General features: G+C 39.2%; 50 protein-coding genes and 2 pseudogenes (1 of these 52 running past the window's edge). 28 read left to right on the forward strand and 24 right to left on the reverse strand.

Annotated features, from left to right (window positions below; all coding sequences use genetic code 11):
* The first annotated feature begins 283 nt into the window (after window positions 1-283).
* The 4 genes from AC1M9J_RS07160 (at window position 284) to AC1M9J_RS07175 (ending at window position 4,296) form a co-directional block, all read left to right on the forward strand.
* A complete protein-coding gene (locus AC1M9J_RS07160) occupies window positions 284-1,534 on the forward strand; it encodes an esterase-like activity of phytase family protein (RefSeq protein ID WP_481952088.1) in 1,251 nt (416 codons plus the stop codon).
* A 372-nt stretch (window positions 1,535-1,906) separates the two neighbouring features.
* The gene (locus AC1M9J_RS07165) at window positions 1,907-3,256 is read left to right on the forward strand and encodes an aromatic acid/H+ symport family MFS transporter (protein WP_092767403.1); all 1,350 of its coding nucleotides are present in this window, start codon (window positions 1,907-1,909) and stop codon (window positions 3,254-3,256) included.
* Window positions 3,257-3,321: 65 nt separating this feature from the next.
* Window positions 3,322-3,954, forward strand: a complete 633-nt coding sequence (locus AC1M9J_RS07170; RefSeq protein WP_213032612.1) for a hypothetical protein — start codon at window positions 3,322-3,324, stop codon at window positions 3,952-3,954.
* Between the two features lie 30 nt (window positions 3,955-3,984).
* Window positions 3,985-4,296: an ankyrin repeat domain-containing protein gene (locus tag AC1M9J_RS07175; protein ID WP_481952089.1), complete on the forward strand. Its 312-nt coding sequence runs from the start codon at window positions 3,985-3,987 to the stop codon at window positions 4,294-4,296.
* Between the two features lie 40 nt (window positions 4,297-4,336).
* On the opposite strand, the gene AC1M9J_RS07180 is transcribed toward AC1M9J_RS07175, so the two are convergent.
* Both AC1M9J_RS07180 and AC1M9J_RS07185 read right to left on the reverse strand, forming a co-directional pair.
* Window positions 4,337-4,879 (reverse strand): type 1 glutamine amidotransferase domain-containing protein, encoded by a 543-nt coding sequence (locus AC1M9J_RS07180; protein ID WP_481597428.1) that lies wholly within the window; start codon window positions 4,877-4,879, stop codon window positions 4,337-4,339.
* Between the two features lie 489 nt (window positions 4,880-5,368).
* Entirely contained in the window at window positions 5,369-6,394 is a 1,026-nt protein-coding gene (locus AC1M9J_RS07185) for an alpha/beta hydrolase (protein WP_481613078.1), read from the reverse strand.
* Between the two features lie 326 nt (window positions 6,395-6,720).
* Here AC1M9J_RS07185 and AC1M9J_RS07190 point away from each other — a divergent pair, with 326 nt between their 5' ends.
* The gene (locus tag AC1M9J_RS07190) at window positions 6,721-9,117 is read left to right on the forward strand and encodes a YgiQ family radical SAM protein (protein ID WP_035268131.1); all 2,397 of its coding nucleotides are present in this window, start codon (window positions 6,721-6,723) and stop codon (window positions 9,115-9,117) included.
* Window positions 9,118-9,545: 428 nt separating this feature from the next.
* Window positions 9,546-10,091: a DUF2726 domain-containing protein gene (locus AC1M9J_RS07195; RefSeq protein ID WP_092767397.1), complete on the forward strand. Its 546-nt coding sequence runs from the start codon at window positions 9,546-9,548 to the stop codon at window positions 10,089-10,091.
* Window positions 10,092-10,135: 44 nt separating this feature from the next.
* Here the strand turns inward: AC1M9J_RS07195 and AC1M9J_RS07200 are convergent, their stop codons facing one another.
* The 5 genes from AC1M9J_RS07200 to mdtD form a co-directional block, all read right to left on the reverse strand.
* Entirely contained in the window at window positions 10,136-10,489 is a 354-nt protein-coding gene (locus AC1M9J_RS07200) for a RidA family protein (protein ID WP_481591509.1), read from the reverse strand.
* A 364-nt stretch (window positions 10,490-10,853) separates the two neighbouring features.
* Window positions 10,854-11,915, reverse strand: a complete 1,062-nt coding sequence (gene dinB / locus AC1M9J_RS07205) for a DNA polymerase IV (RefSeq protein ID WP_481952090.1) — start codon at window positions 11,913-11,915, stop codon at window positions 10,854-10,856.
* Between the two features lie 42 nt (window positions 11,916-11,957).
* Complete coding sequence (locus AC1M9J_RS07210; protein ID WP_481952091.1) at window positions 11,958-12,968, reverse strand: MBL fold metallo-hydrolase; 1,011 nt, start codon at window positions 12,966-12,968, stop codon at window positions 11,958-11,960.
* A 99-nt stretch (window positions 12,969-13,067) separates the two neighbouring features.
* Window positions 13,068-13,748, reverse strand: a complete 681-nt coding sequence (locus AC1M9J_RS07215) for a glycoside hydrolase family 25 protein (protein WP_481952121.1) — start codon at window positions 13,746-13,748, stop codon at window positions 13,068-13,070.
* A gap of 172 nt (window positions 13,749-13,920) precedes the next feature.
* On the reverse strand, window positions 13,921-15,312 hold the full coding sequence (gene mdtD / locus AC1M9J_RS07220; RefSeq protein ID WP_481952092.1) for a multidrug transporter subunit MdtD: 1,392 nt from the start codon (window positions 15,310-15,312) through the stop codon (window positions 13,921-13,923).
* A gap of 164 nt (window positions 15,313-15,476) precedes the next feature.
* Here mdtD and AC1M9J_RS07225 point away from each other — a divergent pair, with 164 nt between their 5' ends.
* Window positions 15,477-17,318 (forward strand): choice-of-anchor I family protein, encoded by a 1,842-nt coding sequence (locus AC1M9J_RS07225; RefSeq protein ID WP_481952093.1) that lies wholly within the window; start codon window positions 15,477-15,479, stop codon window positions 17,316-17,318.
* An 89-nt stretch (window positions 17,319-17,407) separates the two neighbouring features.
* Here AC1M9J_RS07225 and AC1M9J_RS07230 read toward each other — a convergent pair whose 3' ends face one another.
* Window positions 17,408-18,034, reverse strand: coding sequence for an LOG family protein (locus tag AC1M9J_RS07230; RefSeq protein WP_481591504.1), 627 nt, complete (start codon window positions 18,032-18,034; stop codon window positions 17,408-17,410).
* A gap of 349 nt (window positions 18,035-18,383) precedes the next feature.
* Here AC1M9J_RS07230 and AC1M9J_RS07235 point away from each other — a divergent pair, with 349 nt between their 5' ends.
* From AC1M9J_RS07235 to niaP, 4 genes are all read left to right on the forward strand, one after another.
* Entirely contained in the window at window positions 18,384-19,970 is a 1,587-nt protein-coding gene (locus AC1M9J_RS07235; protein ID WP_481608929.1) for a TerC family protein, read from the forward strand.
* 53 nt (window positions 19,971-20,023) lie between these two features.
* The gene (locus AC1M9J_RS07240) at window positions 20,024-20,491 is read left to right on the forward strand and encodes a YchJ family protein (RefSeq protein ID WP_481613081.1); all 468 of its coding nucleotides are present in this window, start codon (window positions 20,024-20,026) and stop codon (window positions 20,489-20,491) included.
* Between the two features lie 61 nt (window positions 20,492-20,552).
* The gene (locus tag AC1M9J_RS07245; protein ID WP_035268119.1) at window positions 20,553-21,197 is read left to right on the forward strand and encodes a trimeric intracellular cation channel family protein; all 645 of its coding nucleotides are present in this window, start codon (window positions 20,553-20,555) and stop codon (window positions 21,195-21,197) included.
* Window positions 21,198-21,340: 143 nt separating this feature from the next.
* Window positions 21,341-22,660, forward strand: coding sequence for a niacin transporter NiaP (niaP, locus tag AC1M9J_RS07250; RefSeq protein ID WP_481596093.1), 1,320 nt, complete (start codon window positions 21,341-21,343; stop codon window positions 22,658-22,660).
* A gap of 34 nt (window positions 22,661-22,694) precedes the next feature.
* On the opposite strand, the gene AC1M9J_RS07255 is transcribed toward niaP, so the two are convergent.
* Window positions 22,695-24,425 (reverse strand): hypothetical protein, encoded by a 1,731-nt coding sequence (locus tag AC1M9J_RS07255; RefSeq protein WP_481952094.1) that lies wholly within the window; start codon window positions 24,423-24,425, stop codon window positions 22,695-22,697.
* Window positions 24,426-24,669: 244 nt separating this feature from the next.
* On the opposite strand from AC1M9J_RS07255, the gene parC reads away from it, so the two are divergent.
* Window positions 24,670-26,886: a DNA topoisomerase IV subunit A gene (gene parC / locus AC1M9J_RS07260; RefSeq protein ID WP_180028852.1), complete on the forward strand. Its 2,217-nt coding sequence runs from the start codon at window positions 24,670-24,672 to the stop codon at window positions 26,884-26,886.
* Window positions 26,887-27,036: 150 nt separating this feature from the next.
* A complete protein-coding gene (locus AC1M9J_RS07265) occupies window positions 27,037-28,710 on the forward strand; it encodes a long-chain-fatty-acid--CoA ligase (protein ID WP_179998903.1) in 1,674 nt (557 codons plus the stop codon).
* Between the two features lie 36 nt (window positions 28,711-28,746).
* On the opposite strand, the gene AC1M9J_RS07270 is transcribed toward AC1M9J_RS07265, so the two are convergent.
* The gene (locus tag AC1M9J_RS07270; protein WP_035268065.1) at window positions 28,747-29,130 is read right to left on the reverse strand and encodes a hypothetical protein; all 384 of its coding nucleotides are present in this window, start codon (window positions 29,128-29,130) and stop codon (window positions 28,747-28,749) included.
* 100 nt (window positions 29,131-29,230) lie between these two features.
* Between AC1M9J_RS07270 and AC1M9J_RS07275 the strand changes: the two genes are divergently transcribed.
* Complete coding sequence (locus AC1M9J_RS07275) at window positions 29,231-29,629, forward strand: MAPEG family protein (RefSeq protein ID WP_035268067.1); 399 nt, start codon at window positions 29,231-29,233, stop codon at window positions 29,627-29,629.
* A 121-nt stretch (window positions 29,630-29,750) separates the two neighbouring features.
* Entirely contained in the window at window positions 29,751-30,287 is a 537-nt protein-coding gene (gene ppa, locus AC1M9J_RS07280) for an inorganic diphosphatase (RefSeq protein ID WP_005233448.1), read from the forward strand.
* Window positions 30,288-30,388: 101 nt separating this feature from the next.
* Here the strand turns inward: ppa and AC1M9J_RS07285 are convergent, their stop codons facing one another.
* Window positions 30,389-31,702, reverse strand: coding sequence for an OprD family outer membrane porin (locus AC1M9J_RS07285; RefSeq protein WP_481591499.1), 1,314 nt, complete (start codon window positions 31,700-31,702; stop codon window positions 30,389-30,391).
* Between the two features lie 689 nt (window positions 31,703-32,391).
* Between AC1M9J_RS07285 and AC1M9J_RS07290 the strand changes: the two genes are divergently transcribed.
* On the forward strand, window positions 32,392-33,132 hold the full coding sequence (locus tag AC1M9J_RS07290; RefSeq protein WP_481596094.1) for a TorF family putative porin: 741 nt from the start codon (window positions 32,392-32,394) through the stop codon (window positions 33,130-33,132).
* Window positions 33,133-33,175: 43 nt separating this feature from the next.
* Here AC1M9J_RS07290 and AC1M9J_RS07295 read toward each other — a convergent pair whose 3' ends face one another.
* Window positions 33,176-34,660, reverse strand: a complete 1,485-nt coding sequence (locus AC1M9J_RS07295; RefSeq protein ID WP_092767363.1) for a YifB family Mg chelatase-like AAA ATPase — start codon at window positions 34,658-34,660, stop codon at window positions 33,176-33,178.
* An 89-nt stretch (window positions 34,661-34,749) separates the two neighbouring features.
* A complete protein-coding gene (locus AC1M9J_RS07300) occupies window positions 34,750-34,977 on the reverse strand; it encodes an accessory factor UbiK family protein (RefSeq protein WP_092767430.1) in 228 nt (75 codons plus the stop codon).
* Window positions 34,978-35,249: 272 nt separating this feature from the next.
* Between AC1M9J_RS07300 and glnK the strand changes: the two genes are divergently transcribed.
* The 7 genes from glnK (at window position 35,250) to AC1M9J_RS07335 (ending at window position 41,410) form a co-directional block, all read left to right on the forward strand.
* Entirely contained in the window at window positions 35,250-35,588 is a 339-nt protein-coding gene (gene glnK / locus AC1M9J_RS07305) for a P-II family nitrogen regulator (RefSeq protein WP_004650081.1), read from the forward strand.
* 59 nt (window positions 35,589-35,647) lie between these two features.
* Window positions 35,648-37,042, forward strand: a complete 1,395-nt coding sequence (locus AC1M9J_RS07310) for an ammonium transporter (RefSeq protein WP_035263878.1) — start codon at window positions 35,648-35,650, stop codon at window positions 37,040-37,042.
* A 138-nt stretch (window positions 37,043-37,180) separates the two neighbouring features.
* Window positions 37,181-37,645: a transcriptional regulator NrdR gene (nrdR, locus tag AC1M9J_RS07315; RefSeq protein ID WP_092767359.1), complete on the forward strand. Its 465-nt coding sequence runs from the start codon at window positions 37,181-37,183 to the stop codon at window positions 37,643-37,645.
* Between the two features lie 31 nt (window positions 37,646-37,676).
* Window positions 37,677-38,774 carry a bifunctional diaminohydroxyphosphoribosylaminopyrimidine deaminase/5-amino-6-(5-phosphoribosylamino)uracil reductase RibD gene (gene ribD, locus AC1M9J_RS07320; RefSeq protein ID WP_481952095.1) on the forward strand — a complete coding sequence of 366 codons (1,098 nt, stop codon included), beginning with the start codon at window positions 37,677-37,679 and terminating at the stop codon, window positions 38,772-38,774.
* On the forward strand, window positions 38,771-40,063 hold the full coding sequence (locus AC1M9J_RS07325) for a DNA adenine methylase (RefSeq protein WP_180028158.1): 1,293 nt from the start codon (window positions 38,771-38,773) through the stop codon (window positions 40,061-40,063). Before ribD ends, AC1M9J_RS07325 begins: the two co-directional genes overlap by 4 nt.
* 28 nt (window positions 40,064-40,091) lie before the next feature.
* Entirely contained in the window at window positions 40,092-40,751 is a 660-nt protein-coding gene (locus AC1M9J_RS07330; protein WP_092767353.1) for a riboflavin synthase, read from the forward strand.
* 110 nt (window positions 40,752-40,861) lie between these two features.
* A complete protein-coding gene (locus tag AC1M9J_RS07335; protein ID WP_180028159.1) occupies window positions 40,862-41,410 on the forward strand; it encodes a VTT domain-containing protein in 549 nt (182 codons plus the stop codon).
* Window positions 41,411-41,454: 44 nt separating this feature from the next.
* Here AC1M9J_RS07335 and AC1M9J_RS07340 read toward each other — a convergent pair whose 3' ends face one another.
* From AC1M9J_RS07340 to AC1M9J_RS07355, 4 genes are all read right to left on the reverse strand, one after another.
* The gene (locus AC1M9J_RS07340; RefSeq protein WP_481591496.1) at window positions 41,455-41,673 is read right to left on the reverse strand and encodes a hypothetical protein; all 219 of its coding nucleotides are present in this window, start codon (window positions 41,671-41,673) and stop codon (window positions 41,455-41,457) included.
* Window positions 41,674-41,782: 109 nt separating this feature from the next.
* Window positions 41,783-42,391, reverse strand: coding sequence for a cell division protein BlhA (gene blhA / locus AC1M9J_RS07345; protein ID WP_481596097.1), 609 nt, complete (start codon window positions 42,389-42,391; stop codon window positions 41,783-41,785).
* A gap of 30 nt (window positions 42,392-42,421) precedes the next feature.
* A complete protein-coding gene (locus tag AC1M9J_RS07350) occupies window positions 42,422-42,829 on the reverse strand; it encodes a DNA polymerase III subunit chi (RefSeq protein ID WP_481586716.1) in 408 nt (135 codons plus the stop codon).
* On the reverse strand, window positions 42,829-44,268 hold the full coding sequence (locus AC1M9J_RS07355) for a leucyl aminopeptidase (protein ID WP_481591494.1): 1,440 nt from the start codon (window positions 44,266-44,268) through the stop codon (window positions 42,829-42,831). Before AC1M9J_RS07355 ends, AC1M9J_RS07350 begins: the two co-directional genes overlap by 1 nt.
* A 143-nt stretch (window positions 44,269-44,411) precedes the next feature.
* On the opposite strand from AC1M9J_RS07355, the gene lptF reads away from it, so the two are divergent.
* From lptF to AC1M9J_RS07375, 4 genes are all read left to right on the forward strand, one after another.
* Complete coding sequence (gene lptF / locus AC1M9J_RS07360) at window positions 44,412-45,512, forward strand: LPS export ABC transporter permease LptF (RefSeq protein WP_035263893.1); 1,101 nt, start codon at window positions 44,412-44,414, stop codon at window positions 45,510-45,512.
* A complete protein-coding gene (gene lptG, locus AC1M9J_RS07365; protein ID WP_481596098.1) occupies window positions 45,512-46,582 on the forward strand; it encodes an LPS export ABC transporter permease LptG in 1,071 nt (356 codons plus the stop codon). Before lptF ends, lptG begins: the two co-directional genes overlap by 1 nt.
* A 123-nt stretch (window positions 46,583-46,705) precedes the next feature.
* Window positions 46,706-48,250, forward strand: a complete 1,545-nt coding sequence (gpmI, locus tag AC1M9J_RS07370) for a 2,3-bisphosphoglycerate-independent phosphoglycerate mutase (RefSeq protein ID WP_035263895.1) — start codon at window positions 46,706-46,708, stop codon at window positions 48,248-48,250.
* 19 nt (window positions 48,251-48,269) lie between these two features.
* On the forward strand, window positions 48,270-49,445 hold the full coding sequence (locus tag AC1M9J_RS07375; RefSeq protein WP_228143113.1) for a S41 family peptidase: 1,176 nt from the start codon (window positions 48,270-48,272) through the stop codon (window positions 49,443-49,445).
* A gap of 28 nt (window positions 49,446-49,473) precedes the next feature.
* Here the strand turns inward: AC1M9J_RS07375 and AC1M9J_RS07380 are convergent.
* From AC1M9J_RS07380 to gacA, 4 genes and pseudogenes are all read right to left on the reverse strand, one after another.
* Window positions 49,474-49,653 (reverse strand): annotated as a pseudogene (locus tag AC1M9J_RS07380) (helix-turn-helix domain-containing protein); the annotation flags it as partial.
* A gap of 107 nt (window positions 49,654-49,760) precedes the next feature.
* Window positions 49,761-50,889, reverse strand: a pseudogene (locus tag AC1M9J_RS07385) (sigma-54-dependent transcriptional regulator); the annotation flags it as partial.
* A gap of 17 nt (window positions 50,890-50,906) precedes the next feature.
* Complete coding sequence (locus AC1M9J_RS07390) at window positions 50,907-52,478, reverse strand: sensor histidine kinase (protein ID WP_481952096.1); 1,572 nt, start codon at window positions 52,476-52,478, stop codon at window positions 50,907-50,909.
* An 18-nt stretch (window positions 52,479-52,496) separates the two neighbouring features.
* The gene (gacA, locus tag AC1M9J_RS07395) at window positions 52,497-53,132 is read right to left on the reverse strand and encodes a response regulator transcription factor GacA (protein ID WP_092767334.1); all 636 of its coding nucleotides are present in this window, start codon (window positions 53,130-53,132) and stop codon (window positions 52,497-52,499) included.
* 217 nt (window positions 53,133-53,349) lie between these two features.
* On the opposite strand from gacA, the gene AC1M9J_RS07400 reads away from it, so the two are divergent.
* Window positions 53,350-54,411, forward strand: coding sequence for a serine hydrolase (locus AC1M9J_RS07400; protein WP_481952097.1), 1,062 nt, complete (start codon window positions 53,350-53,352; stop codon window positions 54,409-54,411).
* A gap of 48 nt (window positions 54,412-54,459) precedes the next feature.
* Here AC1M9J_RS07400 and thrC read toward each other — a convergent pair whose 3' ends face one another.
* The 3 genes from thrC to AC1M9J_RS07415 all read right to left on the reverse strand — a co-directional run.
* Window positions 54,460-55,599, reverse strand: a complete 1,140-nt coding sequence (gene thrC, locus AC1M9J_RS07405; protein ID WP_092767330.1) for a threonine synthase — start codon at window positions 55,597-55,599, stop codon at window positions 54,460-54,462.
* Between the two features lie 60 nt (window positions 55,600-55,659).
* Complete coding sequence (locus tag AC1M9J_RS07410; RefSeq protein ID WP_481609958.1) at window positions 55,660-56,964, reverse strand: homoserine dehydrogenase; 1,305 nt, start codon at window positions 56,962-56,964, stop codon at window positions 55,660-55,662.
* Between the two features lie 124 nt (window positions 56,965-57,088).
* A protein-coding gene (locus AC1M9J_RS07415; RefSeq protein ID WP_481952098.1) for a DsbC family protein crosses the window boundary here: on the reverse strand, window positions 57,089-57,671 show its 3' portion. It continues 233 nt past the right edge of the window; only the last 583 of its 816 coding nucleotides appear in the window; the start codon falls outside the window, past its right edge — the gene reads right to left on this strand; it ends in the stop codon at window positions 57,089-57,091.

The raw sequence follows: 57,671 nt of genomic DNA on the forward strand, positions 1-57,671 counted from the left end.
GATGGTAGTGTGGGGTTACCCATGTGAGAGTAAGTCATCGCCAGCTCATTATTCTAAACACCCCCTTCAATAGAAGGGGGTGTTTTTTTATATATATAAATTGAAATAAAGATATAAATACAAATATAAAGGGAAATGTATTTTAGAACTCACTGATAAAGATTTTTATATAGTGAGGAACTAATAATAAAAGCCTTCATCAAATCTTCATTGATCTGTCAGAGGAATGACACCATCATGCCGTTTAATCATGAGTCCTTAATTAAGTGATACATATGGATTTATGAACAAGACACTTTTAAGCACAGTACTATTGTCATTTTTAGCCCTTAGCGGTTGTAATGATTCTGATGATAAGATCACCTCAGATCAACAAATTCAGATAAAGGAACCTACACTTGTTTCATTTGCAAAGCTTGATGTAGCTACCTATGCCGATGGACCAGATTCGGGACTTTATGTTAAAGGTGCAAATGGTATTTATCCACCATTTAAAGGTCAGCCAGTTCAAGGATTTTCTGGGGCATTAAAAAATGCTGATGGAACGTATCTTGTAATGTCTGATAATGGATTTGGGGCACAAGATAACTCAGCAGACTACCTATTACGTCTTTATAATATTTCAGTAGATTTTAGAACTGCTAAGACCAACTCAAATAACGTTAAAGTACTGTCTCATATACAGCTTCGTGATCCGAATAAGTTAGTACCGTTCAAAATTGTCAATGAGAGTACGCCAGAACGCCTTTTAACAGGTGCTGATTTTGATCCGGAATCTATACAGCGTGATAAAAATGGCGATATTTGGATAGGAGATGAATTCGGTCCATTTTTACTGCATTTTAGTGCTGATGGTGTTTTAAAGAGTGCTCCGATTGCATTGCCTCATCCTGAAAAAGAAGGAGAGGAGCTTCGATCTCCACAAAATCAACTTCATCAAAGTGCGGCTGAAATAGAAAATGCGCTCGTGCAAAGAAGTGGTGGATTTGAAGGCATGGCTATTTCTCCAGATGGTCAATATTTATATCCAATGCTGGAAAAACCATTAAGCAAGAATGTGCAAAGACATTTATTAATTTCAAAATTTGATATTGCTAAAAAAGCATATACAAATGACCATTACTATTTTGAGCTCGACCCTAAAGCAACAGCAATTGGTGATTTCCAGTTATTTAGTCAAAATGAAGGTGTTGTGATTGAGCGCGATGATTCTGAAAATAATACTGGTGGTTTCAAGAAATTAGTTCGCATACAACTGAATGAACCGAAGCAGTTGGTTAATAAGACTGACTTGGTCAATTTAATGGATATTGCGAATCCAAATCTATTATATGGTACGCCACGTGAGGGCGATATTATGACGGGTGAGCGTTTCGGTTTTCCATTCTTTACCATTGAAGATATTGTGATTGAAGGACCTGATTTAATCACAGTGTTGAATGACAATAATTTCCCTGGTTCGAGTGGACGTAATGCAAAACTTGCAGATGATAATGAAATTATTCAGATTAAATTAGACAAAAAGTTATATTAATTGTTCGAGACCTCATGGATTTTGATCTATGAGGTTTTTTATTAAATTAAGTGAAAAATATCATAATGAAATAAGTAATTTAATAAATTCGTATTTGAGCGAGATATCATCATTACTCACCAATAAAATGATGGAAACACTGATTTTCGTAAGTCAAACAAACTTTGGTCTAATGCGATATTTAGATAAAAAGCCTAATTTTGATTGGATTTTAGACTAACGTTCAATTTTTATTAACACAGAATTATGTGAAATTTACCTCACAGACTTTAAGCACACAATTTTGATGCGTGGCTCACAACAATTAAATTCAAAGTTGGTTGGATCGTGCTTAAAGATTATTGAAATACGATCTCTCACAGGAGGTGAGGAATGTCACAGCAAGCAATGAACGTCAATAAAATTATTGACCATGCTAAATTCACACCATTTCACTTCAATGTTGTCGCTTGGTGTTTACTCATTATCCTGTTTGATGGTTATGACTTAGCAATTAATGGCGTAGTTTTACCATTATTGATGGATGAATGGGGTTTAAGTGCTGTTCAAGCAGGCATGCTCGCAAGTACTGCACTTGCAGGGATGATGTTTGGCGCAATGATTTTTGGTTCTTTAGCAGATAAGATTGGCCGTAAAAAAGTCATTATGATCTGTATTATTTTATTCAGTGGATTAACCTTTGCGGGTGGTTTTGCATCCAATCCAACTGAGTTCGGTATTTTGCGTTTCTTGGCAGGTTTAGGGATTGGTGGTGTTATGCCAAACCTTGTGGCTTTGACCTCAGAATATGCACCTCAAAAAATGCGTAGCACCTTGGTAACTACTATGTTTAGTGGTTATGCGGTAGGTGGTGTGATGGCTGCATTATTAGGTTCATGGTTTACACCAAGTTTTGGTTGGGAAATCATGTTCTTTATCGCAGGTATTCCATTACTTTTACTTCCAATTATTTGGAAATTCTTACCTGAGTCTTTAACTTTCATCGTAAAAGAAAATCGTCAGGAAGAAGCTCGTCAAATTGTGGCGAAGATTGAACCTAAAGTAAAAGTTGAGAAAGATACAACTTTCGAGCTTGATCAAGTAGATGAGCCTGAATCGGCAACTGTTGTCAGCTTGTTCCGTCGCGGTCGCGCTGTAAATACATTGTTGTTCTGGGTTGCATTCTTTACATGCTTATTAACCATGTACGCACTCAGCAGCTGGTTACCGAAATTGATGATGGCTGCGGGCTACTCAATGGATAATAGCTTAATGTTCATGATGGTCATGAATGTTGGAGCGGTAGTGGGGATCGTTGGCGGTGGTATCTTGGCAGACCGTTACCATTTAAAACCTGTATTGATGTTCTTGGGTTTAATGGGTGCGATTGTGATGAGCTTAATGGGCTTCCAGTCGAATATGCTGTTACTTTACATCTTGGTGTTCTTGGCAGGTGCTGCATCGATTGGTTCACAGATGTTGTTATACAGCTACGTAGCTCAGTACTATCCATTGGCAGTTCGTTCAACAGGGATTGGCTGGTCATCTGCGATTGGTCGTATGGGAGCAATTGTTGGTCCAATCTTGATTGGTGGCTTATTAGGGATGAACTTACCAGCGCATTTTAACTTTATGGCAGTAGGTTTACCTGTGTTGATTACCGCAATTGCAGTGGCTCTGATTATGAATGAAAGTGAATCTGAAAAGATTGGTTCAAGTCAGCCAAGTATTGCCAAAGCTTAAATAATTGAATGATTTAAAAGCCTCCGTAAGGGGGCTTTTTTATTAAAGTAGCAGGAGCTAATATAATGATAATATTTAAAATTATTATCATTGATATGGAAAAAGATTGGATAGATTATGTTGTGGCTTTAAGTAATACATTAACACCTTTGCTAGTTTTAGCATTAACTGGCGTTGGATGGCATATAAAAAATAATGTCGAAAAAAATACAGATTTAGAATTAAAAAATTTAGAACGCATTAAAGAGTTAGAAGATAAATTACATGTAGATAGAATTGAAACATATAATTTATTATTAGAGCCGTTCATCATTATGTTCACAAGTGATGCTATCTTTAATTCAGATCCAAAATATAAGGGAAAGACTAAGGATCAATTAAGTATCGGAAGAATGCTGAGTGTAGACTATCGTAAAATTGCTTTTAAGCTTTCATTAGTTGCTGATGATTCGGTAATTCGTGCTTACAATGCCTTGATGCAGCATGCTTATTCTTATAACAAGATGAAAGATAATTCCCCTGAGCATGTGTTAGTCCAAACATCAGTCTGGATTTCTTTGTTATCTGAAATGTTATTGGCAATTAGAAAAAGCATGGGTAATGCTTCGACTGAATTAGATAATTGGGAAATGATAGAATGGTTTATGTCTGATTCAGCAGAAATGAAAGACTTATATTTATCTACTCAAACTAAATGAAAAAACGAATTTTTCATTATGGAACAAGACATGAAACTTAACTCATTCTCCCCAATCCCTGACGATGATAGCGAACTTCATCTTCCTGAAATCATCTATTGGGCTTCATTAGGCGAAATCACAGAAGTTGAAACAGCTTTAAACAACGGAGCTGATGTAAACCAAATTGATGATGAAGGTTATAGCGCACTTCAAGCAGCCGCAGAGAATGGGTACTTAGATGTAGTACAACTGCTAGTCGCAAAAGGTGCAAATGTTGCTTACAAAGGTCAATTTACTGCTTTAGAACTCGCTGAAATGGCAGGCGAGCAAGACATTGTAGATTATTTAAAAAGTCTGTAAAACATGTAAAATAAAACCCCTAAAAAGGGGTTTTAATCGTTTAAGACTGCGTCAATTCTTTATAAATGGCTTCATTAAATGCAGGAATATCATCAGGACAACGAGATGTAATGAGCGGCCAGCCGCCAGTATTACAACGATGCACCTCTTCATCAACCCATTTACCGCCTGCATTTTCTAAATCAATTTTTACTGACTTATAAGACGTCAGATTTTTATCTTTGATACGTTGCGCATCAATTAATGTCCAAGGCGCATGACAAATAGCTGCGATTGGTTTTTGATGGTCAGCAAAAATTTGAATCAATTTTTGAACCTGTGGATGAATTCGCAAGTTATCCGCATTCACCGTTCCCCCAGGAATAATCAGGATGTCATAGTCATTTGCGATGACTTCATCGAAGCTTAAATCAGGTTGAACTTGATCAGAAGGCTCTTGATCCCCAACCACAGTCTGAACAGATTTCTTTTCTTCAGCAGCATGATAGGTTTCAATCCCTTTTGATTTTAAAAATGCTAAGGGTTTGATTAATTCATCTTTTTCAACACCAAAATTTGCAGTAATAAATAAAGCTTTTGCCATGTTCACATCCTCAATCTTTAAAATTTTGTATGCAAGCCGTTTGCACTAGGCTATTCCGTATTGTAGGAACAGCATAAGTTGCTTGCACTTTGGAAATTACAGTCAGAGTTGTTGCGTGACACACTTTAAAACTAACAAATGGAATGCATGAAAGTGTTGTGAAAGCGAAAAAGCATGATGAATAATTGTTTTACAAGCGTGACAACGTGTAGTGTGCTTAAAAAATTCTACGTCTAAGAAAAAGAAAAGCCCATCTTCCTGATGGGCTTTTCTTCGTATCGGCTGCTTTTAGGTATAACTCCTGTCGTACCTCACGTCCTGATGCTCAAACTTATTATTGTTGTTTTTTGTTTGGGAAACTTCCTGTTTCCTGATGGTTTAAGAATAGTGCAGTGTCGTTGATATGCATAGCCGACAATGGAAGAGATGATTGTAGGAAAATGCTTACAAAACAATCTAAGTGATTCATTTATCGTTCAATAGATCAATTTAGCGTTGTAAATTTTCACGAATGAATTGATCACTGTATTTTACCAGCTGATCTAATGCAGGTTGCTCAACAGGGTAGTGCCCGCCATTTTGTAAACTCATCACACGATAAGGTACTTTCAACTGTTTCAAAACAGGTTGGCTCAATTTTAAAGGAGTCCATTGATCCTGTTCAGGTTGAGTCAGTAACACAGGTGCTTGATTAAACTGAGTCAAAGGATATGGTTTTTGGTAATGCATATAGCTGTTTAAAAATTCAACGCTCATGCTATTACCTGCAGATGTTTTGTCTGCCAACATGATGCGTAAGGCTTCAGGGTCATTGGTGAGTTTTGACATCTTTGAAACCAAGGACATAGGTAAGGTGATTTGCTTCAAAGGGGTATGCGCTACTGCTTTCATACTTGGCAAAAGAATAGGGCTTAGAGCACTAAAACGCATAGTTCCTTTTTGAACGTCTTTAAATTCTTGATCGAGAAACGTCATTCCGATGATGCCATCGACATGTTGATTCTGCATGGCCACATGTAGCGTGAGCATTCCACCTGCTGAGAGTCCATAAAGGAAAATAGGACGATCATCTTTTTGCGCTTGTTCGTTCACAAAATCATTGACCAATTTCACCCAATGATCATAACGAATTTCTTTTTTTGAAGGATATTGTGTCAGACCATAACCGGGTAAATCCAATGCGAAGGTTTCATACCCTTTTTGGGCAAGTGGACGCCCAAGAATTAAACTCATCTGACGACCATTTGTACCTACGCCATGTAATAAAATGACTTTGGCTGGCGCTTTAGTATTGGGATAAGCATCGACATGTACACGGTAATCATTCCAACTCCAGTAGTACTCATGTGGTTTGTTTTGGTCATTGATACGAAACTTCGAAGGGAGTCTTTGTTGTAATTGTTGCCAAGCTGCTTGTTGCTGGTAAGACTGTGGAATTTTAGTTTGAGTCCAAGCCAAATTGGAAATTAATAAAGCCATCATGGTGGCAACGGTTGTGAGTATTATTTTGAGCACGATTAAACGCCTTTCGTTTTTTTCAAACACTATAAAAATGAAAAGCAACTTTGTTTATTACCCAAATCATCAGTCGTAAAGGAATCGAGTCAATTGCTAAGCTCAAGTTACTGAAATTAAATGCATATTATTTTTTGTTTAGATTTGGTTGTATGTTAAGTGTACACAACTAGGTCTTAGGTCATCAGTGATGAATAGAAAATTTAAGCAGTTGTATTTGATTGTTTTTTAATCAAGCAAGTTGAGTTGAATTCATGGTAAAATGATCGGCTTTCATCTTTGATCTAATTTTTGATCTTCCATCTGCCAGCCGAGAATTGCTAGCCATGTCTACTGCTTATACCGCTCAGACTGCGCCAAAAGCGTTGTTTGATTACGACAAATATTGGGCGTCTTGTTTTGAACCCGCGCCTTTTTTGCCGATGTCACGCGAGGAAATGGACCAACTCGGTTGGGATAGTTGTGACTTTATTTTTGTTTGTGGTGATGCTTATATCGATCATCCATCATTTGTAACCGGTATCATTGGCCGTGTGCTTGAAGCGCAAGGTTTCCGTGTTGGTATTATTGCCCAACCAGACTGGACGAATGTTGAAGCATTCCGTGTACTTGGTAAACCAAATATTGCTTGGGGCGTATCGGCAGGTAACATGGACTCTATGATCAACCGTTATACGGCTGACCGTAAGATCCGTTCAGATGATGCTTATTCTCCAGATAACCAACCGAATAAACGTCCTGACCGTGCAGCAACAGTCTATTGTCAACGTTGTCGTGAAGCGTTCCCTGATGTTCCTGTTCTGCTAGGCGGTATCGAAGGCTCATTACGTCGTATTGCGCATTATGACTATTGGTCTGACAAAGTTCGTCGTTCTATTTTAATGGATTCAAAAGCAGATCTATTGATGTATGGTAATGGTGAACGCTCAATCATTGAAGTGATGCACCGTCTAGCCAAAGGCGAAAAAATTACAGACATTACTGATGTTCGTGGTACTGCATTTATTATTAATAAGCATAACCGTGCAGCGAAAGCTAAATTTGTTGAGATCGCATCAAATGATGTCGATACCATAGGCCGTGTTGATCCAATCATCAATCCATATGTGATGACCGAAGATATTGATGGCTGTGAAATTGAGAAAGACAAAGGCAACAGCTTAACGCAGTATCAGAATTTCCAAAAAGAAGTGGTTAGCAATCCGATTGTTCGTGAAGGCGACAATTTGGATGCAGATACGCAAATCGTGCAGTTACAGCCATCATCTAAGGCGATTAAACATAAATTGCCACCACGTGAATTGGCTGTGATTCGTCTGCCTTCTTTTGAAGAAGTTGCCAATGATCCAGTGCTATATGCCCATGCAAACCGTATTTTGCATCTAGAAACCAATCCAGGGAATGCGCGCGCACTCGTGCAGAAGCATGGTGAGCGTGATGTCTGGATTAATCCACCGCCAATCCCACTAACCACAGAAGAAATGGATTATGTGTTCGACTTGCCTTATGCACGTCTACCACATCCATCTTATGGAGATGCGCGTTTCCCAGCGTTTGACATGATCAAATTCTCCGTGAACATCATGCGTGGTTGTTTTGGTGGTTGTACCTTCTGTTCGATTACGGAGCATGAAGGTCGAATTATTCAAAACCGTTCTGAAGAATCGATCTTACGTGAAGTTGAAAAGATTCGTGATACGGCGCCAGGCTTTACAGGTATTATTTCGGACTTAGGTGGTCCGACAGCCAATATGTATCGTTTGGCATGTAAAGATCCAGAAATTGAAAAGAACTGTCGTAAGCCATCGTGCGTGTTCCCAGGTGTTTGTCAAAACTTGCATACTGATCACGCACCTCTTACGCAGTTATATCGTAAAGCTCGTGCTTTACCAGGTATTAAAAAGATTTTGATCGGTTCGGGTCTACGTTATGACCTTGCAGTATTGAACCCTGAATATGTCAAAGAATTAGTCACGCATCATGTCGGTGGCTACTTAAAGATTGCACCTGAACATACCGAAAAAGGCCCTCTCAATAAAATGATGAAGCCGGGTATTGGGACGTATGACCGCTTTAAGCAAATGTTTGATCGTTTTAGTAAAGAAGCAGGTAAGGAACAATATCTTATTCCTTACTTTATTGCGGCGCATCCGGGTACAACCGATTACGACATGATGAACCTTGCAATTTGGTTGAAAAAGAATGGTTTCCGTGCTGACCAAGTACAAACCTTCTATCCATCACCAATGGCAACTGCGACCACCATGTACTACACCGGTAAAAATCCGCTTGCGAAAGTGGCACGTTATACTGAAGATGTCGACATTGTAAAAGGTGAAAAACGCCGCCGTTTACATAAAGCTTTCTTACGTTACCATGATCCAAATAACTGGCCTTTACTGCGTGAAGCTTTGAAAGAAATGGGTCGTCAGGACTTAATTGGTAATTCTAAGCAACATTTGATTCCGACGTATCAGCCTCAGGGCACGGATGGTCAATATCAATCTGCACGTAAGAAAAATTCAACTGTTGCAGGTGATTCACAAAAACGTACGGGTCAAACCGCTAATCGTGGTCAATCACAAGGACAAAATAATCGTCCGAAGAAAGGCCAAATCTTGACACAGCACACTGGTTTGCCACCACGTGAGACTGGAGATCGCAAAAAACCTTTTGGCGAGGGGAAACCTAAGGGTAAATCCAAACCCAAGTCTCGTGCATAAATGATAATTTCTTTCAAAAGGACGCTGCGGCGTCCTTTTTTGAACATTTTCTATACAATATTTTCGATGATGCTCATTTTATCGGAATATTGGGCTTGATTTGGGTAAGTCTCTTTTTTATTTTAAAATAATCATTTAAATTAGTAGTTTAGTGAGGTTTTGAGTTTTTCATTTCAGGTGATATTGTATTATCTTCAAATGAAATTTTCATCATTGTCCAACAATTATGTAATAGTGTGATGTGGTTCATGTTTTAAACTATAGCCAATAAGTGCAGAACATGTTTAATATAAGCTTGGTCTGAAGCGCTTTTCACTTGGACTATGCGATGTATAACATCAGCATAATGAAACAATAATAAAAGTTGTGTTTTTTGAAGTAGTTTAAAAAAGAAATTAACGATAAGAATTCAAATAAGGATACTAGTCATGGATATCATGATCATCGCGAGTGTGATCATACTCGCTGTGGTGTTGTTCATTGCTTATAAAGGATTAAAGCATCAACAACCCTCTGATAGCATGCTCCGTCAAAGAGCAGTGTTTAGCCCCTATCAGCAAGTAACTTTCAATCGTCTTAAAGAAATCATGCCAAATGCGCATATTTTGGCACATGTCTCTTTTGACGCCTTACTGACCACAAAGTTACCGCGTACACGCCGTAAATATGAGTCAATGTTTGCTGATTTTGTGGTGATGAATAAGGATTGTAAAGTTCTTGCCATTGTCAGTTTAGAAGATAAATTTTCATTCAAACGTGGACATACTTTACAGTTTCAAAATGCATTACTTGAAACCGCGGGATACAAAGTGATCTCTTACCATGCTGTCCCAGAATATGTGCAGTTAAGACGTGATTTTTTGGATGAATACACTGAGGATATGCCAATTGAATGGGGAGATGAATCCGTGATTGAGCATAAATTAGAAAAGTATAGTGCTGGGCGATTGGCAGATATTCGCGCATTTAGCTAATCATCTTTGAAATAAAAAAGCATGCTCAGGCATGCTTTTTTTTATCAAGGTTTCGCGGCAATTACCGTTAGCTCAACAAGAACATCGGGATGATACAGTTTAGCCTCTACGCATGTACGCGGTAGAGCTTGAATATCAGAAACCCATGCATCCCAAACTTCATTGAATGCTGCATAATCTTTGTCAATATCTTTTAGATAAATTGTCACAGACATGATATGGCTTTTATCTGTACCTGCTTCAGCCAATAAACGGTCAATAATGTCAAAGGTTTGTTGTGACTGTCCACGAATGTCGAGAGACGTATCTTCTGCTAACTGACCTGCCAGATGAACGAAGTGACCAAAAATAGCAACCTCAGAAAAACGTTTTTGAACGTGTAAACGTTGAACAGACATAAAGCTCATCCCTTATAGATATAAATATAGATTATGAAATGCCGTATAGGATTTAGAAAGTATAGGGTAAGTGGAACTATGAATTCGGTTTAATTGCTGTATCTCTGAAAGTTTATTTTTATGGGAGGAGATCAGAAATATTTGGAGGAAAAAGACATTGTACCCATTCAGATTAGAGTGCCCTGTAATATTCGGATGGATTGTCACGCCAATCACAGGACAAATGTGTTAGATATAGGTCTTCTAACAACATCTCAGCAGACACATGGGTAAATGTATTGCGCGATTAGATTACTCTAAAAAGGAAAAAAAGGCGAAAAAAATTGACTTAATTTTGTTCTTTTGCATGAAAACTAGACGAAATTTACAATCCGAATAAATTGAGTTGCGTGTCTTGTTGTTTTTCTGAAAGTTGATACACCCCAACACCAATGAGTCTAAACTGATATTCATCAGGAATATTCATTTCCATTAACAATAATTTGAGTGCCAGTTGCAAATCCTCTATGTGATTGAAAGGTTGTTTAAAGCTTTTAGAGTGTTGTAAAACTTGAAAATTTTTAAGTTTGAGTTTGACGCTGATACCTCTAGCGATCATTTCCTTGTTTTGAAGATTTTGCCAAACACGAGAAAGCAGTGAAGTCCAAAATTGATCACATTGGTTTAAAAAAAGATCTTCATCAAACGTGGTTTCTTTAGAAATTTGCTGTCTTTGGCGTTCGCTTTGAACAGGTCGCTCATCGATCCCTTGAGCATAGAGAAATAATTGTTTGCCATATTTTCCGAAATGATGAGTGAGAAAGTTTTCTTCGACCTGCTGTAAATCCCCAAGTGTTTCGAGTTGCAAAGCTTTTAATTTTTCCTGTGTGACCTTACCTACACCGGGGATTTTTTTGAGTGGAAGATCATAGATGAACTGTTGCACCTGATTGGGTTTGATCACACAAATGCCATTCGGTTTATTCCAATCAGATGCAATTTTGGCTAAAAACTTATTTGGTGCAACGCCTGCTGAGGCGGTCAATCCAGTAAGCTGAAATATTTCATCACGAATATGCATCGCAACTTCAGTAGCGCTTGGGATCTGCTGTAAATTTTCAGTGACATCCAGATATGCTTCATCCAGCGATAAGGGTTCGATGATGCTGGTATATTTTTGAAATATCTCATGAATTTGGGCTGACACATGTTGGTATTTAGAAAAATTTGGCTCAATGACGATCACTTGTGGGCAAAGTTTTTTGGCTTGTGTCATCGACATGGCCGAACGTAAGCCATACTCACGAGCTGGGTATGATGCTGCTGCAACGACGGCTCGTGGGTGATGAGATGCAATGACCACAGGTAAGTGTTGTAATTCTGGACGCTCTCTAAGCTCCACAGAAGCGTAAAAAGCATCCATATCGATATGAATTATCTTTCGCAAAATGTTCAATCAATCATGAGATGCCTTAATTTTAACCCATAATTAAGGCATCGTTGAGCTGATTATTGGGTATGCGTAAGACTCCGTCAGTAAAGTCACCTTTCGACCTTGATGCTGTGCATGATCAATCACGAGTTGTAAGCTTTTCGGAGAATGATCTGCTATTCGTGGTAGAAACTCTAAAGGCTGTGAAAGTGGTTTAAAGAAATTGTCCCAATGAATTGGAATGACTTCTTTCGGTTGTAACTGATCAATGGTTTCAGCGAGATACTGTTGTTGAAACTCGGGTGATTGTTTTGAAAGCTGAGCAATTCCTAAAAACAAGACATCTACATTTAACTTTTGAAATTGATTAGGAAGCGCACCTGTGCTGGCTTTAACTAAAATTTTGTGATTATTGTGCTCAATCAAGTAGTCAAAGCTACCGCCTTCTTTAAACTCATAAAAACGTGCTGGCTGAGGCAGTGGATGCAGAATCTCTTCACCTAAATCATTGTTCACTGCTGTAGGTGGCGTATGTTGTGAGGGAATAGGCGTAATACGAAATGCACCCAATTGTAGTGCTTGAAAAGGCACTGCCAGTTTCAATTGATGCTCAGGCACTTTGCCGCCTCGTGCTATATTTAGTGTACTCAACGAACCAATGATGTGAGTTTTTGGGAGTGAACTTCCGAGCACTGAGATATCCAAAGCATGATCATAGTGACTGTGGGTCACCAATATGGCTTTGAGGCGTTTAAGCTCATGGTCCTGAATCATATTGTGAAGCAGTGCTTGATCACTGGAGAGGCGTTGTAAAGCAATGTTCATGAGAGATGGTCGACTAAAAAAACCATCAATTAGAATTTGTGAATTACCATCATCAAATAGCAATGTGGAAACGCCAAAAAAGCGAACATTTAATTTTTGTTCACTGACGGGTTGGTCTATTTTAGCCTTCCATTGATTAAATTCGGAGAGCTTTCCTGATGGTTGCCATAAATAAAAAAACGCAGCCATGAGCGTGACAGCCAAAAGACCAATCACCGTTAAAATCCCTTTTTTAAGCGACATCAAGTCATCCTTATAAAACGTAACTCGCTTGCTTGAGCCCAGTTGCACTCTATTTTTTAGTTAGATCTCTTTAGTTGTAACGTACTGACTCCTTAAGATTTATGGCTCAATTTGATTTAATTTTAGAAATTTTATCCAGTCGTTTTGATCGCCATTAAATACATTCAAATCCACTGGTGTAGAAATACCCTTAATTTTGCCTTTATTGGTGTATTGCCAAAAGATCCAATCTGGATTGTCTTTTAATTCAGGTTGAGAGGTGTATTCACGTACCCAGAGTGGGGTATCCGTAAAAGCACCCGCAAGTACGATGTTATAGAAGGCTTTAGAAACATAAAAGATAGGTTGTTTGCCATAATGTTGATGCAGCAAATCGTACATAACATCGATTTCATATAACAGTTGTTCTTTGCTATAGGTATTGATGCAATTGCTGTCGTATTCCAAATCAATGACTGGAGGAAGGGCATCTTCTTTACGTGGCACAGAATCAATGAAATTTAATGCCTGAACTTTACCATCACGGCAAAGTCGATAGAAATGATACGCTCCAACTTTAAAACCATGCTCGCGTGCTTTCAGCCAATGATCCTGAAATTTTCGATCTTTAAAGTCGCCACCTTCTGTCGCTTTGAGGTAGACAAATTGATATTCCTTTTTGGGAATTTGTGACCAGCGAATTTCTTTTTGATGATGTGAGACATCAAATCCTTTGATTGGATATTCTTGAGCTGTTGCTGGTTGAAACGGCAAAAAGAAAAAGCTCAATAATCCGACCATGAGTGCGATCAGGGCTGCACCTAAAAGGGAAGTCCACAAGATAATCTTCTGCGAATAGATATGCTGCTTATTTTTTGAATTCATGAGCACTTAAAGTTTGGTGCAAAATATAATTAATATCATAACGCGAATAAACGTAAATGGTAGTGACAGTATCTAGAATCCATATCCATTAGTCATCATCCATTTCTTTCGGAATTTTCCAAAAAATAAACATGGTAATAATATTAATTGAGCCCATTAAAATTAATGTCCATTGGAAGGCCTGTTGCATTTGTGCAGTACCAAGATAAGTGGTGAATACATTGACCAGTGTACCTGCAAGCGCTACACCAATACTCATGGATACCATCATAATCATCGAGAGAAAACTGTTACCACTACTAGCATCTTGTTGAGGCAAATCCTTTAAGGTTAGCGTATTCATAGAAACAAATTGCAGTGAGTTCAACATACCAAAAATGAAGAAATGCAATGTTCTTAACCATAAAGGTGTTTCGGCTGAGGTGAGGGCAAAACTTGCAATACATAAGCCAATAAGGCAGGTATTGACTAATAACACCCGACGATACCCAAATCGTTGAATAATTTGGCGAATGATCGGTTTTGATGCCAGTGAACCCAATACCGTTGGAATCATAAGTAAACCGGTAATAAATGGTTCAAAACCAAAAGCAACTTGTAGCATTAAGGGGATAAGAAAAGGCATCGCATTGCCGCCTAAGCGGGCAAAAAAGTTGCCTACAATACCAATCGCGAAAATTTGATTTTTGAATAGTTTCCCACGAAATAGAGCATTTTGGTGGGTATGGGCATGCACCATGTACCAAGCACTTGCAGATAAACCAAACACAATAAGAACAATACTCCACCATAGTGGAAGATAGGGGCTAGCAAAATTTTCAATCCCTAAACTTAAGCCAACCATCGCGATCACTAATAATAAGAAGCCAAAAAAATCAAATTTAGCAACATGGGTCTCGGTCACATTTGGCATGGCTTTAAATGTGAGAAAAACTCCAATGAGTCCAATAGGAATATTAATTAAGAAAATCCACTCCCAAGTCACGTACTCCACTAGCCATCCGCCAAGAGTAGGACCGATTAAGGGGCCAATCAGACCTGCAAGACTCATCAGAGACATGGCTGCAAGGAATTGCGTTCTAGGAATGATTTTCAACATTGCAAGACGCCCAACTGGAAGCAGTAAAGCACCTCCAATCCCTTGAATCACTCGGAAAAATAAAAGCTCATTTAAATTAGAAGAAAATGCACATCCGAGCGATGCCAAAGTGAAAATGATAATTGCAGAAAAATAAACATTTCGGACACCAAATCGGTCAGCCAGCCAACCACTGAGTGGAATACAGGCTGCGACTGACAATACATAAGCCACCACGACACTATGCATGTGTAGAGGATCTTCATTGAGGTGATGAGCGATTACAGGAATCGCAGTATTGATGATAGTTGTGTCTAGACCTTGCATAAAAAAGCCGATCGAGACCAAAAACACCAATAATCTAAACTCAGGCTGTAAGGGTTGGTGTGCTGTGCTGCTCATCTTGTAGGATCATATTAGTAAGTTAATATTTTAAAACAGTTTCTCAGTATCACTTGTGGTTTATTTACGAAGGATTTGCAACAAAATTGCAATCTAATGGTCACAGCATTGTCATCGCATGGTCATAGAGTTGTTGCCAACAACATCATAAGAAGATTAAAAAAATGAAGCTAAAGTCTAACGCACTTGTGATCGCAATGTGTGCATTGGGGCTAGGGGCATGTAATGATGACACTAACAATATCACATCAGTACCAAATATTACGCCTGAATCGATTGAACTCAACTATCTCAGTCGTACAGAAAGTCGTGGTTTTGCGGTCAGCGCAGCAGAGATACCTGCCTATGATGCACAAAGCCAAAGATTGTTTGTTGTAAACGCAAAAGAAGGCGTGGTTGATATTTTTGATTATCGCCAACCTCAGCAACCTAAATGGATTGGCTCTTTAGATGCTAAATCTTATTTAACAGACTCAGAAGTAAATAGTGTTGCTGTAAAAAATGGAATTGTTGCCTTGGCTGTACAAGCCAAAGATAAAACAGATCCAGGAATCGTGGCACTTTTTAATGCCAATGATTCGAGCTTTATTGCCCAAGTTCCAGTGGGTTCTCTACCCGATATGCTGACCTTTAGTGCAGATGGTAAAACCTTATTGGTGGCGAATGAAGGAGAGCCATCTCATGATTATGCGATTGATCCCGAAGGTTCGATTTCAATCATTGATCTCTCAAATTTGAACAAACCAGTTGCAAAAACAGCTGACTTCAAAGCCTTTAACAGTCAAGCACAGCTATTACGTAATCAAGGTGTGCGAATTTATGGTCCAAATGCAACAGTAGCGCAAGATTTTGAACCTGAATACATCACACTCAGCGCAGATGGCAAAATTGCATGGGTCGCATTACAGGAAAATAATGCCTTAGCTAAGGTGGATGTTTTAAATGCCAAAGTCATGGCTGTTTATCCGCTCGGTTTTAAAGATCATGGCTTACAAGGTCATGGTTTAGATGTCAGTGATGCCGATGGTGAAAATGGTCTTGCGAAGATCAATATTCAAACTTGGCAGCATGTTCGTGGCTTATATATGCCTGATGCGATCTCAAGTTACGAAGTCAATGGTAAAACGTATATTGTCACTGCCAATGAAGGGGATGCTCGTGCTTGGGGTGAAGATGATCCTGAATATTGGGGAGAAAAATTAAAGGATAATCCGAGTGCTCAAGGTAATATTAAAAAGGGTTTTGTTGAAGAATGGCGTGTGAAGCATCTAGTCCATAAAGATGGTTTCGATAGACGACAAGGGGAAGATCTGCCACCACAGTTACGAGCACTGGCGAAAGGTGCTGAATTGAATCCTCTGCATTTTGCATATTGTGGAGCGATCGATGGAGATGCTAAAGGATGCCGTGAAGACAAGATGCTTGGTCGTTTGAATATCACTTGGACTGAAGGTTATCAAAAGAATACTGATGGCACACCTAAACTCAATGCTCGAGGCAATTTGGTTTATGATCATTTATATAGCTTCGGGGCACGATCTGTCAGTATTTGGACAGAAAATGATGCTCAAACAGGATTAGAGCTGGTTTGGGATTCGGGTGATGATTTTGAACAATATATTGCTCAGCACCATCCTGAGATCTTTAATGCAAACCATGAAGAAGCAGGGATCGATAATCGTAGTGACAATAAAGGCCCAGAGCCAGAAGGCGTGGTGATAGGTCAAATCGGTCAGAAAACTTATGCATTTATTGGTTTAGAACGAGTTGGAGGCGTGATGGTATATGACATCTCCAATCCTGCCCAACCCCAATTTGTGCAATATATTCATTCGCGAAAACTTGATGCAACCACTGCCGATATCGAGGCAGGTCAGGCAGGAGACTTAGGTCCTGAAGGATTAACCTTTGTTTCCGCAAAAGAATCTCCAACGGGTACGCCTTTACTGATTGTAGGGAATGAAGTCAGTGGTACTACAGCAACGTATCAAATCACGTTGAAATAGAGCCTGATCGTGTAGATGTATGATAAAAGAGCCATATGGCTCTTTTATTTTTTACCCGTCATGCGTAATGCTTTAAAGTCTTGTCGAATTTAGACCACGAATTGTTCAGGGCATTTCATGTTTGCGATGGCATTGATGATTTGATGTGAATGCTCGCATACGATGATTTTTGCCCGATGTTGAGCAGGTAGAAAACCTTCTTCTACTGCATGATCGAGTTGTGCAATCAAGGCATTATAGAATCCATTGACGTTATAAATAATCATTGGTTTTTGGTGTTGATTTAACTGTCCCCAAGTTGCGATTTCTAAGATTTCTTCAAATGTACCTAAACCTCCCGGGAGCGCAACAAAAGCACTAGCACGTTCAGCCATCATGGCTTTGCGTTCATGCATTGTTCTTACCACGTGAAGTTCTGTTAACTGATTATGGGCAACCTCGTAATCCAGCATAAATTCAGGAATAACACCAACAACTTCACCATTGTTTTCAATGACTGTATCTGCGACTTGTCCCATTAATCCGATACTTGCACCACCATATACAATGCCAAATCCTTGCCTTGCAATTTTTTCAGCCAAAGCAATGGCTTTTTGTTGGTAAATAGGATTATTGCCAAAACGAGAACCACAATAAAGTGCAATAAGGCATTGAGTTGCTTTTGATTTAACTGATGTATCGGTCTCTAAGGTGTTATTAAGAACGCTTGTATTCATATTTATTTACTCACCTTTTTTAAATGAACTTCATCATGCAGTTTAATCTAAGCAAGAAAGGTGACAACTGTATAGATAAATAAGAATTTTTTGAAATATTTTGTAGTTTCATTCCAAAATGATTGATAAAGCCAATCTTGATTCACCGAAAAAATAGTGAATTGCAATAAAATCTTTTCTATACTGAAAATCTGTTCGGCAACCAATACATCAATATGAGTAGTGATCGACATCGCTCAATAGAACAAAATATTATTTATTTTCTAAATTTAAATACTGCATTTATAACTTTGCCTCATCACTTTGGTTTAAATGAATCCCATCTTCCTGAAACGTGGGAGTGTAACTCATGATTTTTGAATGGATGTCTGATCCTTCCGCATGGGTGGGACTCTTAACTTTAATTATTTTAGAAATTGTTCTCGGGATTGATAATCTCGTCTTTATCGCGATTTTGGCGGAAAAACTGCCGCCTGAGCAACGCAATAAAGCCAGAATTTTAGGCTTAACGCTCGCGCTTGGCATGCGCCTAATCCTTTTGGCGTCAATCGCTTGGATTATCACGTTAACGAATCCATTATTCCATATCTTTGATCATCCGTTTTCAGCCCGAGATCTTATTTTGATTTTTGGCGGTATTTTCTTGTTAATGAAGGGAACTTTAGAACTACATGAACGTCTAGAAAGTAAAGTTCATGTTAAAGAAGAAAATCCTGTTCATGCTGCATTTTGGATGGTCATTGTACAGATCGTGGTATTGGATGCAGTGTTCTCACTCGACAGTGTGATTACAGCAGTCGGTATGGTCAAAGATCTTTCGGTCATGATGATCGCCGTAATTATTGCGATAGGAATCATGCTATGGGCCTCTAAAGCCCTCATGGACTTTGTGAATAAGCATCCAACTGTGGTGATTCTGTGTCTATGTTTCTTGATGATGATCGGTTTCTCATTGGTTGTCGAAGGCCTAGGCTTCCACATTCCGAAGGGTTATCTATACGCTGCAATTGGTTTCTCTGTCCTGATTGAGTTTTTAAATCAATTGATGCGCCGTAACCAAGAAAAAACGGTAACAACGACTGATTTACGTTTCAAAACAGCATCTGCCGTCATTCGTATGCTTGGTGGTAAGTCAAAAACGGCGGATGCTCAATCGACAAATACGGATGATGTTTTGGCTACCCAAGCGTTGGTAGAGGAAATGTTCTCGGATGAGAATGCGGTATACCAAAGCGTGATGTTGCAAGGAGTATTAGGTTTATCTGAGCGACCAGTCAAATCATTAATGACCCCACGTCCAGAACTCGAATGGATCGATTTAGATGACGATCCTGAAAGTATTAAACATCAAGTGCTTTCTATGAAACATTCACGTTTGATCGTTGCACATGGCGAGCTAGACAATATTGCTGGGGTGGTGCTCACGCATAACGTTTTGAATGACTATATTGAATCAGGCGATTTTAATTTCGAAAAACACATTCGAGAGCCTGTCATTGTCCATGAAAGCGCTCAAGTCTTAATGGTGATGGATCAATTGCGTCAGGCACCCTTACAAATGGCGATTGTGCTCAATGAATATGGTTCCATTGAGGGTATTGCAACACCGATTGATATTTTAGAAGCGATTGCGGGTGAATTCCCGAACGAAAATGAAATAGAAACTGCAGTTGAAAGCTTAGAGGATGGTTCACTCATGCTCGAGGGTTCAACTGATATTCGTCATATTTCATTATTGCTTGATCGTGATTTAGTTGATGAGTCAGAACAGTATTCTACGCTGTCTGGTTATATCTTATTCCATTTAGGACATTTACCTGAAAATGGAGAAACCTTTGAAGCAGAAGGGTATCTATTTGAGGTGGTTACAATGGATGGTCATAAAATCGAAAAAGTACATATTGTACCCATCGTAAAACAAGACCCATCAGAATGATTTAAACTCAGTTAAAATAGTATCTCATTAGGTGCTATTTTTTTGGAATATTGATGTCCGAACTCAATTGTCCTTGCGGGCATGGAATTTATACACACTGTTGTGAACCTTTACATCGTGGTCAGCGTGTTGCAGAAAGTGCTGAACAGCTCATGCGTTCTCGCTATAGTGCATTCGCTAAACATGAAATCGACTATATTGTGAGTACCACAGCATCAGGTCAGCAAAGTCATTTAGACATTGCTGCCATTCGGGATTGGGCGATGAGCAATCAGTGGTTAAAATTAGAGGTTATTCAGCATTTACCTCGTCTGGATAAAACCCATGCTCAAGTTGAATTCAAAGCACATTACCAACATGTCGATCAGGTACATCTCCATCATGAAACCTCAAATTTCGTATTCACCAATAGACAGTGGTATTTTTTAGACCCAACGACAGATCAAACTGTGACGATGAAGCAGACTTGTATTTGTGGATCAGGAAAAAAATTTAAGCAATGTTGTGCGCGATTTCTCTAGAATTAATTTTTAATTAACTTAGAATATTGCGCATTAAAAACCCTCATTTGGAAGTAGGGCAATGTTACTCACCGTTATTTATATTATTGCGATTACTGCGGAAGCGATGACAGGCGCCTTGTCTGCAGGTCGACGAAGTATGGATTGGTTTGGTGTCATTATTATTGCCTGTGTGACTGCTTTGGGCGGAGGATCAGTTCGTGATGTTTTGCTAGGGCACTATCCTTTAACTTGGGTGAAACATCCTGAATATCTAGTACTTACATGTTGTGCAGCATTATTTACGATTTTTATCGCAAAATGGATGCGACATCTACGTTCGGTATTCTTACTTCTAGATGCCTTAGGTCTGATAGGTTTTACCATTATTGGTTGTCAAATTGCGATTCAAATGGAGCAGGGTTTCGTGGTTTGTGCAGTGGCAGGGGTATTGACAGGCGTTTCAGGGGGTATTTTACGAGATATCTTATGTAACGATGTGCCTTTAGTCTTCCGTCGCGAACTTTATGCCAGTATTTCTTTTGTTGCGGTCATTTTCTATTGGGGCTGTATCGAAGTCGGTTTTTCACAAGATATCACCATTATTTCTACTCTTGTTTTTGGTTTCACATTGCGTTGTATCGCAATTTACTTTGGCCTTGAAATGCCAAAATTTATTTATAAAGATGATGATGAACAGTCGGCGTCATCAAAAGATGTAAATTAAACTTTTTACACTCATCTTTCAAAATGGCCGATAATGTGATCGGTCATTTTTATATGGTTCTTTAGAAAATAAAAAAAAGCAGTGTTGAGAAAACAGCGATTGTCATTGGTTGTATTTAAATCACTCCTCACAGAGAGCATGCTATGGATTTAATCTCACGAATACAGCGTTTACCTATTGGTAAATTTCACTACACCTTGTTGTGGGTGATTGGATTAGGCTGGATGTTTGATGCAATGGATACTGGACTAATTTCCTTTATCTTGGCGAAGATGGCTGAAGACTGGCAAATGACGCCTGCTGAAAAAGGTTGGGTTGTATCCATCGGCTTTGTGGGAATGGCGATAGGTGCAGTATTCTCTGGTGGACTGGCGGATCGAATCGGACGTAAAGCAGTATTTGCTACGACATTGGTCATCTATAGTATAGCAACAGCTCTTTGTGCTTTCGCACCAAATTTAACATGGTTATTAATCTTTAGATTTATTGTAGGTTTAGGCTTAGGCGGACAGTTACCAGTTGCCGTGACTTTAGTGAGTGAATACATTCCAGCCCATGTTCGTGGTCGCTTTATTGTGTTACTTGAAAGCTTCTGGGGGCTAGGATGGTTATGTGCTGCACTGGTTTCTTATTTTGTCATCCCTAAATTTGACTGGCATGTTGCATTTTTATTGGGTGGTTTGCCTGCACTTTATGTCTTCGTCATTCTAAAAAAAGTTCCGGAATCTGTTCCTTACTTGATCAATCGAGGTCGTATTAATGAAGCGCACGCGATTGTGCAAAAAATCGAGCGACAGTGTGGTGTCGAAGTCATCGAAAAAATTGAAGTGAAACCAGTTTCAACACATTCAAATGTCAGTTTTGGTCAGTTATGGTCAAGCGGTTTCGCTAAGCGCAGTTTAATGCTGTGGTTAATTTGGTTTGGGATTGTTTATTCGTATTACGGTATTTTTACGTGGTTACCAAGTCTTTTAGTCAAAGAGGGATATACCATTGTGCAGTCTTTTGAATATGTTCTCGGGATGATTTTAGCACAATTGCCAGGTTATATTGTCGCGGCATGGCTCGTTGAAAAGTTAGGGCGTAAAGCGACGCTTTCAGGCTTTATTGCAATGTGTGCAGTATCAGCATATTTCTTTGGGCAGGCTGATACCGTAGCGATGATCATGTTCTGGGGATGCTTGATGTCATTCTTTAATCTTGGTGCATGGGGCGTTTTATATACCTACACGCCTGAACAATATCCTGCAAATATTCGTGCTTTCGGATCAGGATGGGCAGCAGCAATTGGGCGTATTGGTGGGATTGTTGCACCTTTAGTGGTTACCCATATGATGGTGGCTTCAAATGGATTTAGCCAAGTATTTATGATGTTTACCGCTGTATTATTGGCAGTTGCAGCCGTGATCTTGGTGCTCGGTGAGGAAACCAAAGGTAAGACACTTGAGTCTATGGGGATGTAAATCTGTGAAAAAAGAGGAGCTAAGCTCCTCTTTTTTAGACCCATTTTTGACGTGCTTTAGTTAAGTCAAAATGTAATGTGTTCGACACTTGCTGGAGATTGAATTTTTCTTTATCTTCAGGGAGTTGAATTAAAATAGGCAAAGCTGATACCCCATTGTCGCCATTGACAAAAGCATAGTGACGCTCAGTCTGATTAATTGAAATCAAACTTTCAAACTCAAGGTACACCGTCGTTTCATCATGTTTTTTGGGCACTTTCACGAGATCTAAATATGCAATTCGTCGATTATTAATTCCAGCCAATTTAAGCGCTTCAAGATCCGATTTTAACTTTTCAGTTTTATCAAACATTTTTTGAAAGAATCCTTTGTTTGATTGGCTTTCGAGTTCTCTTTTCTTCTGATTGAAAGCAATTTGATTGACTTTATGTTGGTCTAGAGCATCGGCAATAATTGTTTTAACTTGCTCAATCGCTGCTTGAGATTTGCTATGACTTGCCGCATAAGACTCTGCATCTAAACTCACAAAAATAGTATGTCGTCTTTTTTCCATCAATTTTAAATAGGATAAAATTTTATATTCGAAAATTTGAGCTTGAGTATTGAAGGCGATAATGGGTTCACTTGAAAAGTCTTTATAAAAACTCGCAATATCAGAGAACAGACGATGCATACTGATAAAACAATAATCAAACTCATCAGGGTGACGAATTGAATGACGCAGTGCATATTGAAAAGGTTGCAAGATCTCAAGAGTTAAAGCTTTTTCGAAATCTAAAAGGCGCTCGTTAATGACTTGTTCGACTGAAAATCCAGAGGCATCGAGCGGTTTTTTGAGTAACGGTAATAACAGATCAAAATTGACGTTATGAAATTTTTCCATCAGATCCAAAATAGGAGTCGTGATCTGTCGTTGAATAGTAATAATTCGACTGACTTGCCATTTAAATTGTTCTAAATAACTTGGATCATTTAAACGTTTCTTATCCAACACCACGCCATTTAGGTAAACTCGATCTTCAAGACCTAGCTTTTCTTCCATTAAAAAGCGGCGGATAGAATATGGGTTCTGTTTAAAGTCATGAATGGTCGCGACCAGATATAAATACTGACTGCTTTCAATAACATCAAAATCACGAATTTTTTGTTCTTGAATAATAAAGTCTTGGAATAATGGATGGCTAATTTGCTTCAGTTGTCTCGGGAGGATGGTTTTGAACCAATAGCCTAAAATTTGATGTTTAATATGAACTTCAAGAATAAAAGTACGAATTTCTTCAGCTGTTAAATGTCGGCAATTATCAGGAACATTTAAGTCGAGTGTTTTGATGATATTTGCAGCATCATATAAAAAAGTTTTTCGTAGGAGTTGTTTGTCTCTAAGAAAACTTTGATCTTCTTCTGTTTCAATACGATCAATTTGATTTTGTACAGTTTCTAAGTAATCGGCGATTTTAATTACGTCTTGATATGATTTAAGCGTTTCTAAAGTGGCTGCGATCTTTTCAGCCAAAGTTCGCATTTTCGGTGAGATTAAATGACTGCTTAAATCCTGAAGACCAACAATGCCCTTAAAAGTGAATGATTGTCGATGTTGATCCCAGTAAATATTCTTCGCAGTCAGGAATTGTTCCTGGATCAGACCTTGTATTGGTGCGGGAACACTATTAAAAATATTTTTTAAACGCGTTTGCCAATGAACATCTAGATTAGGGTCAATTTGAAATAATTTTGAGCGAAGATCATAAGGAATGTAATTATGCATGTTTGTTCCGTTCATACGATGAGCGTATGTAAAAGCATTTGTTATAAAGTTGTGTTTTGATTATTGTATATTCAATAAAATTAATTGGATACAAGAAAAAAGTCCAATTTAAAATGAAATAAAACCAACTGGCCTTTTTTTTGTTATTTTATCTTTACAAAGTGTCCAACCTTGCTTGTTCTTCGCAGTTTGGGAGACTAGCATACACCCTTAAACTATTCATTCATTAGGATTTCACGATTCAATGACAAGCCTTGCGCACCAAGCGACAGAGAATCGTTCTGTAGCAGAATTTACAGAACAAGCTTACCTAAACTATGCGATGTACGTGATTATGGATCGTGCATTGCCTCATATTAGTGACGGATTAAAACCTGTACAACGCCGTATCGTATATGCGATGAGCGAGCTTGGTCTAAAGCATAGTGGTAAACCCAAAAAATCAGCACGTACAGTTGGTGATGTTTTAGGTAAATATCATCCGCATGGTGATTCTGCTTGTTATGAAGCAATGGTCTTAATGGCACAGCCATTTAGTTATCGTTATCCATTTATTGAAGGGCAGGGCAACTGGGGATCACCAGATGATCCAAAGTCGTTTGCTGCAATGCGATATACCGAGGCCAAACTATCACAATATAGTGAAGTCCTGCTCTCTGAGTTAGGTCAAGGAACTGTCGACTGGCAAGATAACTTTGATGGTTCATTAAAAGAGCCTGTAAATTTACCAGCACGCGTACCGAATATTCTTTTAAATGGTACGACGGGAATTGCGGTGGGAATGGCAACAGATATTCCACCACACAATTTACGGGAAGTTGTTAAGGGTACCATTGCACTGATTCGTAACCCGAATTTGTCTGATGAAAAAGTTGCTGAATATATTCCTGGTCCAGACTTACCGACTCAAGCAGAAATTATTACACCTGCTGATGAATTACTGAAATTACAAAGCACTGGGCGCGGCAGTTATCGCATGCGTGCGGTATATTCGGTTGAAAAAAATGAAATTGTCATCAGTGAATTACCATATCAGGTTTCTGGCTCTAAAATTATCAGCCAAATTGCTGATCAAATGCAGGCAAAAAAATTACCGTTGGTAAGTGATGTACGAGATGAATCAGATCATCAATGTCCAACACGTTTGGTAATTGTCTTGCGTTCAAATCGTATCGATGCAGATGCGGTCATGAGCCATTTATTTGCCACGACCGATCTTGAGTCGAGCTACCGCGTCAATATGAACATGATTGGTGCTGATGGTCGTCCACAAGTAAAATCAATCCGTCGTATTTTATTGGAATGGATTGAAATTCGTAAAACGACTGTGACGAGACGTTTGCAATACCATTTGAATAAAATTGAAAAACGTCTACATATTCTGGCGGGACTTTTAATTGCGTATTTAGATATTGATACGGTAATTCGCATTATTCGTGAGGAAGATCATCCGAAAGAAGTCTTAATGTCACATTTCGGTATTGATGAAATTCAAGCCGAAGCCATTCTAGAGCTTAAATTACGTCATTTGGCGCGTCTCGAAGAAATGGAAATTCGCCGTGAACAAGAAGAGCTTGAAGCTCGAGCAGCCGTGATTCGAGAGCAATTGGCGAATCCTGAATCTTTAAAAAATCTGATCATTTCAGAATTAAAAGAAGATGCGAAAAAGTTTGGTGATGATCGTCGATCTCCAATTGTTCAGCGTGAAGAAGCGACCGCGATTAGTGAACAAGATTTGATGCCAGCTGATCCTGTCACTGTCATTTTATCGGAAGCGGGTTGGATTCGTTGTGCGAAAGGACATGAGATCGATCTAGATAAAGTCAATTTCCGTGCAGGAGATCAATATTTAAGTCATGCACAAGGTAAATCTAATCAAAAAGTGTATGTATTAGATCAATCTGGTCGAAGTTACGCATTACCAATTACAGGATTACCTTCAGCGCGCGGCTTAGGTGAACCATTAAGCTCGAAATTATCGCCAGCAAATGGAGTAAATTTCCAACAAATTCTGATTGCTGAAGATGAGGTGGAAATATTAGCGATCAGCTCCAAAGGATATGGTTTTAAAACACAAGCGAAACAATTGGACACCAATGCTAAAGCGGGTAAAGCGTTTTTAACGCTTGCAGATGATGCAAGCGCAATGCCATTGCAACAAATTGATGGTACACATATCGCTGTACTCAGCAGTTCTGGACGATTATTACTGACAGAGCTGACAGAATTACCAATGCTCAATAAAGGAAAAGGTAATAAATTGATGCAGTTGGATGCAAAGGAACGCATTGTGTCTATGACAACACTTAACTTGGATGATGTGCTTCAGGTCGTTGCTGGACAACAACAATTGAAATTAAAAGGTGATGATCTGCTGAAATACATCGGTAAACGTGCTTCAAAAGGGCAGGTATTACCACGAGGTTATCAAAAAGCAAATAAACTCTTCATTCAAAGATAAAGCTAGCATCTAGTCGACAAAATACGTTATATATGAAATGTATTTATGGCTATGGATGCTTTATTGAGCAATAAATTAAATAAGATGCTCAATACATTATCGAAAATAAGAGTTTAAAACCAAGTATTACTAATTGGAGAATATGGCATTATGGAAAAGATTTGGTTCGCTGAATACCAAAAAACTGGAATTCCACAAACAGTAGAATTACCACCAGAAAATACCTCTCTTGTTGATATTTTTGAGAGAAACTTCCAGAAATTTGGTTCGCGTGATGCTTTTATCTTTATGGATAAAACATTAACGTTCAATGAACTTGATACGGCGAGCCGTCAATTTGCAGCCTATCTTCAAAGCCTTGGTTTAGCAAAAGGTTCTCGCGTAGCGGTCATGATGCCAAACGTACTGCAATATCCAGTGGTGGCACTTGGTGTATTCCGTGCGGGCTTAGTCCTTGTCAACGTGAACCCCCTTTACACAGCTCGTGAACTTGAGCATCAACTGAATGACTCAGGCACTGAAGCGCTTGTGATTATTGAAAACTTCGCTTCTGTTTATCAATCAATTCTTGGTAAAACGCCAGTTAAGCATGTGATCGTGGCGACAGTAGGTGATATGTTAGGTACCTTAAAAGGTACACTCGTGAATTTTGTTTTACGTAAAGTGCGTAAGCAAATTCCAGCTTGGAGTATCCCAGGACATGTGAAATTCACGACTGCGATGTCTAAAGGCAGTTCTGCAAATTATAAGCGCCCAGCAACAACGTTGAGCGACACTGCTGTATTGCAATATACAGGTGGTACAACAGGCGTATCAAAAGGTGCGGAATTAACACATCGCAACCTTGTTGCAAACTTAATGCAAGCAGATGGTATTTTCCAATCTAAATTTGGTGCTCAAGATGGTGCGAGCGACGATCGCATTTTCTGTGCATTACCGCTATATCATATCTTTGCATTCATGGTTTGTGCACTTTATGGTATGTACAAGGGTCAAGCAAACGTACTGATTCCTAACCCTCGTGATCTCCCTGCAGTCATCAAAGAGCTACGCAAATATCAGCCTGGTTTCTTCCCAGCAGTGAATACTTTATTCAACGCACTCGTTCATAATGAAGAATTCAAACAACTTGACCATAGCAAATTAAAAATGGCGATGGGTGGTGGTATGGCTGTATTGCCTTCAACTGCTGCAGCTTGGAAAAAAATCACAGGTACAAATATTATTGAAGGCTATGGTCTTTCTGAAACTTCACCTATTGCAACGGCAAACCCACCGGCATCTGAAGAGTTTAGCGGTACGATTGGTATCCCATTACCTTTAACGGATGTCGCTGTCCTGGATGACGATGGCAATGAAGTTCCACAAGGTGAGCAAGGTGAGATTTCAATCCGTGGTCCTCAAGTCATGAAAGGCTATTGGAACCGACCAGATGAAACAGCTAAGGTGATGACCGCAGATGGTTTCTTCCGTACTGGTGATATCGGTATCATGGATGCTCGTGGTTACTTCAAGATTGTTGATCGTAAGAAAGATATGATCTTGGTATCAGGCTTTAACGTATACCCATCTGAAATCGAGGAAGTGATTGCAACACATCCTAAAGTACTCGAGGTTGCAGCGATTGGTGTAGCTGATGAAAAATCAGGTGAAGTGCCTAAGCTGTTTGTTGTGAAGAAAGATCCATCATTAACAACAGAAGAAGTATTAGCTTTTGCGAAAGAAAACTTAACAGGATATAAGCGTCCTCGTTATGTTGAATTCATGGATGAATTGCCAAAATCGAATGTTGGTAAAATCCTTCGTAAAGATTTACGTAAATAATTCAAATAAAAAAGCGCCGTAAGGCGCTTTTTTAATTTATTCTTTCATTAGCCAACGGTCGATATAAGGTCGCGCTGTTGCAATAATAAATGTAAATGTCAGCATTGTACCTAAATGACGCCCTACAGCAGAACTCGGTAACTGTCCTGAATAACTGAAGTAAATATCAACTAAGCTATATACAGAAATAATGCTCAGCCAGATCCATTTATTCGCTCGTTTAATCCCCACCGCGATAAAGGCGATGATGAGAACCAGCAATGTGCCGAGAGTCGATTGCCAATTCATATTGGCACAAATTACGCTGATCAAGAAAGCCATAATCGGAAGAACGATATAAAGCACACGATCGACACGTTTTTGATGTTGCTTTTGTAACTCGAGAACATCAAATAACTTTTTTTGGTCAGAATTGGTCATGCCATTACTCAGAATTTTAATAAACAAAATAATTTAACTAAAATTATCGCACAAACATCATGCTAAGATAAAACCAGCTTAAATCATTGGACTGAAATCCATGCACGGTATTGAAGGTGTTATTTACCTTATTTTAATTGCTTGTTTACTCCCTTATTTATTTACAGTCATTGCTAAAATTGCAGGTGGTTTCAAAGGGCAGGATAATCAAAATCCGCGTGAATTCATGTCTAAAACCACAGGCTTAGCGGCTCGAGCAAATGCAGCTCAGCAAAATAGCTTTGAAAGTTTGCCATTATTTATTGCGGCAGTTTTGATGGCTGAGTATATGGTTGTTCAACAACAATTGGTGATTCTATTAGGTTCGGCGTATATCGTCTTACGAATCATCTATGGGATTTGTTATTTATGTAATTGGGCGACCCTTAGATCAATTGTTTGGTTCTTATCAATGCTTTGTCCGATCTTATTGCTTTTATTAATTATTCGATTGCTCTAAGAAAAACAGACTAACACCATACCTAAAATACATCTTCAGCTTGTATAATCGAATGATGATTGCTGAATAAAGCGTTATAATCAACCCCATTTTAATGAACACTGACAGTAAAGAGTTTGCTATGAGCTACAGTAATATCCCTGCAGGTAAAGATGCACCAAACGATATCTATGTAATTATCGAAATCCCTGCAAATGCAGCACCAATTAAATATGAAATTGATAAAGATTCAGATGCACTTTTCGTAGATCGTTTCATGGGTACTGCAATGTTCTACCCAGCAAACTACGGTTATGTACCAAATACATTATCTCTTGATGGCGATCCATTAGACGTATTAGTTGTTACACCACATCCTGTAGAACCAGGTTCGGTTATCCGTTGTCGTCCAGTGGGTAAATTAAATATGGAAGATGATGGTGGTGTTGATGCGAAACTTGTCGCTGTACCACACGATAAATTAACGCCAATCTATAAAGATGTTCAAGAATATACTGACCTTCCTCCTTTATTGATTAGTCAAATTGAACATTTCTTCCAACACTACAAAGACTTAGAGCCAGGTAAGTGGGTCAAGTTAAGTGGTTGGGAAGGTGCAGATGTTGCTAAACAAGAAGTGTTAAGCTCAATTGCTGCTTATGCAGAAGCAAACAAATAATTTGCCTGATGTATAAATAAAGCTACAAACTTTGATCTTGTAGCTTTTATAAAAAACCTGCACAAAGTGCAGGTTTTTTTATTGATCTTTTTAGTTGAAAATTAGAATAATTTCACGGGAATGTCTAACCAAATACGCCATTCGTTGGTGTCGCCGATATAAGCACTTTGATATTCATCACTTGCACGGTAGTAAGAGTGACGAACACGTAAGCTTGCATCTTTAGCAAAACCAGATTGGACTGTATATTTCACTTGATTAAAGAATTCACGTTCCTGTGCATCATTGGTTAGCAATACTGAGCGGTCAGTACCCCCTGCAGATACATCAATATCCCATCCATAAACAAATGCCGAAGTCCATGACAGACCAGGAACATTTAATGCGCCAAAATCATAGGTATATTGTAGCTGTAAAGATTTTTCATCATTACCAATAAAATCAGATAAATACGAGTTAGGCATATAAATCGTTTGATGGCCATCACCAACACCTTTGCCCAAACCATAGTCATAACCTGTATTACCTGTATTTTGTTGGTAAGCAAGCATTACATTGTGTGGACCAGTATTGTAAGTTGTTGAAATTGCCCAAATATTATTGCTTAAGTTGTTGAAATCATTTGAAGTATGAGAATAAGTATATGCTGTATTATTTGGTGCAGCATCCCATTCAGTACGATATGCACTGAAATCGTGAGTCAACTTACCTTTAGCCACGGCATAACTATAGTTGGCATTCACATAGTGACGTTCTAAACGATCTTTAATGTCTGTACCATAATAAGACGCATTGAGAGCATCACCAAAGTTATATTTAGCGCCCCAAACAACCGCGCGATCTAATTCATTTCCATCGGTATTGATTTGACTAGAACGTTGGTTTTCAGTAAATTTACCAGCAACCAAAGTCAAATTATCGATTTCATTACTTTGGATTAACAAGCCAGTGTAATATTCAGGTACCAAACGAGCTGTATTACTTGCAAGAACAGGTAAATCTAAAATCTGAGTCCCATAAGTAGCTGTGGTGTTCGACATACGAGCTTTGATGAAAGCACCACCTCTTGCCCAATGATCATAAGCATGACCATTATTATCGACTGGAATCATGTCATTACCGGTATGGGCATTATCACCTAATTTGAAAGACCCATCACCAATAACACCAACACCGAAACCAACGATACCTTTCGTGAAACCAGACTCAATTTTAACCATGGCTGTTTGAGCTGCTGAGCTGGTATCTTCGACACCGTTCTTTTTATCACGATGCAAGAAACCTGTACGGAATAATACTGATCCTTCAGCATCTTCTACGAATCCCTTTGATTCACTTTGCTCACTCGCAAATGCAGTAGAAATTAAAGCAGTTTGAATAAGAACTGCTAAGCTTAGTTTTTGGAATTTTTGCATTGGGAGAGAGCCTCATACAAAATGATTATGGTTAATGTTTAGTATTTGTATACGTAATGTATAACAAAATTGGCTCTATTATTCACAATTTCGCACCTAAAGTCATAAGCAAAAAGTATATAAATTGAACTAAGTTGTGAATTATTAAAGATTAAAAGTATTATAGAATTAAATTTAACTATTAATAACATATATTTATTTTTAACCTGATATTCTTTTTTTTATTTAATTTAGTCAATCTGGCACGTTTTTTTTTGTAACATCAGAAGTAAATAAGGATGAATAAAGGATTTTAAATAAGAATGATATTTATTCAGTTCATTTTCATTTAATTTTAATGTGGTTCAGACATCATTGGCTTTTCATGCCGCACTAAATTGATACTCCAATTTTAAATTTGTTTAAAAAATAGCCTTAAAATGATGCATCTTGTAAATGAATGTGTGATCTAAAAAGATATGTATTTAACTCAAGGGGATCATCACAAAAAATTTCTTTGAATATTTTTAAAAATAAGAAATTTAAATAAATATATTAATAAAATCATTACTTTAAATTATTTTATCTCGTTGTTTTAATTCCTTTGTATCTAGACACCTTTAACTTTGGCATAGCTATTGCTAATTCACATATGAGTTCAACAAATAAACCGAAAAAGCATCTAATCATGATGTGGGGGGAACATAAATATGAAATTAGCAATTCAAGCATTGGGTCTAGCAGTTGTAGCATCTGCATCAACATTTTCTTTTGCTGAGGCACCAACTTCACCGCATTCTGTATCGGGTAATATCAGTGTTTTATCAAGTTATATATTGCGCGGTAATACGGCAGCTCCTGAAAATACTGAAGCTACATTACAAGGTGGATTAGACTATAGCCATAGTTCTGGATTGTACGCAGGGTGGTGGACATCTACGTTAGGTACAGATGCTTACGGTACTACCAATCCAATGGAAAATAATTTTTATGTGGGTTACAACGGTTCAATCAATGAAAACACTGGTTTTACTGTAGGTACAACTTATTACTATTATTATGACGTTGAAACGTCAGTTTATGATGGCTTTGAATTATTACTTGGTCTGAATTACAAAGATGTTGGAGTAACTGCTCAAACTTTGTTGGAAGATACAGGTTGGGGGAACGCTGGAGACACATATTTAAAAGCTACATATAGTTATCCTCTACCAAACGATTTTAGCTTGGACACAGCTTTGGGTTTATATGTTTATGAAAAAGACGGTAAGTATGTTGCAGAAACACCAGAGTCAGAAAGTTTTAATTTCCGTCACTTTGATATTGGTCTAAGTAAAGCTTTAGGGGAAACAGGTGTCACAGCAAGCATGAATTATATTATTGGTGGTGATGATCGTTATGGAAACAATTTAAAGAATAAAATGGTATTAGCATTGGGTTATAGCTTCTAAACTCAACTCAAATAAAAAAAGCGACTCAACTGAGTCGCTTTTTTTATTCCTGTTTACGATAAGAGAGTGCTTCGGTTAAGTGAGCTGTTTGTATATGTTCAGAACTCGCTAAGTCAGCAATTGTACGAGCGACACGTAAGATTCGGTGGTAAGAACGTGCTGATAAATTCAAACGTTGCTGAGCCATAGCGATAATCTTTTTTGCAGAATCATCTAGTTGAGCCACTTGATCAAGCTGTTGAGAACTTAGATTTTGATTTGTCACACCTTGTCGTTGAATTTGCAACTCATAGGCCTGAATCACCCGTTTTCTGACTGTTTCAGAATTCTCCATCGGTGTAGTGCTTTGCATGTCTTGGGGAGGTAAAGGTGGCACATCAATATGTAAGTCAATCCGATCTAGTAAAGGGCCAGAAATTCGATTTTGATAGCGCTTAATTGATTCAGGTGAACATTGACAACGACTGTCTTGATTGAAGGCATATCCACATGGACATGGATTCATTGCAGCGACAAATTGAAAATTAGCCGGGAAAGTAATTTGTCTTGATGCTCTGGAAATGACGATTTCTTTCGACTCAAGAGGCTGCCTCAATACTTCTAAGACTTTTCGGTCAAACTCAGGTAATTCATCGAGAAAAAGTACACCTAAATGGGCTAAGGTGATCTCACCTGGTCGAGGGTGTGATCCACCACCAACCAAGGCCACAGCGGATGCCGTATGATGTGGCGCTCTAAAGGGGCGATGACCAAATTGATAAGGTGTATTTGCAATGGAGTAAATACTTGCGACCTCTAAGTGTTCTTGATTGGTTAATGGGGGCAAGATGCCAGACAATCTTGAGGCAAGCAGTGTTTTACCAGTGCCTGGCGGGCCTTTAAATAAAATAGAATGTCCACCAGCTGCTGCAATTTCTAAGGCGCGTCTTGGACGTAATTGACCTTTGACATCAGCGAGATCAAATCGATTTATTTGAGGTTGGATCGTTTTATTCGCTAATATGGGTTGAATTGGACTCGATTGATCAAAGTGTTGGCAAACATCTTTTAATGACTTGGCTGTATACACCTCAAAATTGGGAAGAAGGGCTGCATCATCCAAATTACTCACAGGAATCATTAACTCATGACCTGCGGTTTGACATGCCATTGCGATAGTCAAAGTTCCAGTTACAGGTCTTAACAGACCATCGAGTGCCAATTCACCTATAAATTCAAAACGGTCAATATTTTGATCATGTAGTTGCCCAGAAGCGATTAAAATCCCCAAAGCAATAGGTAAATCAAGCCTTGAACTATCTTTGGGTAAATCAGCTGGGGCTAGATTGATCGTCAGCCGTTTGGTTGGAAATTGAAAACCGCTATTAATGATTGCAGAACGGACACGATCCTTACTTTCTCGAACAGCAGCTTCTGGAAGACCTACAATAGTGAGTGAAGGTAATCCTTGGCTGACATGAACCTCGACTTCAATCAGTGGTGCATGTAAACCAAGAAGACCTCGGGTATAAATTTTGGCAAATGACATAAAATTGAACCATTATTATATTATTTTTAGAATTGCTTTATTTTTAATCGCTAACTTTGTGTTTAAGCACTGTATTGGTGCAATGTTGCTTATTTTTGATCGGAAATTAAGCTTTCTAATGATTTTAATTGCGTTTGAAGTTCTGTTAAACGCAAATTGGCATTGTTTAGTGCAGTTTTCTGACGCTCAATTTCTTCTTTAGAAACCAAATCCATTTTACTAATCGCTTCGTTTAACAACGCTCTCACATTTTTTTCTAAATCTTTTTTGGGTTGGTCAACCTGTTCTAAGATTGCCTGCAATAAAGTTTCAATCATAGTTCGTCCGAATAATAAGTCGTCAACATTGAAGTTTAACATTCGTTTTGGTTTGACCCTAGTGTTAACTACATTTCATAGGTTAAACCAATAAGAACATAAAAAAAATCCATCAAAATACCCAATATTTTTAGAACATAAGACCATGTAGGCGTATAAAATAGGTTATAAATAAGTTCATGCTAGCTGATTAATATCCCCAACCATTATGAAGTTTGGCATGAAATTTGAACATAAAACCTTACTGGTGAAAAAAGCCGAAGGAAAACAACATGAAACTCGTAACAGCAATTGTAAAACCATTCAAATTAGATGACGTGCGTGAAGCACTCTCTGAAATTGGCGTTCAAGGGATCACCGTAACTGAAGTAAAAGGTTTTGGTCGTCAAAAAGGTCATACTGAACTTTATCGTGGTGCTGAATATGTGGTTGATTTTTTACCTAAAGTAAAAATTGAAATCGCAATCAGTGACGAAATGGTTGATTCAGTGATTGAATCAATTACACGTGTAGCTAGTACTGGCAAAATTGGTGACGGAAAAATTTTCGTGACGAATCTAGAACAAGTTATCCGTATCCGTACTGGTGAGACTGGTGCTGACGCAGTTTAATTTGGCATGAAGTTTGCTGAGTAGCGAATAACTCACAAAAACTAGGTTGGGGGATACGAATGAAAAAAATGCTAATGGCGCTGAGCTTGTCTGGCGCACTCTTAGGTGGTTCTGTCGCATGGGCTGAAGAAGCAGTGTCAGAACCAACTTCTACTGAAGTTGCAGTTGTTGAAACTGAGGCTTCATCTACAGATTCTAATTTGGTTGAAACATTACCAGCAGCTCCAGAAGAAGCTCCTGCTGAAGAAGCGGCAGTTCTTGATACGGGTGACACTGCCTGGATTTTAGTTTCAACTGCACTCGTTTTACTCATGACCATTCCTGGTTTAGCGCTGTTCTACGGCGGTATGGTACGTAAAAAAAATGTCTTAAGTACCATGGCACACAGCTTTGTCGCTGCTGCGGTAGTCAGTATCGCTTGGGTGGTGGTTGGTTACACACTTGCTTTTGGTGAAGGTAATGCCTTTATTGGAAGTCTAGATAAATTTATGTTGTCTGGTATCACTACAGAAGCATTGAGTGGAACAATTCCAGAAATTTTATTTGTCATCTTCCAGATGACATTTGCAATCATTACCGTTGCCATTATCAGTGGTTCTATTGCTGAGCGTATGAAATTCAGTGCTTTTGTTGCGTTTATCGCAATTTGGGTGGTGGTTGTCTATGCTCCTATTACACATTGGGTATGGGGTGGTGGTTGGTTAGGTAACGATGGTGCACTTGATTTTGCAGGTGGTACTGTTGTTCATATTAACTCAGGTGTTGCTGGTTTAGTTGCGGCGTATATGCTTGGTAAGCGTATGGGGCTAGGCAAAGAATCAATGGCACCACATAACCTTACATTGACTGTCATTGGTGCGAGTTTAATTTGGGTCGGCTGGTTTGGTTTCAATGGTGGTTCTGCATTAGGTGCAAATGGTTCAGCAGGTTATGCATTGGTGGTAACTCAAGTTGCTGCTGCCGCTGCTGCCATTTCATGGTTAATCACTGAAAAAGTCGTTCGTGGCAAAGCTTCAGTGTTGGGTGCGGCATCAGGTGCGGTAGCTGGCCTGGTTGTGATTACGCCAGCTGCTGGATTCGTGACAGTAGGTGGTGCTTTAGCGATGGGCTTAATTGGTGGTGTCGTATGCTTCTGGGGTATTACAGCATTAAAACGTGCATTGAAAGCGGATGACTCATTAGATGCCTTTGGACTTCACGGTGTTGGTGGTATCGTTGGCGCAATTCTAACCGCATTCTTTGCAAGTGAATTCATCATGGGCGATGCAGCACCTACAAACGTATTAAGCCAATTATGGGTACAAGTTGAAGGTGTTCTTGCAACAATCGCTTATTCAGCAATCCTGACATTCATCATCTTAAAAGTCATTGATTTAATCATCGGTATTCGTGTTGAGTCAGACGATGAGCGTATGGGTCTGGATTTAAGTCAACATGGTGAGCGTGTTGAATAACGATTAAACACAATAATCAATATATAGTGTGAAACAGCCCTTTGGGGCTGTTTTTTTTCTATATATTGATGAAAGCTCAACATGAGCAGAATTTTTTGATACACTTGGTGCAAATAGAATTTGTTCAATTAAACTGCTATGCATTGTCCATTTTGCAACGCCGCTGATAGTAAGGTGATTGATTCACGTTTAGCTGCTGAAGGCTGCCAAATTCGCCGTCGTCGTGAATGTATTAGTTGTAATGAGCGTTTTACTACTTTTGAAAGTTTTGAAGTGGTGATGCCTCGTGTCACCAAGTCCGATGGTAAAAACGAACCTTATGATGAAGCGAAACTTCGTCGTTCACTCATGCATGCTTTACAAAAACGTCCTGTGACACAAGAACAAATTGAAGCGGTGGTCAGTGATATTCAACTTCAAATTCGTCGACTAGGTGAACGTGATGTGCGTTCGCGTACTATAGGCGAAATTGTAATGAAGGCTTTATTTGCCCTTGATCATGTCGCATACGTACGTTTTGCCTCTGTATATCAAGATTTCCAAGATGTAGAAGCATTTCGCCGTCAAATCGAACAAATGCAACACCGAGATCAAGAACATTAATCTCGCCCCAAATTCAACTTCAAGGTTATGAATGTCTGAGTTCTCGCAACAACAGATCGATCAAGATCAAATGTGGATGCGTCGTGCAATAGCATTGGCGAAGCAAGGTCAATATTCGACAAAACCAAATCCTAATGTGGGTTGTGTCATTGTCAAAGACGGACAGATCATTGGTGAAGGTTTTCACCCCCAAGCTGGGCAACCACATGCCGAAGTGTTTGCACTTCGTCAAGCAGGGGAGCAAGCACAGGGTGCAACTGCGTATGTCACATTAGAACCTTGTGCGCATTATGGTCGTACTCCTCCTTGTGCTAAAGGTTTGGTCGAAGCGGGCATTGCAAAAGTGATAGTGGCTTGTTCAGACCCTAATCCATTGGTTGCTGGTAAAGGTGTGGCTATCCTACAACAAGCAGGTATAGACGTTGAAGTCGGGATCTGTGAGTTGGAAGCGCGTCCTTTGAACTTAGGCTTCTTTAAAGCTATGTCTAAGGGATTACCTTATGTACGTTTAAAGGTCGCGTCGAGTCTCGATGGTCGTACAGCAATGGCTTCAGGGGAGTCGAAGTGGATTACAGGTGAATTGGCACGTCAGGATGTTCAACATTGGCGTGCAATTTCTGGTGCAGTGATCACGGGTATTGAAACAGTGTTGGCTGATGATTGTCAGTTGAATGTTAGAGCTCTACCGAATATTCAATTAGAACGAGTTGTGCAGCCTAAACGTGTGATTTTAGATCGTCAAGGTCGCTTACCTTTAGATGCTAAAGTGTTAGAGAATCCTGATACTGTCATGGTCATGGGGCCATTTCGAGCAGAGCTTGCACAACTTGGCGTGATTCAATTCGAAGTTCAGCCCTTAGTTGAGTTGCTAAAAGTCTTAAAAGATTTTCAAATCTATGATGTGATGGTGGAAGCTGGTGCAACCCTATCTACTGCATTTTTGCAGGAAAATTTGGTAGACGAATTGATTAGTTATATTGCGCCTACACTATTAGGTCAATCAGCTCGTCCAATGTTTAATGCTGAATTTAAACAAATGACAGAACAACTCCGTTTTAAACTTCAAGATGTAACTCAGTTAGGTGATGACATCCGTTTAAAATTAATCCCTGATCAAGAGTCGCTATGAGTACAGAGTCAACGGTTTATCATAAACGTCGCCATGCAGCACGTACGACAGATGAGTATTTGTTTAATCAACTTGTGCCTTATTTAGGCAACAAGCGTCGTTTATTACATTTGATTCTTGAGGCATTAGAAAGCACTGGAACTTTGAATACGAGTTCAGGTCGAGCGCCTATCTTTGCGGACTTTTTTGCTGGGAGTGGTGTGGTTTCTCGTTTGGCTCGTCAAAATGGCTACCGAGTAATAGCGAATGATTGGGAGCCTTACAGCCACGCACTCAATCATGCCATATTATCATGTACTGAAGCTCCTGCTTTTAAAGAATTAGGCGGATATCAGAAAGCAATTGATTATCTTAATCGCTTGCCTGAGGTCAAAGGATGGGTAACACACAATCTTTGTCCTCGTAATGATGAGATCTATGATCCTTCACGAGACCGTTTATTCTTCAAACGTCGAAATGGCATGCGCATTGATGCAATTCGTCAACAAATTGCAACCTGGCAAGCTCAAGGTGCAATTGATGATGTGGAAATGAGCGCTTTACTTGCACCTTTATTGTATTCAGCAAGTTTTGTGAGTAATACGTCAGGCGTATTTAAGAGTTTCCATCACGGCTGGGGCGGTAAAACTCAGACGGCTTTAGAGCGAATTGAATCATTACTATGGCTGACCCCAAGTCGTTTTTGTGAAAATTCAAATCTGACAGGCCCAGCAGCTGAAATGTGGTGTGTGGATGCTCAACACTTAGCAAACCAAATGAGTGGTTTCGAAGTCGATGTGGCATATTTGGATCCACCCTATAATCAGCATGCGTATAGTAGCAACTATCATGTATTGAATGCTTTGACTTTATGGGATCAGGTAGATTTACCAAGTCCAGATACTAAGGGTTTCAAGAGTGGAATCGACCGTGCTTGGCGTAAAGAACGACCAAGCCCATACAATTCTTCTAAACATGCCAAAGAAGCGTATGAAAAGCTTTTGCAAACCATTAATGCACGCTATATTTTGACCAGCTATTCAACGGATGGAAATATTGAGGCTGGCGATTTACTTAAAGCGAATTTAGAGCGTGGACGAGTCACAATTTTGACTCAAGATGTTCCAAGATATCGTGTGAGTAAGCAGCGTCAGTCTGAGCGTGCGCGCGTTCTTGAGTTTATCGTCATTACCGACACGCACGCAAAATCAGGACCGCCAATTCGACAGTTACTTGGTCAGTTACACCACTATGCTGAATTGGGTGGAGTTGATACTACAGGCGTCGCTGAACAATTGGATTTATGGTAAAAATAGAACAAATTTAAGAGTACCCATTATGTTTACAGGCATTGTAGAAAGTTTAGGAAAAGTCGAAAGTTTACAAAATGTAGGTGGTGATATCCGCTTGCGTATACAGACTGATCTTGATATGTCTGATGTTCACTTGGGTGATTCTATTGCGACTAATGGCATCTGCTTAACTGTTATTGCATGGGGCAATCAATGGTACGAAGCAGATGTGTCACTTGAAAGTATTCATCGTACAACTTTATCGAGTTGGAAGGTTGGGCAAACCGTCAATGTAGAAAAAGCGATGTTACCAACAACTCGCTTTGGTGGTCATATTGTTAGTGGACATGTAGATGTAGTTGGTGAAATTACGGTGCAACGTCAAGATGCACGTTCACTCTATTTTGAGGTAACGGCCCCGCCTGAAATTGCAAAATATTTAGCGGAGAAAGGTTCCATCACAGTTGATGGAATTAGTCTTACAATCAATCATCTACGTGGCAATGTGTTGAGTTTAAATCTTATTCCTCATACTGCAGAGCGGACCAATATTAGTACGTGGAAAGTCGGGACTAAAGTAAACTTAGAAGTCGATGTACTTGCACGATATATTGAACGTTTATTGCTTGGGGATAAGGCTGCTGAACATAAACCTGAGTCTAAATTAAGCATGGAATTTTTAGCACAGAATGGCTTTTTACGTTAAAAAATGATTAAAATAGAAAACAGCCTAAATTTTTAGGCTTTTTTTTGTTTAAATAAATTAGGTATACAATCTATCTAAAGGAGAAAGCAACATGCTCAGAGAACTTCAGAATGATTGATTTTTTACTGCATTTAGAGCAGCTTTTACCTAGTTTATTAGAGCAATATGGCGTATGGATTTACGCAATTTTATTTTTAGTGATATTTGCGGAAAATGGTTCCGTTTTCATGTTTTTTTTACCTGGGGACAGTTTGCTCATCGCCATCGGTGCTTTATGTTCGACCACTGAGTTGATTCATTTGCACTATATGGGATTGTTATTATTTATCGCCTCAGTCCTTGGTTATATTCTCAATTTCTATACAGGGCGATGGCTTGGTATTAAATATTTTAGCGACCACTCACGTTGGTTAAAACCTGAGTATATTGCCAAAACGAATGCTTATTTCGAAAAACATGGTGGTAAGACCATTTTAATTGCGCGCTTTATCCCTTTTGTACGTTCTTTTGCTCCATTCGCTGCTGGCTCTGGATATATGAGCTATAGCAGTTTCATGTTTTACAATATTATTGGTGCTTGGATTTGGATCGCACTTTTACTAGGTATGGGGTATGGCATGGGAAATATATTCTCAGCCGTTTTAGATTTTTTTGCTTAAATTGATACTTCAAACCTGATAAAAAAAGCCCTCAGTGGGCTCTTTTAAATTTTATTAATGGTGAGTGATGTGCGATCAAACCAATTCTCTACCAAATCTTCATCTTGAATTAAAAAGTCGCCTCTTTTCGACTCATGTTTTAAATACACTAAAACCGATTGAAAATCTGCTCGACTAATCAATAGTTCTTGAGCACTGATCGTGACATGTTCGCCAGATTTCAAATGAGTGATTCGTTCAGAGATGTTGTTTAAAAGATCCATGGTGATACTTTCCTCATGTCCGTCAAATCGCAGAGAGCATTTAAATTACATTCATGGTGTGACAAATATGTTTCATTTTGATGACACTAAGCATCCACCGTTCGAGCCTCTAAGAAGGTAGAGATGTATTTTTTAAAATAAGTTCTATCTCTTCTTTTGCTGCTGCTTGAAGTTTTGATTTAAAGATTTGTACGGCATCTTCAATCATGGTTTCAGCTTCAAGCTCGAGACGTAAACGAATCGTATCTAAATCTTGATGAATTGATAAATGCGCAGGAGAGTTTCCTGAAAAGTCCCGATGGGGTGTAGTCACTTTTTGGTATTTTTCAGTATATTCATCGATTTCTGCATCAATCACTTTTCGTAACTGTACGAGCGAATCGGTTTGTTGTTGAAATTTAAGATATTCATCTTGTAGAAGCTTTTGATTATAAGCCTCTTGCAGTGCACGTTTTTCTGCTAATGATTTTTCTAAAGCCAATTGCTTACGAATACGAGCTTCTTCAATTAATCGTGCTTTTTCATCCGCATAAGCCTGTTCAACCTTTAATTGAGCCACTTGCTGGGCACGATTATCATGGTCTAGCCATTGCTCTGGTTGAGTTTGAGGTTCGAGTAAATCACTGATGCGATTAAGGTCGTCGATAAAAGCTTGGCGAACCGCTTCTGGCGCTTTCAACCAACGTTTTTTAAAATCTTGACCGACATTAATGGCCACCGTGATTCTCCTTTTTCCAATGACAACGCGCTAAAGTTTATGTGTTTGAGGTGAGATACCTAATTTTCGATAGGTTTTATATTTCTCTCGTCCAATTTCTTTGGCAGCTTCGTTGTTTTCAATAATTTCGATAATGTGACTGAAACGTGAAGGATCTTCAAGTGCATGAATGTGAAAATTAAACACGATCCATTCCTGAGTTTCAGGGAGCTTAGACGAAATACAAATAGCTGCTGATTGATCATCAATGCCATGTGTCAAAAAACTCTGCGGATCGAAACTCCAAAGTAAATCATCGAGTTCGTTTTGAATGCTCAATTCTGGACAATGAATCCATATTTTTGCAGGGTGACGCAGAATTTTTCGACATAAACGACAGGCACTTTGGACCTGTCGTTCTGGACTCTTTTCAAATAAGTAGAAGCTGATTCTAGACATTAATTTACGCGATTTGCGAGAAATTGAACCAATAATGGAACTGGGCGACCAGTTGCACCTTTTGCTGCGCCAGATGTCCAAGCTGTACCAGCAACATCTAAATGTGCCCAACGATATTCACGTGTGAAGCGTTGCAAGAAACAAGCAGCTGTAACAGCACCAGCTTTTGGACCACCAATATTGGCAATATCAGCAAATGGAGAGTCAAGCTGTTCTTGGTAGTCATCATAGACAGGCATACGCCATACACGGTCAAAGGATTGTTCACCAGCTTGAGAAAGTTCATGTGCCAGTTCATCATCTGGTGTGAACATACCTGTTAAAACAGAGCCTAAAGCAACAACACAAGCGCCTGTTAATGTTGCGATATCAATCACAAGTTCTGGGTTAAAGCGTTTGACATAGGTCAGCGTGTCACAGAGGACTAAGCGACCTTCGGCATCTGTATTTAGAATTTCAACAGTTTGACCACTCATCGTGGTGACGATATCACCTGGTCGAGTTGCATGACCTGATGGCATGTTCTCAGCCGCCGCAATTGCACCTACAACATGAATCGGAAGGCGAGCTTCACAGAGTGAGCGCATGGTTCCTAAAACTGAAGCTGCACCACCCATATCGTATTTCATTTCATCCATGCCTAAACCTGGTTTTAATGAAATACCACCCGTATCGAAAGTGATTCCTTTACCCACGAGGACGATAGGAGCTTGTTCAAGTTGACCTTGATATTCAAGAGTAATGATACGTCCAGGGCGATCTGAGCCTTTGCTGACTGCAAGAAATGCATTCATGCCAAGATCAGCAATTTGCTGTTCATCTAGCACGGTTACTTTCAATAAATCTGGGAATTCTGCTGCCAATGCAATTGCATGATCCGCTAAATATTCAGGAAAACAAATATTTCCTGGACGATTTGCTAAATCACGTGCAACGTTTTGACCGCTTTCAATTGCTTGAATTAAGTTGAGTTGATTTGACGTTAGCGTAGAGTTTGATGCAATTAGATGAACTTGTTCGAGTATAAAGTCATTTTTTTTCGACTTAAACTCGTCAAAAGCATAAGCAGATTGAGTGAGTTTAAGTGCAAATAAGTAGTGTAATTCATTCGGCAAAGCTGAAATATCAACACTGATTTGTTTGAATTTTTTTTGTGAAGCTTTGATAATAGTTTGTGCAATTTTTGCTAATTTTGCAGCTTTAACTTCTTGTGCATTACCTAAGCCAAGTAGAATGCTATTCGGTTGATTATCAATTTGACCCAATAACGATAAAGACTCATTGAAACCTGCTTTGAATTGAGCTGCTTCAGTTAGGCTGTCTAAATTGTTGATTTGATAGTTGCTTTTAACTGCATGGGTGTTTTCAGAGTCGACTAAAATAACCAAATGTTGGCTTTCTGAAATTTGTGCCAATGATGTATTAATTGAAAGTTTCATATGCTTGTTGTGTGCCTATTGAGACCGTTTAAATCATTAAACCATTGAAACACTACCAATGATAGAATTTCAATGAGGTTTTATATTTTTAACATTCGGGTAAACTAGCGCTAGCCGATTTAACCTAATTTTGGAAGATTACTTTGATTATAAGACGTTACCTCGTCAAACAAGTGGTATCTACCTCTGTGGTTGTGATTTCATTGCTTACACTCATCATGTTGGGTGGGCGTTTGATCAAGTATTTTGGCGTGGCAGCTCAGGGTCGAATGGATGCGAGTATTTTATTTAGCATCATTGGCTACCGTCTTCCAGAATTTTTGACATTGATCTTACCTTTAGGTTTTTTCATTGGTCTCATGTTGGTGTTTGGCCGACTGTATGTAGATCATGAAATGGCGGTTCTCAATGGCAGTGGTGTTAGTCGTAATCAATTGGCTCGTTTATTGTTACCTCTCACAGCCATTTATTTGGCCATTCAAACAGTATTAATGGTATGGATGTCTCCATGGGGTATACGTGAATTTGAAAAGCTTACGACGACCCAAGCGGTTCGATCAGGCTTTGATTTGGTACGTCCAAAAGAGTTTATTTCCTCAGGTCCTTATACCATTTATGCTGGTGCACTTTCAGAAGATCGTAAAAACTTAAAAGAAATTTTCTTCTATCAGCGAGCAGATAAGCCTGAAAAACCTGACATCATGATTTTAGCGAAAGAAGCGACACGTGTTGAAATGGTCGGTGAAACAGCGAGTGTTGTTGATTTAACCCAAGGTCGCCGTTACGAAATTTATCAAGATAGTCCGAAATATAGTCATACTGAATTTGCTTCATATCGTTTGCGTCTTGAAAGTGATAAAGAGGCGAAATTTGAAAGTGGTGATGTAGAAGCGTTACCAATTTCGAAGTTAATTGAAACTCGTGAAGATCCTGTAGTAGCCAGTGAATTGGGCTGGAGAATATTTGTGCCATTTACATTGATTGTGGCATTGATGTTAGCAACGGCATTGTCTGAGGTTACTCCACGCCAAGGAAGATATTTAAAATTATTTCCTGCACTCTTAATTTTTGCCAGTTTGATTGTTGCATTAATGGCGATTAAAACCAGAATTAGTAAAGATGAGATTGGTATTTGGGCTTATCCCGCTATCTTGATTGTTTATGCAGTGGGTGCAGCGATTTTCTCGCGTAAACAAAAACTAGCACCTAAGTTAAAAAAACGAATTGAGCAGGTGAAATCATAATGTTGGCACGTCGAATTGTCGCAAAACATGTGACGAAAACCACAGCGCTGGCGATGTTGGGTGCTACAGCGATTTTATCAGCCCTTCAAATTCTTTTTACTTATATGGGTGAATTAGGCAGTCTGAAAGAAGGATATGGAGCTTGGCAAGCGCTTATTCATGTTCTATGGGCTTCACCGCAATATTTATATGAAATTTTACCTATTTCAGCATTGATTGGTGCAGTGCTCGGTTTGGGTTCAATGGCTTCAAATAGTGAGCTGATTGTCATGCGCGCTTCAGGGATTAGCCTGTGGCGTATTGTGAGTTGGGTCATGCGCTCAGCAATGCTCTTGGTATTGCTTTCATTTTTACTCAGTGAATATGTTATTCCTTACACCAATGAGCGGGCGGAAAGTATTAAAGACCGTCGTTCTGTTGCTGAGCTTGGCGAAGTCAAAGGGTATTGGACTAGAGAAGGTCAACGATTTATTTATATTGACTATGCAAATGCGCAAGGGCAGTTACGTCAAGTTGAGATGATGGACTTTGATCAAGATTATCGTCTGAAGTCAGTCTTGACTGCGAATCAAGGTCAATTTGTACAAAATGGACAATGGTCTTTAATTGAAGCCAGTCAGATGGATATTTTTCCTGAAGGCTATTCGAGACTGATTCAAACTCCTCAGCAGGATGTTGCTTTAGCGCTTCAACCTAAATATGTTCATATGGTGACGATTGATCCTGAAGATTTAGCTCCAAGCCAATTGATCAGTTTTATGCGCTATATGGATGAATATAGTCAAGTTCCTAAAACGTATTTACTTGCATTCTGGCAAAAAGTGGCTTCGCCATTTGCATTGTTGGCACTCGTACTGATTGCTTGCTCTTTTATTTTTGGCCCTTTACGGCAACAGTCTATGGGGTTTCGTTTAGTGATTGCGTTATTTGTAGGGCTTGGTTTTTACTACCTACAAGACTTCTTAGGGTACGCGAGTTTGGTGTATTCACCATCTCCAGCTTGGTTTGTTTTTCTGCCAATTGTGCTTATCTTTGCGGTAGGTAGCTATTTGCTATATCGAGCGCGCTAGAGAATTTTTAAATTGAAAAATAGATGGTCTAGATCAATCAAAGCCATCGTGTTCAGATAGAGTCTTAATGAAAAATTCGTTAAGATACGTTGATTAATTTGTAAACAGAAAAGAGTGTATATCATGACGGATGCAACTGCTGGCAAAATCCCTCACGTTTTAGTCATTATGGATGGTGTGGGTCATCGTGAAGCGGTCGAAGATAATGCTTTTCTTGCAGCGAAAACACCTAATTTAACTGCAATGAAACAGAATCATCCACATGGTCTGATTTCAGGTTCAGGTGAAGATGTTGGTCTTCCAGATGGCCAAATGGGGAATTCAGAAGTTGGTCATATGAATCTTGGTGCTGGACGCGTGTTGTATCAAGATTTCACTCGTATTACCAAAGATATCCGTACTGGTGATTTCTATAAACATGAAGTATTGGTTGATGCTGTAGAAAAAGCAAAAGAAAATCAAAAAGCAGTACATATTTTTGGATTGTTGTCTGAAGGTGGTGTTCACTCTCATGAAGACCATATTGTTGCTATGGCAGAGTTGGCACTAAAAAGAGGTGCTCAAGTCTATTTACATGCTTTCTTAGATGGTCGTGATACTCCCCCTAAAAGTGCACAACCATCTTTAGAGAAATTAGATGCATTATTTGCCCAATATCCAGGTCAGGGTCGAATCGCAACGATGATCGGTCGTTATTTCGCAATGGATCGTGACAATCGTTGGGATCGTGTCGAACAAGCATATCGTTTATTAACAGAAGGTGAGGCTGTTCGCGTAGTTGAGTCTGCTGTGGAAGGTCTCGAACAAGCGTATGCTGCTGAAGAGTCAGATGAGTTTGTGAAAGCAACACGTATTGGGGATGTAGCCGCAGTACAAGATGGTGATGCTGTTGTTTTTATGAATTTCCGTGCAGATCGTGCTCGCGAATTGACAAAAGCATTTGTTGAACAAGGCTTCGATGGTTTCGAGCGTAAAGTTGTGCCTCAGCTTGCGAAATTTGTCATGTTAACGCGCTATCAAGCGACAATTAATGCACCGGTGGCATATATGCCAGAACCGTTGGTCAATTCAATTGGTGAATATCTGTCTAATTTAGGTAAAACTCAATTACGTATCGCGGAAACTGAGAAATATGCCCATGTGACTTTCTTCTTCAGTGGTGGTCGTGAAGATGAGTATCCAGGTGAAAAACGTATTTTGATTCCATCACCAAATGTTGCAACCTATGATTTAAAACCAGAAATGAGTGCTTATGAAGTCACTGATGAGTTAGTGAATGCAATTAATTCAGGTGAATTTGACTTACTCGTTGTGAACTATGCAAATGGCGATATGGTTGGACATACAGGGGTATTCGATGCTGCCGTTAAAGCAGTAGAAGCAGTGGATGTCAGCTTAGGTCGCGTCTATGATGCAGTGATGGCGAAGAAAGGCCATATGTTGATCACTGCGGATCACGGTAATGTTGAACAAATGCAGGACTATGAAAGTGGTCAAGTCCATACTCAACATACAACTGAGCATGTGCCATTTATTTATGTAGGTCCAACTCAAGCGAAAATTGCAGAGGGTGGTGTGCTTGCAGATGTTGCACCGACATTATTGAATTTAATGCAGTTGCCTGTTCCTGCTGAAATGAAAGGTCGCAATTTAGTGACTTTAGTTTAAAAATAAGAAGGAATTCAGTATGAATCCATTGTTATTCAAACTCATGTTAGGTCTAGCTTTAAGTTTGAATGGGGTTCATGCTTTCGCTGCTGGATCTAAGGGTCCAGCAGTTGATCCTTTAGAAGAAGACTGGTCATCTAACAGTTCAGAAGTTCCGATTGAATCTATACAGCAGTTTGTTCAGATTTACGGTACAGTAAAAGAAAACTATGTCACTGAAGTCACTGACGATCAGTTATTTTTACAAGCGATCCAAGGTTTGGTGAGTGGGCTAGATCGTTACTCTCGCTATTTATCTCCAGAAGATTATCGCCAACTCCTCAAATATACCGAGGAGGATTTAGCGAGTATCGATTTTGATCTTAGCTTTGATACCTCACGAGGTTTATGGCAGATCGAAAATTTAGATCCCGATAGTGACTCGGCAAAATTAGGATTGGCCAACGGCGTTACACTTTACAAAATTGATGGACAAGAGCTTAGATTGTTAAACCAAGATCAAGTCAAAGACTTGCTCAGCGGCTCGATTGGATCAACCATCAGTTTACAAAGATCACCGAACTCATCTCCAATTATTTTAGTGAGAAATCAAAAACTAGATGTTGCCGATATACAAGCACATATGCTGAGTAATCAAGTTTTACTATTAAAGGTGAAAGTTTTTCAGCAAGATACTGCGAATGAAATAAAACGTTATATCGATGAGCATCATAGCCAACAACTCAAAGCTGTTTTAATAGATCTAAGAAATAATCCGGGTGGATTATTATCTTCTGCTGTGGAAACGGCAGATTTATTTTTAAATCAGGGTTTGATTGTATCTACACGTAGCCGTTCAGAAGGTGATCAACAATTCCAAGCTTTACCTGGACATGAATTTACAGGGCTTAAAGTCGGAGTATTGATTAATCAACGTTCGGCTTCTGCAGCAGAAGTATTTACGGCAGCAATGAAAGATCATCAACGCGCCGTAATCATTGGTGAAAAGAGTTATGGTAAAGGTGTTGTGCAAAAACTCTTTCCACTTGAAAATGGTGCGGCACTACAAATGACAGTATCTCATTACTTAACACCGAATGGTGTCGAGATTGATGGGCAAGGCATAGCCCCTAATATCGAATATCCTTGGCCGCAGGATATGAAGGAGGAGGTTTACCTCCAACACGCAGCCGATTTGTTGTTAAGAAGCCGTTAAATATCATCAATATCGGGGTGATGCTAAGTTATTCATCTTCAGTATCTAAACCAAATTTTTTTAAACGATATCGTAATGAGCGGAATGTCATTCCTAATTTTTTGGCGGCTAGGGTTCTGTTCCAATGCGTTGAGTTTAACGCATTAATTAAAACTTCTTTTTCTACTTTCTCAAGGTATTGTTCTAATCCCTCTTCGGGCAAACCTTTGGGTATTTGAGACGTTAAATCAGTAGTTGCTTCAATTTGACTATTTGGTTGTTGTGCTAAAGGTTGGGATGTTAAGCCTAATGAAGGGCTTTTAACATGCTCGACGGCTATGAGCTTATCATCGCAAAGTGTAAGTGCACGCTCGATGATATTTTTAAGTTCGCGTACATTCCCCGTAAATGGTTGTTGTTTAAGGAATTGTATCGCGTCTTGAGATAGTTGAGGGGCTTCAATACGCCATTCACTACTGATTTTATCAATAAAATGTTGAGCTAGAACGGGAATATCTTTGGGTCTATCGCGGAGTGGGGTAAGACGTAAATCCATCACATGAATTCTAAAAAATAGATCTTGTCTAAATTTGCCTTGCTGAACCAATTGCTCAAGATTTTGATGGCTTGCACTGACAATTCTAAAATCAACATCAAGCTCTTTATCACTGCCAATCGGACGTATTTTCTTTTCTTGAACTGCTCGTAGCAATTTAGCTTGCATGGCGAGTGAAAGCTCTGCAATTTCATCTAAAAATAATGTTCCACCATCAGCAGTTTGAATTAACCCTTGTTTGTCTTGGTCAGCACCCACAAAACTGCCTTTGATATGACCAAATAATTCACTTTCCATCAGGTCTTCATTCATCGCACCACAATTGATCGCGACAAAGGCATGATCATGACGATTACTGAGTTGATGAATAAGATTTGCAACGATTTCTTTACCAGTCCCTGATTCACCTGTAATAAAGACAGGTGCTTGTGATCGAGCTATTTTTTTGATTGCTGTACGAAGCTGTTGAGTTTGTTCTGAGACACCAATCAGCAGTTGTTCCTCAAGTGGAAGCTGATTGAGATCATCATCCACTGCAGGGCTATGTAATGCTTTCTTAAGCAATTGATGCAAATGTTGTTGATTAATGGGCTTACTGACGAAATCGAAAGCGCCTGCTTTTAAAGCGGAGATTGCCAACTCCATATTGGCATAGGCGGTCAGTACCGCGATGGGCGTCTTCGGATAGTGCTGGGTGACGTATTTAACTAAATCGATGCCATTGCCATCTGGTAAATTGAAATCGGTGATACACGCATCGTATTTATATTCGCTTAGAAAATGTAGCGCTTGTTTCAAATGATGTGCCATATGCGTTTTAATGCCCATCCGAGAAAGGGTCATTTGCATCAACATACATAAATCAGGTTCATCATCGACTAAAAGTACTAAAGGTTGTTGCTTTACCATAACCTGATCTTATCCATCTAAACGTCTGTCTTATGGCATGTAATACGAAAACATGCACCTTGCTGTTCTTGCTCGATATAACTCAATTTTGCTTGGTTAGCTTCACAAATACTTTGTGATAAATATAATCCTAAACCAGTTCCATTGGTTTCAGTACTAAAAAATGGTTGAAATAATTGAGATAAATCATGTTGTTGGATGCCTTTGCCAAAATCGATAACATCAATAAAAATTTGATTTTCTGAACAACTGCTTCTGACAAAAATGTACTCTGCGGTCGGATCATTATGACGAATAGCATTGCGAATTAAATTAATCAGAACTTGTCGCAGTTGGATTTCATCAAAATAAACTTCAATATTGGCTTCAAGCTGTAATTGGATATGAGAACTGATATCTGCTAAATCTTGTTGAATAAGATCATGCATAAACTGCTCAAAATGAATCAGTACACCGGCAGTTTTTTTATTCTTTGCCATATCCAATGTGTCTTTGATGATTTTATCAATACGTTTTGCTTGCTTAGCAATCATTTGATTGAGCATACGTTTTTGTTCTTCATCCGAATCATCATTAAGTTCATTGGCTTGTACGATTGCTGCTAAAGGATTACGTATTTCATGTGCAATACTGGCTGATAATTGACCAAGAGAAGCTAATTTCATTTGTTGAACTTTCTGATTAAGCTTTTGCGCATCTTCCAAAATTAATAGCGTGAGTGCTTGTTGAGGTGTAACCAGTTTTTGAATACGAATATCAACCGTATAGGATGATTGATGTGATTCAAATTGAAAGCGCTCTCCATGAGCAACTAATGTGTTTTTGAGAATTTCATAGAGATCTGGTTGAAAATTTGCAAGATTATATTGTTCATGAGCATAGAGTGGCGAAATACCGAGTAGTGAACATGCAGCAGGATTGCAGACGATAATTTTACAGTGATCATCTAAGACCAGATAACCAACTTCGATTTGCTCAAGAATATAACGATTAATATTTTGTAATTTAAAGAGTTCGTTAGCTTGATGTGTATTGACCGATTCGAGTACTTGAAACCGTTGTATTGATACTTGACCAATACCATGAACCACAAAAAATAAAAAGGCAAGAAAGGCACTGTCACCAATATTATTTAGACTTTCAATGGAGAACAAACTACCAAAAAACTGTTGATATACGACCCCAATCACCGCGACCAATGTGATGAATAAGGCTTGGTTTTTACTGAGTAAAAAATTTGCTGCAAAGACGGAAATGACAAACAATAACCCAATTGCGATATTGGGGCCACCGAGTGCAAAAGTAAGGGTATTTAGAAAGAGCAGGTCAACTGCAAATAAGGTGATAATTTGTTTAGAAATAGCTTGTGGTAAGTATTTTAAAACGATCGTTTGTACGATGCTGCTTGCAACATAAAGGAGTAAAGCGTAAAAATAGATTGATTCGTATTGATAAAAATAACGTTCAGAATCAATCGTCAGTAGGAATATGAGCGTTAAGCTTAGGGCGATAATGATACGATAACTTGAATATAGTGTTCCAAGACGGTAGATCGTTTGATAAATAGAAATTGAAGCAGCAGACGTCATTGGAATACTCAGATCAAATTAAGGCTTAATCAAACCATAACGAATTGCCAAATGAGTCAGTTTGACATCACTATCGATTCCTAATTTTTCAAATATACGATAGCGATAAGTATTCACTGTTTTTACGCTAACAAAAAGTTTGTCTGAAATTTCTTGGGCACTAATACAATTCACAACCATCATCGCGACTTGCATTTCACGTTCAGAAAGTGCATCAAAAGGAGAGGTTTGTGTATCAGATAAATAAGAACTCGCAAGCTGTTCAGCAATATCTGCACTGAAGTATTTACCACCTTGCATGACTTTATTAATTGCACGCACCATTTCTGTGATCGGAGCTCCCTTGGTGATATAACCACGAGCCCCGGCTTTTAACAGTAGTGATGGATAGGGTTCTTCCGCTAGACCACTGACGGCGAGAACTTTGGTGTCAGGCGCTGTTTGTAATAAACGGCGAGTGGTTTCTACGCCACCGATACCAGGCATGTTCACATCGAGCAAGACGACATTAGGGTGGTGTTGACGAACAAGACTAATGGCTTCTTCACCGGACTCTGCTTGACCAATGACTTGAATATCTGCTTGATCTTCAAGCATACGACAAATACCTGTACGAACTAACTCATGGTCATCTACCACTAATACCGTGATCACAAACACCTCCTCTGAAATCTATTCTTACTTTTTTGTTACATGATGCAAAAATTGCTTGCATTGGACTAACAAAAATAGCAATGCTATTCCTAATCTTTACTAAAATACTGTGCATAATCACGTGGTTTAATATTAATCACGTTTGTACCTAAATGTAAGTCATATTTGAGGTGATTAGCAATGATGCAAAATGCCTCCGTAAGATGAGTAAGTTATCGTGAAAAAACAGAAATTAACGCTAATGCATGTGCTGACTACATCAGTACTACTCTCTATGAGCTCATTGAGCTTTGCAGAATTAATTAATCATGCTAATTCTGCACCGGGGCAGGCGAGCATCAGTTGGTCATCTGAAGATGCAAGCCAATTTTTAAATAATGATAGTCTCAAAGCTTCTACTTCCTCTTCAGAAGAGTATACACCTCAAGCAACAACCACGATTACAACAACAATTCGTAAATCTATAGGCCCTGCGACCTCAACATCACCAACCTCTCAGATTCTTGATAACAGTCGCTATAGTAATCAACCTTCTGTGAACGCGCGTGCAGCATTGGTCATGGATGCAAATACGGGTGAGGTCTTATTTAGTAAGAACACGAATACTGCTCTACCGATTGCGTCTGTTACAAAATTAATGACAGCTGTTGTGATCGCAGATGCACAATTAAATATGTCTGAAAATATTACGCTGCAAAGCATTGATTTTGCAGGTGCGGGTGGTAAAAACTCAAGCTCGACATTGCGTGTAGGTGACACAATGAATCGTGCTGAAGCCTTATTATTCGCTTTAATGAAATCTGAAAACCCTGCAGCTGCGGCTTTGGCTCGTACATATCCAGGAGGCCGTGCGGCTTTCGTCTCTGCTATGAATAATAAAGCACATGCCTTAGGGATGCATTCATCTAAATTTACTGAGTCTACAGGTCTAGATCCTCGCAATGTTGCTTCTGCGCGGGACTTGGGCATCTTGGTGAGTACCGCATCACAGTACGGTCTTATTCGTCAATTTTCTACGACGCCAACCTATGATTTTAACCTCGGTTATCGTGTGTTGAAATCGAACAATACGAACTCTCTCGTTCGTAACGGTGGCTGGAATATTAACATTTCAAAGACGGGATTTATTAATGAGGCTGGGCGCTGTGTGGTGATGCATACGACTTTGAATAATCGTCCAGCTGTAGTTGTGCTTTTAGGAGCAAGCAATACTCAAGCTCGTAATGATGATGCTGTTCGCTTAATGCGTTGGACCAGTCAGTTACCACGTGCGATCTAGACCATAAATAAAAAACCCTGCAGATGCAGGGTTTTTTATGATGCAATCTTACATATTAGACAAAATTGAATCGCGTACTTGATCCATCGTTGCATCAATTGAAAGCATGACTGCATCAGAACACTGTTTGATAGCAGTATCAGGATCTTTAAGACCATTACCTGTTACAGTACAAACAATGACTGAACCTTCAGCAATTTTACCCGCTTTAATATCGCGGATTGCACCACCAATCGAAGCTGCAGAAGCAGGCTCAACAAATACACCTTCATACATAGAAAGCAAACGTTGAGCTTCTAAGATTTCAGCATCTGTTAATTCATCAAACCATCCTTGAGAGTCACGTACTACCGCTTTCGCATGGTTCCAGCTTTGTGGGTTACCAATACGGATTGCTGTTGCAACAGTTTCAGGGTTTTGAACAGGTGCACCACGTAAGAATGGTGCTGCGCCAGAAGCTTGATAGCCAACCATCGTCGGTAAACCTTCAGGTTTAGGACCAGTGAATTGATCAGTTTCAGCATCATAAATTACTTGCTCAAATTGATCCGCAGGTTGGTTTGCAACAGCTTCTGTATAACCCATCCAGTGTGCAGTGATGTTACCTGCGTTGCCTACTGGTAAGCAGTGATAGTCAGGTGCACGACCTAATTCATCAACGATTTCGTATGCAATCGTTTTTTGGCCTTGTAAACGGTAAGGGTTGATTGAGTTTACGATAGTTACAGGGGCTTGGTCAGCAACTTCTTTAACAAGGCGCATACCGTCATCGAAGTTACCACGAATTTGCATTGTGATCGCACCATACATCATTGCTTGAGCCATTTTACCCATTGCAATTTTGCCTTCTGGAATTAAAACGAATGCTTTAATACCAGCGCGAGCAGCATAAGCGGCAGCGGCAGCAGAGGTATTACCTGTAGATGCACAGATAATCGCTTTAGAGCCTTCTTCAACCGCTTTAGTGACTGCCATGGTCATACCACGGTCTTTAAATGAACCAGTCGGGTTTAAGCCTTCGTACTTCACATAAATTTCAACATTTTTGCCAATTAAACGTGGAATATTCGCAAGCTTAATCAGTGGTGTATTACCTTCGCCTAGGGAGATTGCACGAGTAGTTGCAGACACTGGTAAACGGTCGCGATAACGGTCAACTAAACCAGTGTAACGATTGGCATTAGACATGATGATGTTCCAATTGTGTGTAGAGCTGGAGAGGGCAGCAGTACCCTCTACCCGAGATGATTAATTATCAAGCGATTCTAAACGAATTCGTACAATTTCGCCATGGATGACGGGTAATGCTTGAATTTGTGAAAGCGCTTCATCCATTTTTGATTCAACAATAGGATCTGTCAGAATCACGATAGGAATAAGGTCTTTTAAGCGAGGTTGCTGCATAATGGCATCAATACTGATTCCTGCACGACTCAAGATCGTAGTAACTTCAGCAAGTACGCCTGTTTGATCTTCAGCATTAATACGGATGTAGTAACCCGTTGTCATTTCTTCACGACTTAGAATTGGTAAGTCTGTGAGTGCTTCAAATGCTAATTGTGGAATAGTTCCAGCACCGTCTTCAGTATAAGAAATGTCACGAACGATATCGATAACGTCAGCGACTACGGCAGAAGCAGTTGGACCAGCACCAGCACCAGCACCATAATATAAAGTTGGGCCGACTGCGTTCGCTTGTACGAGAACAGCATTTTTAACGCCGTTTACATTTGCGATCAACTGGTCATCTGGAATGAGCGTTGGGTGAACACGTAGTTCAATGCCTTTTTCTGCACGACGTGCAATACCTAAATGCTTAATACGGAAGCCAAGATCTTCGGCGTACTTCACATCTTGAGCAGTAACTTTGCCTATTCCTTCAGTAAAAACTTTATCAAATTGAAGTGGAATACCAAATGCACAAGATGCAAGAATGGTTAACTTGTGAGCAGCATCAATCCCTTCTACATCAAAGGTTGGATCTGCTTCAGCGTAGCCAAGTTCTTGCGCTTCTTTCAGAACGTCCGCAAAAGCACGTCCTTTTTCACGCATTTCACTTAGGATAAAGTTGCCTGTACCATTAATGATGCCTGCAAGCCAATCGATTTTGTTGGCAGCTAAGCCTTCACGAATTACTTTGATAATTGGAATACCGCCAGCAACAGCTGCTTCATAGGCGATCTGCACAGCATTGTCTTCAGCAAGTTTAAATAATTCGTTACCATGTTCAGCTAAAAGCGCCTTATTGGCAGTGACAACTTGTTTGCCATGAACAATTGCTTCTTTGATGACTTCATAAGCAGGGTGAATACCGCCCATGACTTCAACAACAACATCAACATCAGGTTGACGAACGATATCAAGAAGGTCGGCACTTTGTTTAACTGAGTCTGGAAGATTTAAATCTGGGCGAGGGCGACGAGTACCCACATAAGTAATTTGAATTTCACGACCGGTGCGACGTCTAATTTCAGCAGCGTTTTCTTGTAATAGTTTAAGGGCACCACCACCTACGGTTCCTAGACCGAGTATTGCCAGACGAACTGGTTTCACGTCACACTCCAAAAAATATGTAAAATTTTATTGAACCTAGATCATAGCTAAAAAAAGAGGCAGACTCTAGGGTCAATCGAGTTAAATATTGATGTATAAAAAGCAGTAATTTATCTCATAAATATTAGTTATTTAAGCTACGTAGTATTTCATCTGCTGTCATGTATCCACCAAGATAAACACCTTCTGAGCTGTAAATTGCAGGCGTTCCATTTACACCCATTTTTAAACCCATTTGGTACTGATCATTAACAGGATTTTCACAGTTGGCATTGTCCAATTGTTGACCTGCAATAGCTTGATCAAATGCGGTTCTACGATCTTTACTACACCAGACACTTTCCATTGCTGGGAAATATTGTTCTCCACGTGGCCATGCGATATAACGAACTTCAATTCCTTTGGAATTGATTTCATCCATATGTTCATGCAATTTATGGCAGTAAGGGCAGCTGATATCTGTAAATACGTAAACGATATGTTTGGTTTTAGATTTAGCTGGATAAATAATGAGATCTTCAGCTTTTAACTGGCTCAGTAACCCTTTACTCAATGCCGACTGGAAGGATTGTCCAATATCTTCAACTTTTTTATTGCCTAAACGTAGTAAATCACCCTGGAAAATATATTGACCATCTGCAGTAGTGTATACCGCAGTCATACCCTCTAAATTGACCCAGTAAAGATTTGGTACTTCGGTTGGTTTA

It is taken from the genome of Acinetobacter sp. ANC_7588 (assembly GCF_056783995.1).

What these genes read in the sequence shown, in the direction of transcription:
- AC1M9J_RS07160 (WP_481952088.1), top strand. Translation starts at nt 284, where the DNA reads ATGAACAAGACACTTTTAAGCACAGTACTATTGTCATTTTTAGCCCTT.
- AC1M9J_RS07165 (WP_092767403.1), top strand. Translation starts at nt 1,907, where the DNA reads ATGTCACAGCAAGCAATGAACGTCAATAAAATTATTGACCATGCTAAA.
- AC1M9J_RS07170 (WP_213032612.1), top strand. Translation starts at nt 3,322, where the DNA reads ATGATAATATTTAAAATTATTATCATTGATATGGAAAAAGATTGGATA.
- AC1M9J_RS07175 (WP_481952089.1), top strand. Translation starts at nt 3,985, where the DNA reads ATGAAACTTAACTCATTCTCCCCAATCCCTGACGATGATAGCGAACTT.
- AC1M9J_RS07180 (WP_481597428.1), bottom strand. Translation starts at nt 4,879, where the DNA reads ATGGCAAAAGCTTTATTTATTACTGCAAATTTTGGTGTTGAAAAAGAT.
- AC1M9J_RS07190 (WP_035268131.1), top strand. Translation starts at nt 6,721, where the DNA reads ATGTCTACTGCTTATACCGCTCAGACTGCGCCAAAAGCGTTGTTTGAT.
- AC1M9J_RS07195 (WP_092767397.1), top strand. Translation starts at nt 9,546, where the DNA reads ATGGATATCATGATCATCGCGAGTGTGATCATACTCGCTGTGGTGTTG.
- AC1M9J_RS07200 (WP_481591509.1), bottom strand. Translation starts at nt 10,489, where the DNA reads ATGTCTGTTCAACGTTTACACGTTCAAAAACGTTTTTCTGAGGTTGCT.
- AC1M9J_RS07210 (WP_481952091.1), bottom strand. Translation starts at nt 12,968, where the DNA reads ATGTCGCTTAAAAAAGGGATTTTAACGGTGATTGGTCTTTTGGCTGTC.
- AC1M9J_RS07215 (WP_481952121.1), bottom strand. Translation starts at nt 13,748, where the DNA reads ATGGTCGGATTATTGAGCTTTTTCTTTTTGCCGTTTCAACCAGCAACA.
- mdtD (WP_481952092.1), bottom strand. Translation starts at nt 15,312, where the DNA reads ATGAGCAGCACAGCACACCAACCCTTACAGCCTGAGTTTAGATTATTG.
- AC1M9J_RS07225 (WP_481952093.1), top strand. Translation starts at nt 15,477, where the DNA reads ATGAAGCTAAAGTCTAACGCACTTGTGATCGCAATGTGTGCATTGGGG.
- AC1M9J_RS07230 (WP_481591504.1), bottom strand. Translation starts at nt 18,034, where the DNA reads ATGAATACAAGCGTTCTTAATAACACCTTAGAGACCGATACATCAGTT.
- AC1M9J_RS07235 (WP_481608929.1), top strand. Translation starts at nt 18,384, where the DNA reads ATGATTTTTGAATGGATGTCTGATCCTTCCGCATGGGTGGGACTCTTA.
- AC1M9J_RS07240 (WP_481613081.1), top strand. Translation starts at nt 20,024, where the DNA reads ATGTCCGAACTCAATTGTCCTTGCGGGCATGGAATTTATACACACTGT.
- AC1M9J_RS07245 (WP_035268119.1), top strand. Translation starts at nt 20,553, where the DNA reads ATGTTACTCACCGTTATTTATATTATTGCGATTACTGCGGAAGCGATG.
- niaP (WP_481596093.1), top strand. Translation starts at nt 21,341, where the DNA reads ATGGATTTAATCTCACGAATACAGCGTTTACCTATTGGTAAATTTCAC.
- AC1M9J_RS07255 (WP_481952094.1), bottom strand. Translation starts at nt 24,425, where the DNA reads ATGCATAATTACATTCCTTATGATCTTCGCTCAAAATTATTTCAAATT.
- parC (WP_180028852.1), top strand. Translation starts at nt 24,670, where the DNA reads ATGACAAGCCTTGCGCACCAAGCGACAGAGAATCGTTCTGTAGCAGAA.
- AC1M9J_RS07265 (WP_179998903.1), top strand. Translation starts at nt 27,037, where the DNA reads ATGGAAAAGATTTGGTTCGCTGAATACCAAAAAACTGGAATTCCACAA.
- AC1M9J_RS07270 (WP_035268065.1), bottom strand. Translation starts at nt 29,130, where the DNA reads ATGACCAATTCTGACCAAAAAAAGTTATTTGATGTTCTCGAGTTACAA.
- AC1M9J_RS07275 (WP_035268067.1), top strand. Translation starts at nt 29,231, where the DNA reads ATGCACGGTATTGAAGGTGTTATTTACCTTATTTTAATTGCTTGTTTA.
- ppa (WP_005233448.1), top strand. Translation starts at nt 29,751, where the DNA reads ATGAGCTACAGTAATATCCCTGCAGGTAAAGATGCACCAAACGATATC.
- AC1M9J_RS07285 (WP_481591499.1), bottom strand. Translation starts at nt 31,702, where the DNA reads ATGCAAAAATTCCAAAAACTAAGCTTAGCAGTTCTTATTCAAACTGCT.
- AC1M9J_RS07290 (WP_481596094.1), top strand. Translation starts at nt 32,392, where the DNA reads ATGAAATTAGCAATTCAAGCATTGGGTCTAGCAGTTGTAGCATCTGCA.
- AC1M9J_RS07295 (WP_092767363.1), bottom strand. Translation starts at nt 34,660, where the DNA reads ATGTCATTTGCCAAAATTTATACCCGAGGTCTTCTTGGTTTACATGCA.
- AC1M9J_RS07300 (WP_092767430.1), bottom strand. Translation starts at nt 34,977, where the DNA reads ATGATTGAAACTTTATTGCAGGCAATCTTAGAACAGGTTGACCAACCC.
- glnK (WP_004650081.1), top strand. Translation starts at nt 35,250, where the DNA reads ATGAAACTCGTAACAGCAATTGTAAAACCATTCAAATTAGATGACGTG.
- AC1M9J_RS07310 (WP_035263878.1), top strand. Translation starts at nt 35,648, where the DNA reads ATGAAAAAAATGCTAATGGCGCTGAGCTTGTCTGGCGCACTCTTAGGT.
- nrdR (WP_092767359.1), top strand. Translation starts at nt 37,181, where the DNA reads ATGCATTGTCCATTTTGCAACGCCGCTGATAGTAAGGTGATTGATTCA.
- ribD (WP_481952095.1), top strand. Translation starts at nt 37,677, where the DNA reads ATGTCTGAGTTCTCGCAACAACAGATCGATCAAGATCAAATGTGGATG.
- AC1M9J_RS07325 (WP_180028158.1), top strand. Translation starts at nt 38,771, where the DNA reads ATGAGTACAGAGTCAACGGTTTATCATAAACGTCGCCATGCAGCACGT.
- AC1M9J_RS07330 (WP_092767353.1), top strand. Translation starts at nt 40,092, where the DNA reads ATGTTTACAGGCATTGTAGAAAGTTTAGGAAAAGTCGAAAGTTTACAA.
- AC1M9J_RS07335 (WP_180028159.1), top strand. Translation starts at nt 40,862, where the DNA reads ATGATTGATTTTTTACTGCATTTAGAGCAGCTTTTACCTAGTTTATTA.
- AC1M9J_RS07340 (WP_481591496.1), bottom strand. Translation starts at nt 41,673, where the DNA reads ATGGATCTTTTAAACAACATCTCTGAACGAATCACTCATTTGAAATCT.
- AC1M9J_RS07350 (WP_481586716.1), bottom strand. Translation starts at nt 42,829, where the DNA reads ATGTCTAGAATCAGCTTCTACTTATTTGAAAAGAGTCCAGAACGACAG.
- AC1M9J_RS07355 (WP_481591494.1), bottom strand. Translation starts at nt 44,268, where the DNA reads ATGAAACTTTCAATTAATACATCATTGGCACAAATTTCAGAAAGCCAA.
- lptG (WP_481596098.1), top strand. Translation starts at nt 45,512, where the DNA reads ATGTTGGCACGTCGAATTGTCGCAAAACATGTGACGAAAACCACAGCG.
- gpmI (WP_035263895.1), top strand. Translation starts at nt 46,706, where the DNA reads ATGACGGATGCAACTGCTGGCAAAATCCCTCACGTTTTAGTCATTATG.
- AC1M9J_RS07375 (WP_228143113.1), top strand. Translation starts at nt 48,270, where the DNA reads ATGAATCCATTGTTATTCAAACTCATGTTAGGTCTAGCTTTAAGTTTG.
- AC1M9J_RS07390 (WP_481952096.1), bottom strand. Translation starts at nt 52,478, where the DNA reads ATGACGTCTGCTGCTTCAATTTCTATTTATCAAACGATCTACCGTCTT.
- thrC (WP_092767330.1), bottom strand. Translation starts at nt 55,599, where the DNA reads ATGTCTAATGCCAATCGTTACACTGGTTTAGTTGACCGTTATCGCGAC.